General features: G+C 44.6%; 27 protein-coding genes and 2 riboswitches (1 of these 29 running past the window's edge). Of the genes, 22 read left to right on the top strand and 5 right to left on the bottom strand.

Features of this window, described 5'->3' with window-relative positions:
- The 11 genes from TY16_RS26595 to TY16_RS13150 form a co-directional block, all read left to right on the top strand.
- Nucleotides 1-646 (top strand): PP2C family protein-serine/threonine phosphatase (locus tag TY16_RS26595; RefSeq protein WP_043932375.1); only part of this gene is annotated, 646 nt, incomplete at its 5' end.
- A 15-nt stretch (nt 647-661) separates the two neighbouring features.
- Nucleotides 662-2,347, top strand: coding sequence for a serine/threonine protein kinase (locus TY16_RS13195; RefSeq protein ID WP_043932374.1), 1,686 nt, complete (start codon nt 662-664; stop codon nt 2,345-2,347).
- Nucleotides 2,348-2,359: 12 nt separating this feature from the next.
- On the top strand, nt 2,360-3,625 hold the full coding sequence (locus TY16_RS13190) for a hypothetical protein (protein ID WP_043932373.1): 1,266 nt from the start codon (nt 2,360-2,362) through the stop codon (nt 3,623-3,625).
- A gap of 14 nt (nt 3,626-3,639) precedes the next feature.
- A complete protein-coding gene (locus tag TY16_RS13185; RefSeq protein WP_043932372.1) occupies nt 3,640-8,787 on the top strand; it encodes a hypothetical protein in 5,148 nt (1,715 codons plus the stop codon).
- A 102-nt stretch (nt 8,788-8,889) separates the two neighbouring features.
- On the top strand, nt 8,890-9,141 hold the full coding sequence (locus tag TY16_RS13180; protein WP_043932371.1) for a hypothetical protein: 252 nt from the start codon (nt 8,890-8,892) through the stop codon (nt 9,139-9,141).
- Nucleotides 9,142-9,353: 212 nt separating this feature from the next.
- A complete protein-coding gene (locus TY16_RS13175) occupies nt 9,354-11,054 on the top strand; it encodes a fibronectin type III domain-containing protein (RefSeq protein WP_043932370.1) in 1,701 nt (566 codons plus the stop codon).
- Nucleotides 11,055-11,547: 493 nt separating this feature from the next.
- Nucleotides 11,548-12,114: a transposase gene (locus TY16_RS13170; RefSeq protein ID WP_043932369.1), complete on the top strand. Its 567-nt coding sequence runs from the start codon at nt 11,548-11,550 to the stop codon at nt 12,112-12,114.
- A gap of 127 nt (nt 12,115-12,241) precedes the next feature.
- Entirely contained in the window at nt 12,242-14,131 is a 1,890-nt protein-coding gene (locus TY16_RS13165; RefSeq protein WP_043932368.1) for a triple tyrosine motif-containing protein, read from the top strand.
- A 53-nt stretch (nt 14,132-14,184) separates the two neighbouring features.
- Entirely contained in the window at nt 14,185-17,829 is a 3,645-nt protein-coding gene (locus TY16_RS25255) for an Ig-like domain-containing protein (RefSeq protein ID WP_052342716.1), read from the top strand.
- Nucleotides 17,830-17,952: 123 nt separating this feature from the next.
- Complete coding sequence (locus TY16_RS13155; protein ID WP_043932367.1) at nt 17,953-18,930, top strand: hypothetical protein; 978 nt, start codon at nt 17,953-17,955, stop codon at nt 18,928-18,930.
- A 72-nt stretch (nt 18,931-19,002) separates the two neighbouring features.
- Nucleotides 19,003-19,719 carry an HAD family hydrolase gene (locus TY16_RS13150; RefSeq protein ID WP_043932366.1) on the top strand — a complete coding sequence of 239 codons (717 nt, stop codon included), beginning with the start codon at nt 19,003-19,005 and terminating at the stop codon, nt 19,717-19,719.
- A 269-nt stretch (nt 19,720-19,988) separates the two neighbouring features.
- On the opposite strand, the gene TY16_RS13145 is transcribed toward TY16_RS13150, so the two are convergent.
- On the bottom strand, nt 19,989-20,228 hold the full coding sequence (locus TY16_RS13145) for a hypothetical protein (RefSeq protein WP_043932365.1): 240 nt from the start codon (nt 20,226-20,228) through the stop codon (nt 19,989-19,991).
- Nucleotides 20,229-20,498: 270 nt separating this feature from the next.
- Here TY16_RS13145 and TY16_RS13140 point away from each other — a divergent pair, with 270 nt between their 5' ends.
- The 4 genes from TY16_RS13140 (at nt 20,499) to TY16_RS13125 (ending at nt 26,360) form a co-directional block, all read left to right on the top strand.
- The gene (locus TY16_RS13140) at nt 20,499-20,963 is read left to right on the top strand and encodes a DMP19 family protein (RefSeq protein ID WP_043932364.1); all 465 of its coding nucleotides are present in this window, start codon (nt 20,499-20,501) and stop codon (nt 20,961-20,963) included.
- Nucleotides 20,964-21,317: 354 nt separating this feature from the next.
- Entirely contained in the window at nt 21,318-22,403 is a 1,086-nt protein-coding gene (locus TY16_RS13135; protein ID WP_043932363.1) for a hypothetical protein, read from the top strand.
- Nucleotides 22,403-24,538 (top strand): McrB family protein, encoded by a 2,136-nt coding sequence (locus TY16_RS13130; RefSeq protein WP_043932362.1) that lies wholly within the window; start codon nt 22,403-22,405, stop codon nt 24,536-24,538. Before TY16_RS13135 ends, TY16_RS13130 begins: the two co-directional genes overlap by 1 nt.
- The gene (locus TY16_RS13125) at nt 24,522-26,360 is read left to right on the top strand and encodes a DUF2357 domain-containing protein (RefSeq protein ID WP_043932361.1); all 1,839 of its coding nucleotides are present in this window, start codon (nt 24,522-24,524) and stop codon (nt 26,358-26,360) included. The genes TY16_RS13130 and TY16_RS13125 overlap by 17 nt, the downstream gene beginning before the upstream one ends.
- A 495-nt stretch (nt 26,361-26,855) precedes the next feature.
- Here TY16_RS13125 and TY16_RS13120 read toward each other — a convergent pair whose 3' ends face one another.
- The 4 genes from TY16_RS13120 to TY16_RS13105 all read right to left on the bottom strand — a co-directional run bounded on the left by TY16_RS13120 (nt 26,856) and on the right by TY16_RS13105 (nt 30,771).
- The gene (locus tag TY16_RS13120; protein ID WP_043932360.1) at nt 26,856-28,064 is read right to left on the bottom strand and encodes a M20 family metallopeptidase; all 1,209 of its coding nucleotides are present in this window, start codon (nt 28,062-28,064) and stop codon (nt 26,856-26,858) included.
- Nucleotides 28,065-28,208: 144 nt separating this feature from the next.
- Entirely contained in the window at nt 28,209-29,039 is an 831-nt protein-coding gene (locus TY16_RS13115; protein ID WP_043932359.1) for a MetQ/NlpA family ABC transporter substrate-binding protein, read from the bottom strand.
- 60 nt (nt 29,040-29,099) lie between these two features.
- Entirely contained in the window at nt 29,100-29,750 is a 651-nt protein-coding gene (locus TY16_RS13110; RefSeq protein ID WP_043932358.1) for a methionine ABC transporter permease, read from the bottom strand.
- Nucleotides 29,740-30,771, bottom strand: coding sequence for a methionine ABC transporter ATP-binding protein (locus TY16_RS13105; protein ID WP_043932357.1), 1,032 nt, complete (start codon nt 30,769-30,771; stop codon nt 29,740-29,742). Before TY16_RS13105 ends, TY16_RS13110 begins: the two co-directional genes overlap by 11 nt.
- A gap of 101 nt (nt 30,772-30,872) precedes the next feature.
- A riboswitch (SAM riboswitch) is annotated at nt 30,873-30,974 on the bottom strand.
- Between the two features lie 76 nt (nt 30,975-31,050).
- A riboswitch (SAM riboswitch) is annotated at nt 31,051-31,152 on the bottom strand.
- A 219-nt stretch (nt 31,153-31,371) separates the two neighbouring features.
- On the opposite strand from TY16_RS13105, the gene TY16_RS13100 reads away from it, so the two are divergent.
- From TY16_RS13100 to TY16_RS13070, 7 genes are all read left to right on the top strand, one after another.
- Nucleotides 31,372-32,964 (top strand): response regulator transcription factor, encoded by a 1,593-nt coding sequence (locus TY16_RS13100; protein WP_043932356.1) that lies wholly within the window; start codon nt 31,372-31,374, stop codon nt 32,962-32,964.
- A gap of 13 nt (nt 32,965-32,977) precedes the next feature.
- Complete coding sequence (locus tag TY16_RS13095; RefSeq protein WP_043932355.1) at nt 32,978-34,768, top strand: cache domain-containing sensor histidine kinase; 1,791 nt, start codon at nt 32,978-32,980, stop codon at nt 34,766-34,768.
- A 334-nt stretch (nt 34,769-35,102) separates the two neighbouring features.
- On the top strand, nt 35,103-36,386 hold the full coding sequence (locus TY16_RS13090) for an ABC transporter substrate-binding protein (protein WP_043932354.1): 1,284 nt from the start codon (nt 35,103-35,105) through the stop codon (nt 36,384-36,386).
- 728 nt (nt 36,387-37,114) lie between these two features.
- Nucleotides 37,115-37,966, top strand: a complete 852-nt coding sequence (locus TY16_RS13085; RefSeq protein ID WP_231505707.1) for a carbohydrate ABC transporter permease — start codon at nt 37,115-37,117, stop codon at nt 37,964-37,966.
- Nucleotides 37,959-38,777, top strand: a complete 819-nt coding sequence (locus TY16_RS13080; RefSeq protein ID WP_043932353.1) for a carbohydrate ABC transporter permease — start codon at nt 37,959-37,961, stop codon at nt 38,775-38,777. The genes TY16_RS13085 and TY16_RS13080 overlap by 8 nt, the downstream gene beginning before the upstream one ends.
- Before the next feature lie 27 nt (nt 38,778-38,804).
- Nucleotides 38,805-41,825: a glycoside hydrolase family 2 TIM barrel-domain containing protein gene (locus tag TY16_RS13075; protein ID WP_043932352.1), complete on the top strand. Its 3,021-nt coding sequence runs from the start codon at nt 38,805-38,807 to the stop codon at nt 41,823-41,825.
- A gap of 428 nt (nt 41,826-42,253) precedes the next feature.
- Nucleotides 42,254-44,467, top strand: partial view of an alpha-galactosidase gene (locus TY16_RS13070; protein WP_043932351.1) — the 5' portion only. 15 nt of this gene lie beyond the right edge of the window; the window shows 2,214 of its 2,229 coding nt (coding positions 1-2,214); it begins with the start codon at nt 42,254-42,256; its stop codon lies beyond the right edge, outside the window.

Raw genomic sequence — 44,467 nt, 5'->3', positions numbered from 1 at the left:
CGGGATGGGCGGGCTTGCCAAGGGGGAGCTAGCGAGCGCCAGTGTTGTCAAGGCGTTTTCCACCTGGTTTGAAGAGGAACTGCCGGAGCAGCTTAAGGTGGGAAACTGGGAAGATATTCGTTACCGCTGGGAGCGAATCATCAAAGAGCAGAACCACCGGATTGGCGAGTATGGAAGGCGGGAGAGGATTCAGCTCGGTACAACGCTTACAGCATTGCTCCTCATTGATGACCAATTCATGCTGGTCGCGCATGTTGGGGATTCCAGGGTGTACCGGATTAATGAAAAACTGCAAATCCTTACCGAAGACCAGACAGTTGTCGGCAGGGAAGTGAGGCGAGGCAATATGACACCCGAGCAGGCTAGGCGTGATCCGAGGCGGAATGTTCTTTTGCAATGCATAGGAGCGTCAAAACTAGTCGAGCCCCAATATATTTTCGGCCGGCCTGTTCCTGGCGAGGTGTATCTCATGTGTTCGGACGGCTTCCGCCACACTATAACCGCGGATGAAATCTACCGGGCGTTTAAGCCTGATGAGCTGCACGGGGAAACCGAGATGATCCGGCGGTCAAAAGGAATGGTTGAGTTAAACAAGCAAAGGCAGGAAACAGATAATATCTCGGTTCTGCTTGTTAAAATTCAGTAAGGATGGCGATTTTTTATGGCCGTGATCGGATCTGTTTTAGAAGGAAAGTATGAAATACTAAAGCTCATTGGCCAGGGCGGCATGTCAAAGGTGTACCTAGCCATGGATAAGCGCCTCAATAAGCAATGGGCTGTAAAGGAAATCGAAAAGCGGGCGCGTGATAAGAACAACGAAATCATATACCAGAGCGCGCTTGCCGAAGCGAATATGATTAAGCGCCTCGACCACCCGGCTTTGCCGCGGATTGTTGATATCATTGATAACCGCGACAGGATATTTGTCATTATGGACTATATTGAAGGCGAGCCGCTCGACAAGATTCTTGACGAATACGGCGCACAGCCTCAGGAACTGGTCATTGAGTGGGCCAAACAGCTTTGCGAGGTTCTTGATTATTTACATACACGAAATCCAACCATTATCTACAGAGATATGAAGCCCGCCAACGTAATGCTTAAGCCGGATGGAAATCTGAAGTTGATCGACTTCGGAATTGCCCGTGAATACAAGGAGCAAAATCTCGCCGATACAGTCAGCCTCGGGACAAAAGGGTATGCCGCTCCAGAGCAGTTTGGCGGCAAGGGCCAAACCGACCCGCGGACCGATGTGTATTGCCTGGGGGTCACACTTTATCATCTTGTGACCGGGCATAACCCAAGCGAGCCTCCGTATGAGCTTTATCCAATCCGTTACTGGAATCCGCACCTGTCAGGAGGACTTGAACGGATTATCGAAAAATGCACGCAGCTTAATCCGGATGACCGCTATCAATCATGTGCCGAGCTTCTCTATGCACTCCATCATTATGAGGAATTTGACGACGTGTACAGGGAGAGGCAAAAGAAGAAGCTGCGCAATTTCTCTGTTGTCGCAGGCTCCTCGCTTCTGTTTTTAATGATTGGGATTTTCGGCCAGGTTATGAACGTGAAGGCTGACAATGCGGATTACAGCCGGAACATCGAGTTGGCGAAAAAAGCCTCGGCATCTTCCAAAAAAGTAGACTACTATTTTAATGCGATTGAAATCAAGCCGACGGAAAACAGCGCCTATATTGGCCTGCTTAATACGTTCAAGGCAGATGCCAGTTTTACAATCGAGGAAGAGGAAATTTTTAAGAAAAAGCTCAATCCGAACTTGATCGAGTTCCGTGAGAATCCCGAATATGCCGACCTTGCCTTCGAGGTTGGAAAGGCCTACTGGTATTACTATGATTATGGAAAAAGCGAATCCACAGATAATCAGGTAACAAGGATGAAGAGCTCGATTGAGTGGTTTGAGGATGCGGTCGAATATGGCTCCGCCGACAAGGATTATTATGAAATGGCTGTTATATACCGTGATATCGGGAAGTTCAACCAGGACATTATGCTTCAAATCGAAGAAGCGTCCGACCAGGGCAAGTATAAGCCATACTGGGAACATCTCAAGAAGCTGATTGAGCTGATTGACGGGAAGCCAAATGAAAGTGAAATCGTTAAGCTAGAGCTGTATAAATTGGCAATGTATTCAATCGAGACATATGCCCGTAAGTTTAAGCTCGATGGCATCAGTGAGGAAGATATTCGCTCTGTAGCGAATGGGGTTAAGCACTCGACCAGCAATGTCGCGGTCACCGCAGAAAAGACAGAAGAGATTAAAAAGAGCATTATCAGCCGTTTTGAGATTACAGATAAGGCAATTGATAATGCCTATCGGGAGTAAAGGGGGATTCAGATGGATGCTTACATTTGGCAAATCATATCTATCGCCGGATATTCGCTGGCAGGATTGATGTTTGTGGCAGCCGTTTTCATGTTTTTTAAACTGAATATCCCCGCGATTTATGGCGACTTGAGCGGCCGAACGGCAGCAAAGCAAATCAGGGAGATTCGCGAGCAGAACTCCAATTCAGGACGAAAGGTCTTTCAGCCAGATGCCTTCAATCTCGAGCGCGGCGAGCTAACATCGAAGGTAGAATCAAAGTCTAGCAGATTGCGAAAAGCCCTAACGCAAAGAACAGGCTCAAAAAGGCTGGATAAAAAAGGCCAAACTGTAGAGGCCTCCCATCCTACAGTGGTCAGCATTCCGACGGATGTCCTTCCGCAAAATAGTGTCAGCGGCCGAAATGTCCAACCGGCAGCCGCTGCGCCAATATATGGCAGCGATGGCACAGTTGTCCTCTTTTCAACTGATGAAGGATCGATCCAAAGGGATAGCACCTTCCAGTGGGGAGAACACCAAACAGAAGATGCTGCCACTATAAAGGGAGAATCGGGATGGACTCGCGAAACCACAGTTCTTGCTGGTTACCAGAGCGGTAATTCGGAAACTACAGTTCTATCAGATCTGCAGAATGGCAGCGCAGAAACCACAGTACTTGTGAATGAACTGAGTGACACTGCGGAAACCACTGTCCTTGCAGGTGTGCAAAACGGGGGTGCGGAGACCACTGTACTTCCAATTGTACAAAGTGGCAGCGCAGAAACCCCAGTACTTATAAATGGAGTGGGTGGCAGCGCAGAAACCACAGTACTTATGAATGAAGTGAGTAGCGGCGCAGAAACCACTGTCCTTTTACAGGAGGGCCATGCCACGTCGGCAGCGGAAACTGAAGTTCTTTTTCAAAAAGAAGAAGGGTTTGGGTTTGGGCATGAGGTCTTGCCGGATGGAGCAGAAATTCTTTCCCCGGAAATAGAAGACGTTGCAGCGGGAACCGAAGTGCTCTCAGAAGGAACGGAAGTCCTTGGCGAAATGGCATCGGGTACAGAAGTCCTCGCTGGCGGTGTTGAAGCTGTTCCGACTGTGGCTATGGCGGCTTCGAATGGGGCCGTTAGCAGTACGATAAGCGGTGGTGAGTTCCCGGATACGCAGGTTTTATCTGAAGGAACGACTGTGCTGGCGGGAACGACACTGCTGGAGACCGAGGAGACAGAGAAGCAGCCTATTGAGTTCAAGTTAGTAAAAAATATTGTCATCATTCATACAAATGAAGTTTTGTGAAGGAGGGGTTGGAAATGAGAGTGAGCAGGAAAGAGAAGTATATTCGGGCCAGGAAGAAATCGAGGTTCACTCGTGCGATGGCAGTTATGCTTTCGATTATGCTTGTCGCGTATAGTCTGCCATACAGTGCGATAGCCGAAACTGAACCAGAACCACCTGCGGCCGATGAAAACTATACTGTAAAGGTAGTCGATAAAGGTGATCCGGTTGCTGGCCAGGAGATTGTTGTACATAACGGAAGCGAAGAAGTGAACTTCACAGCAACGACAGATGAGTTAGGTGTCGCAGAGTTTCCTGAATTCGCTAAAACAGTTTTTGGAGAAAACTTTACTTTTGTTGTCGGTGAACAATCTTTTGAAAGAACGCTAATCGAGGGGAAGATTGAGCACCTCATTTTTGATATGACAACAGGTGAGGTGACCGAAGAACCGGTTGTGGCACCAGAGCCGCCGGGACCGACCCATTATACGGTAACGGTGACCCAGACTGGTGAGGGTAAAGTATTCCTGGATGGAAAGGAATATAAAGGAGCAACTGAGTTTAAAAAGAAAACAGATGTCCCTGTAAATATCATTCCTGAAAAAAATTCTCTCATTAAAAAGGTCGAAATTGACGGCAAAGAGGAGAAAGTTTCAGATAATCAACAGTTCAAAACAGAGATTAAGAATCTTTCTGCGGATACAACCATCAACGTTGAGTTCGCGGTAAAAACATACACTATTACGTTCAACAGCAACGGTGATGGTGCATTGAAGAATGAAGCTGGTGAGGTGATTTCCTCTGAAGGCGGCACTGTTACGGTGAATCACGGCGAAAACAGTACGTTTACAATTGACCCGGCAGAGGGGCATCATCTGAAGGAGCTTCGGATCGATGGAGAAAGATATTGGAATCTTGATAGGCTGAAGGAAGGCGATGTCTATACATATACCTTCAAGAGTGTTACAGAGAATCACGAGGTCGAAGTGATTTTTGAAATCAATACGTATAAGGTCGATTCTTTTGTAGCGGAGGGTTATGGTTCCATTTCGACAGATAAGGCAGAAGTTAAGCATAGTGGTAACGTCGTTGTTACCATGAAGCCATTGAATAACTCCTATGAAGTAGCCGAGCTGCTTGTGAATGGAGAAAATAAGACTGCTGAGATTGTGGATGATAATAACGATGAAGGTACCTACTCCTACACGGTTACCGGAGTGACCAAGGATACCGAGATATCCGCCAAATTCGTACCGGTGCCTGCTCTTGATGGTGATTGGAAGACGTATGTGTCTGTTACACCTGAGAAAGGCAGTCTGATAACAAGCTATAAGGCTGGCACCGATGAAATCCTCGTCTTTTCTAAGGACGCTGTCATTAAGCTTGCGCCAGTTGATCCATATACAAGGCTCAGCTATGCGGACTCGGACTACTTCAGGAATTGGAGCCGTGATTTTACACTAAATAAGCCAACTTCGATTGAGCGCCTTTTTGTAAAAGAAAGAGGCTGGAAGGGAACAAAGGAAATTAAACTGCCAGGCAAAGTGATCCTGGTTTTTGACACAGCCAGTCCTGTCCTTGACAAGCCGGCCGTGACCGGAGCAAATGAGGCGGAGATTGATGGAACTGTCTGGTTCAGCGGAAAAGGTACCGTAACCGGCAAACTGACAAATGTACCGCAAGAGTTTGCCGGTATGGAATATTCAACCGAAATTGCGAAGGTGTATTACAGCAAAGAGCCGCATACTTCCAGCGAAATGCTGGAGGCTGGTTTTAACAAGGGAACCAACACCTATACCTTTGAAACAGTGGATGAGGATTATCAGGGTACGTACCGAATTTGGGCAGAAGATTTAGCCGGGAACGTATCTGATGTACAGGAATTCTCCCTGAACATTGATAAAACCAAACCATTGCTGGCTGAAGGTAAAGATGCAGTAACCTTCAAACAGAAAAACGATGGTGTTTTTGCAAAAACACTCAACTTCCTTTCATTTGGAACGTTCTTCAATAAGGAAATTGAGATTACTGTGAAGGTTCAGGATGAAGCATCGGGAGTTAAGGGAATTGCCGTAACAACTAGTGACAAGGAAGCAGTGCCTGTCCAGAAAAGCTATGAATCTGATGGCCTGACAGCTGAGGCGGTGTTTACGCTTGATAGCAATAGCTTTGAAGGTGCATTTACTGTAGATGTAACAGACAATGTGAAAAATACGAACCAGATTCTAGTGACGAAGGACAACTCAAATATTACTGCAGACAATAGCGGCGTCGTCATGATTGAGAAAACCGCTCCTGTTGGAAAAATAACCGTCAAGCCAAATCAGGGTGTTTCTTCTAACGGAGGCAATCAGTACAACGGTGATGTAAAGTTCGAAGTCACAGCTGAGGATGCGGATTCCGGTGTCAATACGGTTGTTATTGATATTAATGGCACGAAAGCCGGAGGAGAGTATTCTGACAAGGATGAAAAGGTAACCGGGCCGGTCAGCTATACAATCGATACGGGTGATCCGAAAATTAAAATTAACGAAGATGGCTCTTATGTGATTTCGGTATATGTGATTGATAATGCAGGCAATACATTCAAGACAGAGACGAAGACGTATAAGGATGCAACAAGCCCGGAAATCCTCGATTATTCCTTTTCAGTCCAGGCAGGAAATGGGAAGTTTGAGAAAGTCGAAGAGACTAACCAGCTGAAGAGCTCTGTCGAACTGACTCAGTATGGCTTTTATTTTAAAAAGAAAACAAAGGTCACTGTAACGGCTGAAGACCCGAAAGTAGCCAACGAATTTACAAGTAAAGTGAAATCGATGTCTGTGTACTTGAAGGACCAGAACAACGGCAAAACCTATGCGGTGCTTGGAAATGGCTCGCTTAAGGTAATTTCTGCAAAGGACGTTGGAAATCTTGTTCCAATTCCAACAACCGGCAAGCTGACCTTCGATGTTCCGGCTGCTTTTAAAGGACAGATTTTTGCAAAAGCGGCTGACCATGTCAACAACGAGGGCGCATTTGAAACACCAGATGGTACGGTTATTGAGAATACACAGCAGCATGCGAAGGAAAAGCATATCGAATTTGAAAAGCCAGAAGCTAGCTTTAAAGATAAGGATAATCTCGAGCTTTATCCGCAAAATGTTGATGTAAAGCTGACAGTTACTGATACGTATTCCGGATTGAGCGAGATTGAATGGTCTGTTGTGGCACCGAATGATAAAGATAACAACCAGAGCGGTAAAATTGTCATCAACAATGATAAGTCGTATGCGAAAGGCAGCGATGCAGCAGGCTGGAAACAAACAAGGACTGAAAAGAACCTTGTCACGCAAATGACCAGGACCTTGAAGGTTGCCAATAACAGCAATAACATTGTTGTTAAGGTTAAAATGACCGACCGAGCCGGCAACTCATCCGAGGAAAAGATTGAGTTTAGTATTGACAAGACTGCTCCGGCAATCGAGATGACCTATGACAATAACTCGCCGGATCCGGATTTCCCTGATTTTTATAAGGCAAACCGGACAGCAACGATTGTCATCACTGAGCGCAATTTTAACAAAGAAGATGTTGAGCACCTGATTACAAACAAGGACGGAGCGATTCCGGGCTTAAGTGGCTGGACGACACGCACGAATGCGGGAAATCCTGATCAAACGACACATACGGCAACAGTTAGCTACACGGCCGACGGTGAATACACGTTTGACATCAAATTCAAAGACCGTGCAGGCCATGCAGCACCGCCGGTTCCGCAAAGCAAGTTCACGATTGATAAAACAGAACCGAAAATCACTGTGTCCTACAGCAATAATGCCAGCGCGAACGGCAACTATTACAATGCTCCAAGGACGGCAACAATTTCGATTACGGAGCATAACTTTGATGCAAGCAGGATCCGGGTGACTGGTTCGGCAACCGATAATGGCAAGCCGGCAGCCTTCCCGGGAATAAGCGGCTGGAGCGCCAGGGGCGATGTCCATACCGCGACGGTAACGTATGCAGCGGACGCAGAATATAGCTTTGACATTGATTACACAGATAAAGCTGGCAACGTAATGGCTGATTACCAGACTGAGAAATTCATTATCGACAACACCGCGCCAAAGCTGGAAATCGCTGGTGTGAAGGATAAATCAGCAAATAAGGGTGCTGTTATCCCGGTTGTCCGTTTCTCTGATACGAATTTTGACAGGAAGGCCGTCTCGATTAAATTGTCTGGTGCAAACCGTAAAGCCGTCGCGCTTGATGGAAAGTTCGCCGATATTCCGAACGGCCAGGTGTTTACATTCAATGATTTTAAAAAGACAAAAGAAAATGATGACCTGTATACACTATCGGCCACTTTAATCGACTTTGCAGGTAATCAGTCAACGCAAACCATCCAGTTCTCAGTGAACCGGTTTGGGTCGGTGTATGCGTTCGATGAGTCTCTGCAGGCAATCGAGGGCAAATATGTCCAAAACGAACAGGATGTTGTTTTAACAGAAACAAATGTCGACAGCCTGAAAAAGGATTCCATTAAGGTCAAGATGACCAAGAACGGTACACCTGTCGACCTTGCGTTGGGGACGGATTATACCGTAACTGAGTCTGGAGGCGGCGGAACCTGGAGCCAATACAAATATGTGATTGGCAAGTCGCTGTTCGCATCTGACGGAAAATATACCGTAACGCTTTATTCAGAAGACGCCGCTGGAAACATTAATGAAAACATTGATGAAACGAAAAAAGCCGAAATCTCCTTCGGTATCGATAAAACAGCGCCAGTCATTGTGCCAATCGATATTGAGAGCGGAGAGCAATACCCGTTAGAAAACAAACCAGTGACGATTTCGATTAAGGACAATCTTGTCCTTCAGGACGCTTCCATCTTCCTTAATGATGTTGAAGTAGCCTTCAAGGCAAATGGCGAAAACTATACGTTCGAGATTCCAAGCTCCAACCAGAAGCAAAAAGTTAAAATCACTGCGGTCGATGCTGCTGGCAATGAGCTGACGAAGGAAGTGGATGACCTGCTCATCTCCACTAACCCGATTGTCCGCTGGTACAACGACAAGCCAGTGTTCATCGGTTCACTTAGCGGCCTCGGAATCATCGGTGTCGCCCTGGCAGCCTTGCTCCTGTTTAGAAGGAAGAAAACTGTCAACGAAAACACAATTGATGAAAAAGTAAGCTAAACTTCGAGACTTCGAAGGTGTGTCGGTGCACCTTCGAAGTTTCTTTTAACCACATTTGAAAACTAGTCTTTTTGCAGTTTTTAAGGTAGGGGGGGATTGTTTATGGACGAAACATTATTGCTTTTGATTCTTGTAGGCGTAAGCTTGCTGGTTAATTTCATTACGCTCGGAATGGTGATTTCTTTGCGGAAAAAGGTGGGCGGCAATTCGTCTGCGACTGTATCCAAAAAATCGAAAGCCCAATCGGCTGAGGCAGCCGCTGCGATTGAAGCCGGAGTTGTTTTTTGCAGGAATTGCGGAGGGCAGTACGATTCAACACGGACAGTTTGCCCGCATTGTGAAACAGGGCGGTAGGGTTTGTAACGAATAAATTATGCCGTTCCCAAGAGGCGGCGTACAGAACAACTGTTACAGTCGTTGCCTGCTTTATGAGCTAGTTTTTTCTATTACTTTAGAACTGTTTTTAATATATTCATAGTGAGAAACTTTGGATAAATATCCCTCTATTGGTATGATAGGTTACGAGTTAATCGTTACCCATCTATCGTTTTAAGAAAGGAGACAGTATGAGAAAGAGCGGCATTTATTTTTTACTGGCAGCCATGGCCCTATTTATCGCAATGTTTGTCCAGGATATAACAGCATCAGCTGCATCAGGGGACTTGAGTACTCCTCACAGCGCGCTGGATTATCATAAAATTACCTTCCAGGAATCTGCTGCACAAAAACCAAGGACATTGGAATTCGGGGAATTTGCACATTACTCAGGGGAAAATGCAAATTACATATTGAAACAGGATAGCTCTAATTATTCTCCACCGGCTTCGGATGAGCAGTGGATTTTGTTAGGATTCGATTTAGACTACCTTTCGGGGCAAGATAACTTAAAAGCTTCTGATTTTATTTCAAGTACTCAGGACTTCTATACATCCTCAGGGCAAAAAATAACTCCGCTAGCTGTATCCACTTTTAAAGGGGACCTGGCTGGTTATGGGGAAAAAGACGTAATTGTGGCACCCGGCCGGTATTCCGAGGTATGGTATGGAATCAAGCTGAAGAAGTCAGTTGGCTTTCCATTGATAAAAATTGGGACGGGTATCAACAAAACAACTGGAGCCGTTACCTATAAATGGTTTTCGACAGATCCTAACTATCTGGAGCCAGTGCTTTATTCCAAGGCCACAAGCGCTTCTGAGACAAGCATCAAATTGAGCTGGACCGCTGCGAATGGTGAAATAGATGGATATGAGATTTTCAGATCTACTTCGAAGAATGGGCCATACACAAAACTTGGTGCTGTTGCTGGCACATCCATAACCGATTCTGGCCTGAAGACTGGAACAACCTATTATTACAAAATTAGGACATTCTTTGATACCGGATACAGAGGTATTATTTATGGGAAGTATAGCCCAATCGTTTCTGCAAAACCGGTTCCGGCCGCACCGCAGAACTTTAAAGCGTACAGATACAGCCCGACGAGTGTAAAAATGAGCTGGAACGCTGTGTCCGGTGCAAATGGCTATGAAATTCACATGGCAACATCACAGACAGGAGCGTATACACATATAAGAACGACAACAAACACTTCGGCCATCAGAACACAGCTGACGACAGGAAAACCATATTACTTTAAGGTTAGGGCATACAAGATGGTTGGTACTGCAAAGGTGTACGGCAACTGGACCGTGGTGAAGAGCGCTACACCAAGCCTGTCCGTTCCAACCGATTTTAAAGCGTACAGGTATAGCCCGACCAGCGTGAAAATGAGCTGGGGTGCTGTATCGGGGGCAACTGGTTACGAAATCCACCGGGCAACCTCTTATTCAGGGACCTATTCGCATATTAGGACAACCGATAAAACATCGGCAATCAATACCCAGCTGACAACAGGCACAAGGTATTACTTTAAAGTGAGGGCATACAAGCTGGTCGGTACAAAAAGAGTGTACAGCGGCTGGACTGCTATTAAGAATGCAACACCAAGCCTGTCCGTCCCGACTGATTTTAAAGCATACCGATACAGCCCGACAAGCGTAAAAATGAGCTGGGGCGCGGTATCCGGTGCGAATGGCTATGAAATTCACATGGCAACATCCCAAACAGGGACGTACACACATATAAGAACGACAACAAACACTTCGGCCATCAGAACGCAGCTGACAACAGGAAAAACGTATTACTTCAAAGTCAGGGCATACAAGATGGTTGGTACGAAAAGAGTGTACAGCGGCTGGACAGTCATTAAGAGTGCAAGGCCGTATTAATAGTGTAGTAGTGATTGGTGAGGAGATCTGGCTGATAAAGCTGGATCTTTTTGCTTTTTTAAAATTGAACCAGGAAAGCCTTCCTGATTGTTGCTTTTTATCCTCAATCCTGGAAAGTGCGTTGTTCGGGGAGCGTTACCTAGTGATTTTTTGCTAAAGAAATAGCTACCCTTTACTAGTATCCCGATTGCTTTGCTAGTGAAAAGGGGCTAATTTATCTTCTGATAGAAAAATATAACTAGTAGGGCTTGAAGGTTTACTAGTTATCCCTTTCACACTTTTTTACTAAGCTTGGAACAATAATAGTGATTCGTAACTAAGAAATGACTAGGAAGAAATTTTAAAATTAACTAAAAGCTACTAGTGAATTAAAAGCAGGAGACCAAATCGAAATGTAGAATACTAACAATATCCCACACTTCACCATTACCACATCGCGTAAGCCTCCAAATAAAACCCACATAATCAAAATCCCTTTAAAGGAGTGGCTAATTTGCCTTCACCGAAACGAATCTGGTTTCCATCTGCACAGTTCCATATTATGGCTAGAGGCATACGAAGAACATCTCTCTTTCATGACGATGAGGACAGAAACATGTATCTTCAAATACTGTTCATGATAAAAAATCGTTACCCCTTTCACCTTCATTCTTTTTGCCTCATGCCAAACCACATCCATCTCCAAATCGAGACCATTGACCATCCACCATCCAAAATCATGCAAGCGATTCATTCCAGCTATGCAATGTATTTTAATAGGAAATATCACTATACCGGTTCCGTTTTTGAGAAACGATATCGGGCGAAAATCATCAAGTCAAGAAGATACGAGCTGGAATTGAGCAGGTACATCCATTTGAACCCGCTCAGGGCAGGCTTGACAGATAACCTTGACAAATATCCGTGGAGCAGTTTCAGAGCCTATGCCCTCGATGACAAAAACTCATCTGTTACTACAAGCCGGCTTTTATCCTACTTTCCCTATCCAAAACAAGACAATTACATCAACTTCGTTTTGTCAGCCAAACCAAATCCACTTAGCAATCACGTAAACCGCTAGCTAATTAGCTGATTTTATTGGGTGCTAAGAACTACTAAATTTTAAATATATATTTCTACAAAGTTATATTCTTCCACCTAAATGGTATAATGTTCCTATATACCAATTTGAAATAGAGGGGTCGGAAATGAGAAAAATTGTACTTTACGCGTTGGCTTTTTTGTTGGCGTTTTCAGCTGGGATTAGCCCTGCTGCTGCAGAGGGAGAGACAGGCTTGCCGACAGACTTGATTAACAAGCCTGCCAAGTTAACAGGAATTGAATTTGAGCCAAACGACGCAATTGAACATGCGAGTTCTATTGCGGTAAAGGATGGAGTTGAAGGCATCCTCCAGGATAAGTACGATGCCGATTTTTATAAAATTGACCTGCCTTATTCCGGAACCTTCAGATTTTATTCTGTTCTTGGAAAAGATTTAGATACTCATTACTTATACTTGAAGCGGCATGAGTTGGGCCTGTACGATGCAAGTGGAAACGAGTTGGCAGTTAGCAGCAATAAGACCATCTCGGATGACAGAGGCAATCTTTACTATGAATTTATAGAAGCAAGCCTGCAGAAAGGGTCCTATTATATCGCTGTTAAATCCAGGAATGGTGATGGGCCCGAACTTAAAAATACAGATTACATTCTCTTTAGTGAGGCAGACTTTGTTTCTGGTTTAGAAGTTACCGGAATAACGCCTGACTTTGCATCGCCGCAAATAGAGCGAAAGGCCATTACTTTCAAGTCTTCCGCAAATAAACCTGGACTTCAGTACCAATATTCCATTGATGGAAAAGTTGTCAGGGACTTCAGTACTTCAAATACCTATACATGGACACCGACAACGCCGGGAGATTACATAGTCAAGGTGGCTGTGAGAGATCCAATACATAAAGAAGTGACTGCCGAAAAGGAAATTGCCTATTCAATCAAGGCTTATGTTCCTGACTTCACCATTACGTCTTTAACACCAAATATTGCTTCACCATATGTGCCGAACAAAATTATCACGTATACTGCAGTTGCCAATAAAACCGGGCTCCAGTATCAGTTTTCAGTAAACGGTAAGGTTGTCCAGGCCTTTGGTTCAAAAACAACTTATGCCTGGAAACCGACTGCAATTGGCAAGTATACGATTAAAGTTGAAGTACGCCGGTCTCAGTATCCAAATCGGATTGTCAGCAAATCGGCTACCTATGAAATTAAGGATCCGAATGTTTATATTACATCACTGAAACCCAGTGCGGCTTCCCCATATCCAGTGAATTCAACAATTAAATGGACAGCGGCAGCCAAGGGGATTCAGCTGGAATATAGCTTCGCTGTTTATAAAAGCGGAACTTGGAGAACTGTACAAAGTTACTCTTCTAAAAACTATTATTCTTGGAAACCGACTTCAGCCGGATCATACCAGGTAAAGGTAACTGTCCGTAGCAAGGCATCAGGAAAAACTGCTTCCAAGGCTGTTAGTTATACGGCCTTTACACCTGCTAATTTTTCGGCACCGACTTTGAAGGCGAATAAGGGACTTCTTCAAAAAGAGGATACCGCGTTTACTTTTACAGCTAACTCATCCGGCAAATATCTTGAATACAGATTCAGAGTCAATGGTGTTGTTAAAAAGAATTACTCTTCAAGTAAGACGTTCAGTTTTACACCGCCGGCAAAAGGAAAATACACAGTGACCGTTGATGTAAAGGTGAGGGGAACTTCTACTGTAAAATCGAAGACACTTACCCTTGATATTCGAGAATCTCCAAGCTATTACATGATATGGGTTTATGATTATAGTTACGATGTTGGAGCAATTAGGGTTTATAATAGCGGCCGCTTCAGCCTTAAAGTTACGAAGTTTGAGGTTATAGAAAATGGGCGGGTAGTTTACAGTGAAAGTCCAAACTGGACTACGTATGCAGGTTATTATAGTGACTATTATTTTGATCCGGGGAAGTCTCTCTATAATATCTCTAACATTAGAGTTACCTATTATTATGATGGAATCAAGTACACTACAAATCTATATGCAAACTAAGTGCTGACAAAGAATTATAGACCTGGCTATACTGACAGGGAGAGGGGAAAAACGTGAGAAAAAAGAGGAGATTAGTAGCTTTCCTGCTGGTGCTGCAATTATTGGTATTACCGCTTACAACGGCTGCAGAAGAAGGTGATGCAAAGCCGGCAGAGAATCAGCAGACAAGCCAAACTGTAAGTGAAGAGAATATTAGTCCTTCAACTGGCAATAAATTAAACTCTTCATTAAACACAGTTAGTGGACAAAATCCCAGGAAAATGCAGGAGCAGTTAGATTTCACAGATCCTACCAGCTATCCGCTGATAAGCAAAGGTGGACGTATAGGAGACCTTACTGATACGTATGGGGGAAGCCAGTATTTTTTCTTTAAGAATTTAGCTGAGTACAGCTCGGACCAAATGGAGTTGACAATTGAGTATTACTCTGACTATACGTACTCCAAGGACCCGTATTTCTGGATTGAATTTTATACAGAAAGCCAAGGCAACTTAACGTTTGTCGGCAGTGTTGATTATGATACAACTGGTTCCGATGCGCTTTATTTGTATGCCCAGCTTCCAAAGTCTGTTTTTTTGAATCAGCCTTATCTATATATGAGGGCTGGCGTCACTGACACTTATGATGCAGACTACTGGGTTGATGTTGTCAACTTTAAAGTCGCCAATCCTTTTTACACTGGCGGCGGAGGCGATGAAACTGGCGGGGATTCGTTTGCGCTGATCAGCAACGAGTCGTTAAACGCTGAAGTAACCCAGCCAACAGGAACCTTCAGTATCAATAATAATAATTATTCGTTTTCAAAAGAGTTAAAGCAGGGGGCATATAAGCTTGATTATATTAAGCCATTTGATCCGGAATCATCAAAAGGAGGACTCGTCAAGAAAAACTCCCAGTCCATCCTTCCATCCTATGTAAAAGGCGATAGCAAATATTTTTGGACCGCAAATCTTGAGACCGGACAATACAATTCAACTAGGGCTACTCTCGCCTACAGTGGGACGAAAGCGAATATCTGGGTGAATGCGTATGACATCAGCGATTCTCAAGCCGAACAGCTTGGCAGGGAATTTGAATCAAGGATTTATCCTTCCGTTACATCCAATTTTGGGAAAGAATCCGATGTGAATGGCGATGGAAAAATCGATATCCTTGCGTATGATATCCAGGATGGTTTTAGCGGAAGCGGTGGTTTTGTGGCAGGGTATTTCTATTCAGGAGATTTGTACAATGATGCCTACTCCAATAAATCGGAAATCTTTTATGTCGATACGTACCCGCTTATGGGTTCCTATTCTGATGATGTAACTGCAGCATACGAAACGCTTGCCCATGAGTTCCAGCATATGGTCAACTTCAACCAAAATGTACTTGTCGAAGGCGGTTCTGATATGCCTGTATGGCTCGATGAAGCCTTCGCAATGGCAGCAGAGGAAATATATTTAGGCCGGGGCCTGACTGACCGATTAGACTATTATAATGCTTCCCAGTCAACTGCCAATGGGCATTCCCTTCTATACTGGGACTATGAAGGTGATACTCTTGCCAACTATTCGCTGTCTTATCTGTTCGGTCAATACCTGAAAATCCAGACCAACCGTGGCAATGCGATTTTCAAGGAAATTCTTACCGATTCAAACAACGATTATAAAGCTGTTGAGAATGCAGTGAAAAAGTATATAAATCCAAGTCTTACAATCGGAAAAGTAATGACAAATTTCCGCGCTGCTTTGTTGCTGAAAGAGCCTTTTGGCTACTATGGATTCAAGGGTAACAGTTTTTTTAATTCTCTTAATGTAAGGGCGTATAACGGAAACTCAGCAAATCTGCGCGGCGGGGGAGCAATTACTGTCCGTTACGATTCAAGTGAAGGATTTATTGAGCCTGTATCGAAGGGCGCAAATATCACTTACACCTACTTTAAGGAAGGGGAGAGCAGTGATACCGTCGCTCCTGCCAAACCTTTTGTCTATCCAGTTGGAGATAGTGATACAAAATTAACTGGAGTGGCTGAGCCCAATTCAGCTGTTTTTGCAAAAGTTGGCGGTACTGAAATTGGCAGGTCCTACGCAGGCAACGATGGCCAATTTACAATTGCAATTGCAAAACAGCGTCCAGGAACAACAGTTTATGTCTATGCAGAAGATGCAGCTGGGAACATCAGCCAGTCAACTGCAGTAACTGTCCAAGACAAAACAGCACCATCCGTTCCAATCGTGAATGAAGTATCTGATAAGGATGAAGAGGTAACTGGAACAGGGGAAGCAGGCTCAATCATTATAGTCAAGGCAGGCGGAATTGAAATCGGGAGGGCAACCGCCACAGTGTATGGTACATTCACTGTTAGGATTCCAGTCCAAAAAGCAGGGACTGTTCTGGCCGTGACTGCTTCAGACCGGATTAATAATGTAAGCGCGCCTGTATATATTACGGTAAAAGCACAACCATTTGACCCGATGGTAAATGGTGTGGCAAATGGCGGCTTTTACAATCATGATGTCGTGATAACATTTTTGGGAACGGCAACTCTAAATGGAAGTGAATTTACAAGCGGAAGAGCTGTAACTGATGAGGGAACCTATAACCTCGTTGTGACAGGAGAGAATGGCACCGCAGACTTGTCATTCACTATCGACAAGTCCATTCCTGAGGTATTCGGGGTGACCACTGGAACAGCATACAATACAGATGTCACGCTTTATTACGCAGACCCAAATCTTGGCTCTGCAACATTGAACGGCAAGCCGATTGCAAATGCTTCAACAATTAAGACGCAGGGCAGCTATGAATTTATCGTCCGGGACAAAGCAGGTAATAAAAGAACGGTAGTCTTTAAGATTGATAAAATTAAGCCTGTGGTAACTGGTGTCTCAGTGAATGGGCTTTATAACAAGGATGTTACGGTCAGCTTCAATGAAGGTACAGCCACTCTTGATGGCATTGCTTTTAACAAAGGGTCGGTTATCTCTAAGGAAGGCCTCCACAAGCTTATCGTGAAGGATGCGGCCGGAAATGTGACTGAAGTTTCCTTCATCATTGATAAAACAGGACCCGGGGTAACCGGAGTTGCAAAGAATAAGTATTACAATAAAGATGTCAGGGCTTATTTTACAGATGGCAATAAAGTAAAAAGTGCTACTTTGAATGGAGCTGCCTATGTAAGTGGTACACTTATCTCTGCAGCCAAAGTTTACACGTTAGTTGTAACCGACATGGCGGGGAATGCCACAACAGTTAAGTTCACAATCGACAAGACAGCCCCAAAGGTAACCGGTGTTGCGAACGGAAAATATTACAATAAAGACGTCCGGGTTTATTTTAATGAAGGTAAAGCTACCCTGAACGGCGCTGCCTTCAAGAGTGGGACTCTCGTTACAACTGCAAAGGCTTATACTTTGGTTGTTACAGATTCCGCAGGAAATAAAACAACAGTAAAATTTACAATTGACAAGACCAAGCCAGGGGCGCCAAAAGTGAATACTGTTAAAAGCACTCACCGGACTGTGGTTGGGACAGCGGAAGCCTACACTGTTATTACAGTGAAGGCTGGGACAAAGGTGATCGGAACCGCAACTACAGATAAATATGGTAAATTCAAGGTTTCTATCCCCGCGCAAAAGCGTAATATAACCCTTTATGTGACAGCAAAAGACCGCGCTGGCAACCTAAGCACCGCAGCGAAAAAGGTTGTGCAGTAATAATGAAGGTAGATGGTCAATCCGCTTTACTGGATTGGCCATTTACTTGTAAAAAAAGAGATTAACAAGTCTTTATAGAAATTTAAAGCTGGTTTATTTTGATTGACTAAGGGGGGATTGTACATGATTACAGAGGTGTATGTGCTGGGCCTTTTTTCTTTTGAAAATGAGGACAAGAAAAATATTATCTTTAATTCTGGAGAATTAAAAGACATCAACCAAAGTATAATGAGGCATTTAAAATATAATATGAAAACCTCAAAGGGCAAATGGGAAACGTATCATCTTGATTGTCAAGACATTACAAAATTATTTCCTTTCTCCCTTCAATGCAGCCATGCGGAAATGGGTTATTACCATCATCGGGTTATTTTTAAGTTCATCCTGGAGGGAGATATAGTCCCTAAAATACGGGATATCAGAGCAATACTTGAAAAGTTTGTGAAAAACACCATAGATAATTCAATAATAAAACCTAATTTAGATAAGGGGTTTATTGATAAAAGCATTTATCAACTGCTTATTCTGCATGAGGGGCTTCAGTTTTTTTTGAAAAAGGAAGACCCAATTTTTTCAGATGATACAACAACCATGGCATTTGATATAAATGAACCGAGGAAATATTGGATGGTTGGGCGTAAATACAATATCCGGATAAGTATTCCTTCGACGATCATTTATACCCGAGCGGGAGTTAGCGACGATTTCCTAAAAGCAATGACGAATTCCATCTATCATTATTGCCTTTATAAAATTAAGGAAGCGAAAAGCAGGAAAAGGAAAGAGCAGGAAATCAACAAACTCGCAAAGCCAAAACTGAAAAATGGAAAGCAAAAGAGACAAATCGAAATTGATGAGGTATGTATTGAGGAGGAGAAGCTGGTACACCTATGGCAACACATCCTTGATACGATGGGCGGACGTACACTTGATAAGAATCTTGCTAAAGTATCACAGACAAATTATATTCTTGCCTTTGCAGCATTTTTAATTGCTCTCTTCGCATTTGATCTTAATAAATTCCAGGATAATGTGGGCCTTTTTAAAGGATTTATTAAGGGAGTTTTTCATATGGTCGGTTCATGGTTCAATTTGAGTTAATCATGGAGAATTGGTATTCTGACTATACGGCATACATAATATGTGATGCAGAGTGAGAAAGAGGTGAGGATAATGGCAAAGTTATTGGCATTCGACATAGATAATACACTAGCTGGAATTAATAAGCCGATCCTCAAAGAAACAGTTGAAAAATTGCTGTTATTAGAAAAAAAAGGTATTCGGATTGCATTTGTATCAGGTAAGCCTGCTATATATATTTCTGGAATGGTACGTCAGGTCGGTTTAAGGGAAGCGATTGTTATTGGGGAAAACGGCTTAAATATTTACTATGGCTGTGCTGTTCCGCCGCGAGTGATCATAGATGCAGATGTGAAAGAAAAATCACGGGAGTTACTAAAAGAAATCCATAAGGAAATTGACTTCCATTTTAAAGAACGAGTCTGGTTCCAGCCCAATGCTCTAAGTGTCACAGCTTTTCCAAGGGATATTAAGGATATGCCCGAGCTTCGCCAAATTGTCGAGATTTTATTCAGCAGATATGATATTGCCGCCGAGTTGGTTTTTTATCAGCATTCTGATTCCATTGACATTGCCCCAAAGGACATCAATAAGGGCAATGCAATCAAATCACTCCTGGACAGGGAAGGCTGGTCCAGGGAAGATGTAGTCGCGATTGGTGATGGGGAAAACGACATCCCTATGTTTAAAGAAGCAGGATATACAGTAGGAATAAACTTTAAAGCAAATTTCAAAGTTGACATAAACGTCCAGGATATCAAAGCGGCACTCAAGGTCATTGAAGAAAAAATTAGTAACCTTGAATCTTAGGCACAAAAAAACAGCATCCGCCATAAGCGCTGTTTCCTTTTCAGGGACCAGACACAGGGCTGCCAAAATCGGATAACGATTCCGGCGGCAACTGCCTGCCTGCTACTGCTTCACCAATCTCAACTATGCTGCCTTCGCAGTCCCACTTCTTCTACTAGGAGTAAGTTTGAGGATTTATCACAGGAAGCAGCGCGATAGTGAAATTTAATAGATGCAAAAAAACATGGACCGGGTTTTTGACTGGTCTATGTTTTTTTACTATCTATGATTTAAGCGTATCGGATTCCTGCAGGTTTGATGTTTTCAATATCGGCGGAACTGCAAGGTGTGACTGCGTATGTCATTCCGCAGCTAGGACAGTCCATAATCACTGTTTCAAGCGTGAAAGCCTCGCCGCACTCACAATGCAATTCATGGGCAACCAATGGCGGATTAAATTGTTTTCCTTTACTTTTCACATGATCAACAATTGCCTTGCCATCTTCAAGACTTGAACAACCACAACTCATGCTGCAACTCTCCTTTTATTATCCTTATTACCATTAAAAATATCACAACCTAATTTTCCTGGATATGTGAAAAGTCACACAGTTTGACTGATGAATTACACAGGGCTTACTAAGTTCCAAAGTGTAACCTGTATTCCCGGCAAGATTGGCGAGCACAGCATAGTTTGAGAAAATCGCTTCTTGTTTCAGTGTCGACTAGCTATCTGCTTTTTCCAATATGTATAGGTGGTATAATTATCCTTAATCCAGAGATTAGAGGGGGAACCAACGATGAAAAACAAAGCGAACAGGAATGATGTGCCGAATCGCGACGAGATATGGAACACTGTACTAGCAACTCTTACCACTGCGGAAGATTTGGAGGGTAATCCGACATTAAGGGAATCTTCCATTCTATTTTACTATTATGCGGAGCTTGAGAGCGGCGGGCATGAGGCATGGCTGAACTGGCTTAGCGAAGACATCGCGCACGCCGGTATAGACAATTATCTTAATGAACTGACCGATATCTTGAAAAAAATCGGCGCAGATAGCTATGCAGAAATTCTTTATAGATACGGTAAGGACATGTGGGAATTGCATCTGGCGCTTGAGAACAGCGGAAAAGGAGAAGAGCGGTTTTATGAGATTATCCATAAAGCCGATGCTGCTTACTATAATTTAGATGATAAATTGCAGGTGTTGATAGAAGATTTCTTCGTGGAGAACCGTAGCAAACTGATAGGAGAAAATTAACGATATGCCGGCTTCCCGAATGATAAAAAAAGAATCAACAATTTTCTACATTTTTAGACTTCCGAACTATTTTATAGACTGAAAATCCTTTATTATAAAAAGGTACTAGTTGGGAAATCGGACTTGTACTTACACGCGACAAGAAAGAGTCATTTATTGAAAGTTTATCTTTACTTTGAAAACTGTCTAGCTCCAGCGCCTAGCGCCTAATGTACTTCGGTCCCCTCGTTACGATAAGTCAACATCGATTCGCTTTCGCTCATCGTGTTTCCTTTATCTCCTTCGAGGCCATCCAGTTCAATACGGCGCTGGGCAAGGCGCTTGCGCTTTTCTACTAAAGGGGAGGCAGATATTTTGAACAAGGAAACGTGGAAAAGGGTTCTTGAATCGTTCGATGACCAGGACCTGATTATGCTTTCGGCGGTCTCGGGCTTGAAGGTTCAGGGATTCCGGCAAATTAACGCCAACAATATTAAAGGTGCCAGGAAACTATTAATTAATGAAGCAATTAAACCTAAAAAACTCACCGCAGTTAGTAATGTCCTAAATAAACGGGCGGAAGCTGAGGAAAAAGAAGATGAAGACAAACGATATCGGTCGATGAATCTTGAGGAACTTTCTGAAGCAGTTAAAAATGGTGCGAAGTTGTATGAAATTCTTTCTTCCCTCTATTCAAGCGAGGATGAAGAAAAGCACAAACTGGCAAGCGAGCTTGAAGAAAAGCTGGCAGAAAAACCGGCCCAAGACCCTAAAGAAGAAGTCTCAGCCCCTCCGCAGACAGCCTCAAATGAAGCTGAACTAAGAAAAATCATTTCTGACCTTGAAAGAAAATTAAAAAAGGGGGAACAAAAAAATGCAGAGCAATCCTCTAAAATTACGAAGCTTGAAAAAAACCTGAATGATGCAAAAGAAAAGTTAAAAGAAGAAAAGAAAGAATTGAATCGAAAACTATCCCTATCCGGCCAGGAGCTTTCCAAGGCAAATGAACAGCTTCAGAGGCTAGAAAAAGAATCGGAGAATCATCTGAAGCAGCTGGCTGAAAAAGATGCTTTGCTGGCAGAACGGAATGCAACAATCTCTCATTTAAATGCACGTCTCCTGAACAGCGGCAGGGCGGGTAAAGATATGGCAGTTGAGGCTAATGATTCTGAACAGGAGCAAACGGGTGAATCTTCCAAAAAGAAAATAGCCCTGCTCGGAAACCCAAAAAACAAATCAATTATGAAAAACAAACAATATGAATTGGCTATTTTTGAAACATCAGAAATCGAGGAGATTTTTGAAACCGCTGATTGGGACGAGTTCAAGGAGATTTGGCTTCTTAAATACAAAGTGCCGGCTACAAAACAGGCATTCATTCAATCTCGGCTGGAACGGCCAGTAAAAATTGTTAATACATTCATAGATTTACGCAATTTGATTGAAAGAGGGAATTCTTAATGCATAACAAAGTTTGGGCAACAGATTTAATTGGTGTTGTCGCCGAAGATACGTACATAGAAAATACCTTCCGGGAGGCTGTGTTTGTCAATAGCCAGGATTTGCTGCAATTCCAAATCAAGCTTATCTCACAGCCGCCTGACAGTTTTCCGAATGTTAAATATATCACCGGATTCGCAACTGACTTGGTCAAATGGGGTTTTGAGGATGACCCATATACAACGGATGAAGAGCGCCAGCAGAATTTACGCGATTGGCTCAATGACAGCCTGCTAGTGTTCGTAGCTGAGCGGAAGATTCTTTATAACCATAATGAGGTTTACCAGGCAAAGAATATCAGGCTGATTCCGAAGGCGGAAAGCTACCACGATCGTGTGGCCTTGTTCCCGGTGCCAATATTCTCATGTGAGGCACATGGCATCACCTTTGAAGAGTTTCTTGAAAAGGTATCCAAGCGGAAATTCCTTGGAAGGATTGATGGCATTTCGACAGAAGCAAATGATACACCATCAATCATCCTTTGGAAAAATGCTGAAAATGAGTATGTGGCTTTTGGGGAATTTGATAAGCATCAATATGCCCATGGAGGCTTCAGTTTTTCAATCAGAGGCGAGCTAAAGAGCACTCCTTTTGAAAAAGATTGGCTAGATGATTCATATATTGATCCACTTAACATCCCGAATGTAATGTATGTAACGATTGACACGTATCAATACCTGACCGGTGCAATCGAAGCTGCTGATAGCCTCGATTTATCGAATGCCCTTCAGGAAGCTGCCGCTTCTGTTGCCGCACCTGAAAAAGAAAAACCGGTAACTACTGTGAAATCTGAGCCTATTTCTGAAGCTTCTCAGCAGGAAAAAGAAAGGACGGTACCGCAGGCAACCGGTATTGGCATTCAGCCAGCAGCTTCTGCAGGCACACTGAGTTCTGGTTCTCCATCGTCAGCCGGTCAGCACGCTCAGGCTTTCGCAGCTCAGCAAGCACAACCGGCAATACCGTCAAGCGCTCAGCCTCAAACAAAAGAAGAAACATCAGAATCGCGCTTCCTTGATTATTTCATCGCCACTACACAGGAGATGGGGCTGCTTTATTCAGAAAAGGATCTAGTCAATTTCCATACCGCGATGAAGTCATCCAACCTGGTCATTCTTGCGGGGATGAGTGGAACGGGTAAATCGAAGCTTGTTCAGGCATACAGCCGCGCGCTTGGCTTGTACTCCGACCAGTTCACGTATATATCTGTCCGTCCTTCCTGGACTGATGACGCCGACCTGATCGGGTATGCCGACACGCTTCATATGGTATACAGGCCTGGCGATTCCGGGCTAATTAATGTCCTTAAGCAGGCTGAGAAAGAAAAGGACAAGCTGTTCATCATCTGCTTTGATGAGATGAACCTTGCCCGTGTCGAGCATTATTTCTCGCAATTCCTATCGATTCTTGAGATGGATTCAGGCCGACGCGAGCTTCGCCTTTACAATGATGAGCTAGCGACTCGACTATACAACTCGGCTCAATATCCGCCGACCATCTCAATTAAGGACAATGTCATGTTCGTTGGAACGGTCAACCTCGATGAATCGACGTATCATTTTTCCGACAAGGTGCTTGACCGTGCCAATGTCATTCAGCTTGAGGTGCTTCCTTATGAGCAGCTGAAGGAGCTCGGCGATAAGAAGAAGGTTTTCCATTCCCGTGATCAGGTGCTAAATTATGAGGATTATGATTCGTTTAAAAATAACAATACTGCTTTGAATCTGACGAGCCGTGAACTTGAATTCCTCTGGAAGCTTCATAGCGGCCTGCAAAATGTCAACAGGCAGAGCGGGATTGGGCAGAGGATTGTCCGTCAGATTGATTCTTATTTGAAAAACCTTCCTGTCCAAGATGTGCTGTCAAGGAACGACGCATTTGATGTGCAGATTGTCCAGCGGATTTTGACAAAAATTAGAGGCTCCGAGGACCAGCTTCATTCGTTCCTTGGAACTTATGACAGGAATTCCGATACTCTTGCGAAAAGCTTCTTCTGGAACCTGTTAGAAGAATATAGTGATGTATCGGATTTCGAACAAACACGCCAATCGGTGATTCATAAAGCAAGAGAGTTGAAATTGAATGGCTATACATTATAGTGAAATGCCATTTACGATAACCTTTACGCTTGGATTCCTGGCAGGAAGTGCTGACAGGCAGGTAGAGTCATTCTATCAAACAGAGCAGGAGCTGTTCGACCACGCCGATTCAGCTGTACTTGAAATACCGGAGAATATTCCATTGAATGTAACATTCACGTCCGTTGATTCAACAGCCAGAATGTTCATGGATGGGCTTGATGCTTTGCCTGTTGGATTGCTTGAGCAGGAAGGGGATGGCGGCGAGATTTTCTTGAAGCCTTCCCAATCACCGCTCGTTTTGTTCCAGCATAATGGGGATGAGTATTATCCCTATATACCGGGTCTGTACAGGATTATGGTCGTTTTAGGGAGTAAGTCATATTTTTCATGGCTAAGGATCACCCCGAAGCAAATCAATGCCGACCAATGGGAAACGATGCGCGATGAAGTTGAGGCAGAGCTCCGCGGGCTTGCGCAGGATCTCATCCGAAAAAGCTACGGACTCCCGAAGGACGCCGATATCAAACTGTCTCCGGATATTCTCAGGCAATTCCGGATTATTGAGCACAGATTCCCTGCCATCATGGCATCGATTACTGACCTGTACAAGAAAATTAACTTTGCGATAAAAAAAGAATATCAGCTTATGCCTGAGGAAAAGGCAAAGGTTGTCGATGAAATTACCATCCGGCACCGGGTCCAGCATCCCGAATCTGATGAATGGCTGTTAACCCCTATTAAGAAAATCAACTATGATTTGCCTGAAAACCGGCTGGCAAAGAAGATTGTTAAGTCACTTATCGCTACTCTCAGCAAGTTCATCGTCTCTGTGGAAAATTATCAGAAGGAACTTGCAGCGGAAATCGAGGCACTTGAACAAGAGCGTTTTAACACAACCAGTACGATCAGCAGAAAACGGCTTATTCTGAAGGATTTGGGTGTGTACCTCGACAAATCAACCAAAATGCGCGGCGCTTTGAATTGGTTCAGGACCGCCCCATGGTACGGTGAAGTGAATCAGCGGATGGAGGCGCGAATTCCGCATGTGATGACGACTGATGTCCGCTACAGGACCTTATACCAGGTACAGCGTGAATTAAATAATGAAACGATAAACATTTCTTTTGACCAGGAGTATATGTACCAGTGGAAGCGGACCGACAAAATCTATGAAATCTGGGGTTTCCTGCAATTCGTTAAGCTGCTCCAGCATGAGGAGCTTGGCTTTGTTCCGACAGGCGGCTGGCTGTATGAGATGGATAATTTAATCGAGGATATTATCATCCCGACCATTCCGCCGGGCACGAAAATTACATTTAGCAAGGAACATTTAACGGCTTCGCTTGTATACGATGGAAGGATTCCGTCGCAGAGTACCGAAACCAATATGGAAAAAACGCCGCTGTACACACGTGGCACAAACAACCGGCCTGATGGACGCCTGGATTTATATGAGGACGGCATCTATATCGGAAGTCTCGTTTTCGATTTCAAGTACCGTCCGAAGGGATCCATTTGGAAAGAAGACCTTATCTCAACGAATGCCCAGACGACTACAATGAAGCAGCTCGTCAGCTATGCCTCCAACTTCAGCTCGAGCCATCTGTATGGGAACCGGGTGAACGACTATTTGAGAAAAAGGCTGCGGCCGGTGCCCGAAGTGTGGGCATTGTATCCGAAAAGACTCTCAAGCGGTGCCTCCGATTACTATGAGGACCATAGTGTCCGGCTCGTTGAATTAAGCCCGTCATTTAACAATATCCATCTTGTTACAGAGCTAAAGGAAGTCATCAACGACATCATTCAAACAAAGGAATCTGTTTTACATCCAATGGGGTAGAAAGAAAAGGCCTGCGCTGATTTTGGCGCAGGCTTGTTTTGTATTGAGTGCTAATCTTTTAAGTTGTATTGATTACTAGCTTTTGATGAGTTTACTAGTGATTAAAGAGCAGATTGCTAGTGAAAGTGCCATAAGTGTTTAAAGTGGCTGGTAAGAAAGAGTGGTGCGGGTCGTAGTCATTTCTAGTACTACTCTGAGTAGTATCATTTTTCATCGCGAGTTTACTAGTACTACTCAGAGACCGGCTAGTGAACAGTACTATAAAAAGTACACACCGCTGGTAATTAAGAGTGGTGCGGATACATAGTCATTTCTAGTACTACTCTGAGTAGTATCATTTTTCATCGCGGATTTACTAGTACTACTCAGAGACTGGCTAGTGAATAGTACTATGATTAATACACAATAGTAGTAATAAAGTGTAATACATATAAAAAAGAGGGGTCAGACCCTTACCCCCTGGGGGTAGGGGTCTGACCCCTGCTTTTACGTTGCTTAGTTTGCTTCGGCTGCTTTGCGGTCGGCGAATTCTTGTTTGACTGCGGATAGTGCGTCGGCGTCTGTGATGAGCCGGAGTGCAGTCAGTGCGAGTGCTTTTGCACCGGTGATGAGCGCCTGGTCACCTTTAGGGGAGGCGGCTGCCTCACGGAATGGGACGGTGTGGGCGACGAGGTCAGCCTGGCCAATCGAGATATACGGGTGAATGGTTGGGACAACCTGGCTGATGTTACCTGCATCGGTCGAACCGATTCCGTCACGCTCTCCGGTAAAGACCGGTTCACCAAGTTCCTCGATCACCTCTTTAAACAGCGAATCAAACGTTCTATTTAATAGAAGATTGTCGACTTCATTTTGGAAGGCAATGACATTCAGCTTTGCTCCGGTCGCGAGAGCAGCGCCTTCTGCGACAGCCTTGACGCGTCGGGTTACTTCGTTTAAGCCGCTCCGGGTTGCTGCACGGATAAAGAAGCGAGCCTTCGCATATTCGGGAATGATATTCGGCGCGTCTCCGCCATGGGTGATAATCCCGTGAATGCGGACATCGTCAGTAAGCTGCTGCCTTAAGGCGTTAATTCCGTTGAACAGCTGGATGACGGCATCAAGTGCATTGATTCCTTCATGAGGTGAACCGGCCGCATGTGCAGGTTTGCCGATGTATTCAAAATCTAGCGGGTCAACTGCCAGTGAAGGAGACGTCAAGGCTGTTTTTCCAGATGGATGAATCATGAGGGCGGCGTCAATTCCTTCAACTAAACCGTGTTTGACAAAGCTTCCTTTGGCACTGCCGTTTGGACCGCCTTCTTCAGCAGGAGTCCCAAACACGACTGCCGCACCGCCTGTTTCCTCAATGACTTTGCTTAAGGCAATCCCAGCTGCGACACTTGTTGTACCGATGATGTTGTGCCCGCATGCATGGCCGATTCCAGGGAGAGCATCGTATTCAGCAAGGAAGGCGATTGAAGGGCCAGGCTTCGTTGATTTCTTTCGTGCAACAAAGGAGGTTTCATGTCCGGCAACAGCCTTCTCGACCTGAAATCCCTCATCTTCCAAAAGCTTGATATGCTGGGCGGAAGCAAAGAACTCCTGGTTGCCAATTTCCGGCCGGGCGTGGATTGCATGGCTAGTGGAAAGATATAGCTCCCGCTTACTATCAATGTTTTCAATGATTACATTTCTAAGGTCTGTTTGTACTGGTGCTGCCATCTTTTTCTCCTCCTTAAGTTGATGAGGAAGGGAATGCCCCTCCTCATTAAAAGTAGATTAAAACCTTATCCCAAGGCTGTTTGAAACTTAGCCGCATTGCAGCTCTAGCTAATAGTGTCGGCCAGTTTTTCCAAAGAGGGGTTCTTACCAGCCGATTTCACTAAGCGGTACGAATGTTGGGATCATGTTGCCTTTGTATTCTTTTTCAATAAACTCGGCTGTGTCATCAGATTGGTAAAGCTCAGCGACTTTCTTGTAAGTTTTGTTGTCTTTGTCTTCCGCACGTGTTGCAATAATGTTCAGATATGGCAGGGCTGTTGCGCTTTCGTGAAAAATCGAATCCTTGGTCGGTGAGAAGCCAGCATCTACCGCGATACCGTTGTTGATGATAGAAGCGGCAACGTCAGGCAATACCCTTGGAGTTTGTGCAGCAACCATTTGTTCAATTTTCAGGTTTTTAGGGTTTTCGACAATCACTTCAGGACCGGCGATACCATCATAGTTTTCAGGCAGTGTGATTAGGCCAGCTTCTTGAAGAAGCAGCAATGCACGGCCGGAGTTGGATGGATCGTTTGGAATCGCGATTGTTGAACCTTCCGGAATTTCTTTTATGTCCTTATATTTTTCTGAGTATAGGCCCATTGGCGCAAGTACGGTAGTTGCAATTGGTACAAGGTCAACGTTGTGTTCTTCAATGAATGTGTCAAAATAAGCAACTGTCTGGAATGCGTTAATATCAACTTCGCCTTCAGCAAGAGCAGTGTTTGGTGCAACATAATCCGAGAACGTAATGACTTCAATTTCAATGCCTTCTTTTTCAGCCTTTTTAGCAATAAAGTCCCAAACGCGGGTGTCTGTGCCGCTGACACCGACTTTTACTTTGACAGTGTCGTCCGATGCTGATGATGAGTTTGAGCATGCTGCACTGAAAACCGTTAATACCAATACGAGAAATGTTAGAATTACTTTTTTCATGATGTTTTCCTCCTGAGTTAACTTCTTTTTTTAATAAAATTCATGCCAGGCTATAACCTGTTATCTCCGCCTTATTTTCTTCGCTAAAACATTTCCTAATGTTTGTAGTCCCTGGACCATGACAACGAGGATAGCAACTGTGATCAGCATTGTCGTTGTGTCGAAGCGCTGGTAGCCATACGTGATGGCCAGGTCGCCAATTCCGCCGCCGCCGACTGCACCTGCCATTGCTGATGCACCAACAAGGCCGATTGTTGCAATGGTGATGGCGAGAACAAGAGAGCTTAGGGCCTCAGGGATTAGGAATTTAAAAATAATCTGGGAAGGCGTTGCACCCATTGCTTCCGCCGCTTCGACCACCCCCGGATCGACTTCAAGGAGCGAGTTCTCTACAAGCCTTGCAATATAGGGGCCTGCATAGAAAACCATTGGGACGATTGCTGCAGCAGTACCGATTGATGTGCCGACGATTAGCCTTGTAATCGGAATGATCGCGACTAAAAGAATAATGAACGGAACTGACCTAAACACATTAATAATGCCGCTAAGGATATTAAAAAACGGCACGTTTTCAAGTAAATGGCCTTTTCGTGTCACAACGAGCAGGATACCGAGCGGCAGCCCAAGAAGAACTGAAAATAATAGCGAAAAGCTTACCATTTGTATGGTTTCAATCAATGCTTCAATAATTTGTTCGGAGTTAACTAGCATGTGCTTTCACTTCCTTAATGCTGACATTCTGTTGATGAATAAATTGCAGTGCCTTTAGAATTTCCTTGTCATTTCCCTGGAACTCGACTATCAGATTTCCGAACGGTGTGCCCTGGAGCTCGGTGATATTCCCGAATAGCACATTAACATCGATGTCGAACTTTTTAGCAAGCTGGGAGAGCAGGGGCTGCCCGGCCGAATTACCGACGAAATTGATACGGTAAATTTTCTGGAGGCCAGCATGATCTTCGATGAGGCTGGTGACGGATTCAGGCAGTTTGTCATTCATCACGGATGAGACAAAATTGCGTGCGGTCTGTGTTTTCGGTGCGGAGAAGACGTCAAACACTGAACCTTCCTCGATGATCTTTCCTCCTTCGATTACAGCGACCTTGTCGCAAATTTCCCTGATGACTCCCATCTCGTGGGTAATAATCAGAATCGTGATGTTGTATTCCTTGTTGATTTTTTTTAAAAGCTGAAGGATTGAGCTGGTTGTTTGCGGATCGAGGGCAGAGGTTGCCTCATCACATAACAGAATTTTCGGCTGGGTCGCCAGCGCCCTTGCAATGCCAATCCGCTGCTTTTGGCCGCCGGAAAGCTGATCTGGATAGCTGTCAGCCTTGTCAGCGAGCCCGACAAATTCAAGGAGCTCATGGACACGCTTTTTGATTTGTTCCTTCGGCTGCTTAGCCAGAATAAGTGGCATCGCTACATTTGCAAAGACAGTTTTTGAATTTAATAGATTGAAATGCTGGAAGACCATCCCGATATTTCTTTTGACTTCACGGACCTCTTTCGCCGAAAGAGTTGTCAGGTCCTGGCCATCGACAATTACATGACCGGATGACGGCCGCTCCAGAAGATTCACGCAGCGGATCAGGGAGCTCTTCCCGGCCCCGCTGAAGCCGATCACACCGAAAATTTCACCTTTATCAACCTTCAAGTCGATGCCGTTCAGCGCGGTGACTTCGTTCGGACCGCTGCCATACACTTTTTTAACCTGTTGAAATTCAATCATTGTAGTCCTCCTATAACCGACTCGAATTTTACTGATTCAAATAAAAAACCTCTTCTGGAAAACAGAAGAGGGCAAGCAAGCTTAAAGGCAAGCAGCGTCTCTTCTTATCTTCCAAGCTGTTACGCTTGCTGGAATTAGCACAGACTTATTTGTCCGCTGCCGAGGTGTCATAGGGCCAGTCCCTCAACCTCTCTGGATAAGAAAATCGCATATTTAATTTTTCGAAAAAATAAAAGTCCCCTTCAGATAGAAGAGGACTGTAAATACTAAATTCGCCTCTTCTTATCTTTCAAGCTGTTACGCTTGCTGGAATTAGCACAGACTTGTTTGTCCGCTGCCGAGGTATCATAGGGCCAGTCCCTCAACCTCTCTGGATAAGAAGGTAAGATTATTTGCTTTTCTAAATTGCCTGACATTTACTTTACTAGTGTATTACATGTATGTCAACAAACTTATACTGAAATATTTTCAAGAAAAACATTCCAATTATAGTGAAGCGTTTTCATAATCTGGCAGTTGTTGCGATAATTGCTAATAGAGAATGATGGCGCACTAGTTTACAATAATAGTATGTCTATCGATACCGGAAGGGGGATTTTTATGGGGAAAGATGGACTTTACCGAGTCATGATTGTCGATGATGAGATGCTGATTCGAGAGGGAATCAAGCATTATATAGATTGGGAGCAAGAAGGATTTGAAATTGTTGCAGAAGCGGCTAATGGCCGTGAAGCGCTCGATTTGCTGGAGACGGCCAGGCCGCAAATCATCCTTACTGATATTGTTATGCCGATTATGGATGGTGAGGAGCTGACAAAAATCGTCAAGCAGCATCATCCGGAAATTGAAGTGATCATCCTTAGCAGTTTTGGCGACTTTGATTATGTCCGCGCCGCCTTCCAGCATGGGGCGGTTGATTATATATTAAAACCAAAGCTGGATGGGCCTGTCCTTATTGGGGTACTGGAGAAGACCGCTGACAGGATTCAGTCGTCCGGTAAAATGAAAGAGCGTCCTGATGATGGGAAGACTTCAATTGGAGAAGTCATCAATAAAATCTTTTCTGGATACAAGGTGGATCTTGATGATCCAGCAGTTTCTTTCTTTTTTCCGTTTAAGGGTTATTGTCTTGCCGGGTTCAAAGCTGGTGATAGGAGTAACCATGCCCTGTTCGTTCAGGAGCTAGAGGCATCGTTGAAAACTGCGCTTGGCAATTGTATAGTTTTCCGTTTTCCTGAAGGCAAGGATGCAGTGAACTTTTTAATTCATACTGATTTTGACTGGAATACAATTTTGCACTCTGTTGAAGCAGCTGTCATGTCAATAAAGTTAGAGATCGGAGACCCATCGAGTACCGCTGGTGAACCTCAAGGTGAGAAGCGCAGTCTTTACGCTGTGGTGGGAAGTTATTTTACCAACCTTGCAAACCTTGGCGGTATCCAGCGTGATGAATTAGACAGGCTGCTTAACTTCCATTTTTATTTTTCCGATGCAGGCATTTTGACACCGGCGATTTTCGAAAAAGAAGCACCGCAGCCGCCCGAATTCAGTGTGGACGTTTTCACAGCAGAATTACGGCAGCGAAATTTTGATGCCGCGTTTATGTCTCTTAAACAACATGCAGTTGCATTAACCGAATGTTTTACGATGGATATCTTCGAATTCAAGTCTTTTTTCAGCAATACGATATTTAATATGGCAATCATCCTCGGAAATATGGGCTTTGACATAAAGGGGCTCGATCAGGCTAAATATCAGTATTTAAGATTGATTGACCAGGCTCAGACAGCTGGGGAAGTTCTCGGCCTGCTTAACCGATTTCTGGAAGTAGTCAGCGCAAGTATCGAGTTGACTCCGCATGCCTCTTCATCGCTGAATATGAAAAGCATTCGCCAGTATATCGTCGAGCATTATCAGGAGCCATTGACGCTCACAGATGTGGCGGCTCACTTCCATTTCAATCCTTCCTATTTATCAAGCTATTTTTCAGCAAATAACGATGAAAGTTTCACTGAATACTTGAACAAAATCCGGATTGAAGAAGCGGCCAAGCTGCTGACTGCTGGCAGCGAGCCGATATCAGAAATCAGCGCAAGAGTGGGGTATTCCGACCATAGCTATTTTTGCAAGGTATTCAAAAAACTAAAAGGTGTTTCACCGAGCCAATATAAGCGGAAATACCTTGTCAGGTGAGGGATGATCCAACATGAAATTCATTCCGGAATGGTTCGAGAAACAGGGGATGTTCACCAAGCTTTTTCTATTCACGTTTGTAATGATTGTAACCGTTTCAAGTGCGATTACATGGACAACCATTAAAATGTCCGAGGACTTTTTTATAGAAAAATTCAGCATTACCAATTCGAGAGTGATTGCCCAGATGAGGGAGAGTTTCGAGGGTTTTAACAGTGATATTGTCAATGCTTCACAAAATTTGCTGCTAAGTGGGACCATCAAGGAAGGCCTGACAGGAGAGCAGACAAATTATGAGAAGATGAGCACATACTTCAATATGTCCCAGCAGCTTAAAAGGGTCCGAGGCAATCTCGATAATTTTGATGTGAGCATTTTCGTTATGGGAAGGAACGGCATTGGCCATACAACAGAAAGGACGTATTGGCCGGTCACTGATAAAGAACTTTTCGACAGTCACATTACGGATAAAACTTTAAAGCATCCGCGGCGGCTTATCTATCATGCCGATAAGAGAACGGGCGAAGACGGTACCGTGGATAATTATGTCGTTGCATCACTCGCTTTGATGGACCGAATCAATGGAGAAATATACGGGGCAATGTATTTTGGCTTGAATGAGCAGGAGTTCCGTGATATGTATGCGCCTTACACGACTAAAGGCAGCAACATATTTATCGTTGACAGAGCCGGGAAGATCATCTCAAGCAATCATTCTGACATGATCGGCAAAACAGAGCCAGCCTTTCCTTCCTTTGTTAAAAATCTTGGCCAGTCGGAAAAGGGTTACCTTGTCGAGAAATTCATGGGCAAGGAGCAGATTGTCCTGATGGAGTATCTGCCTTCATTTGATATGTATTTGTTCAATATTCTCGATAAAAAGACTGCAGTCGATAATGTTATTGATAAAAAGGCGATCATCCTGATAAGTGGGGCGATCTTCCTCATTGCCCTCATTGTGGTTATTTTGGGAACAAAGGAAATGACAAATTCCCTGACAAAGCTTGTTGATCAGATTTCGAATGCGCCAAAGCATGAATTCCATAAATCGATTGAGGTAAGCGGCACACAGGAGACGAGGAAGCTCGCAAAGGCATTCAATGCGATGTTCGAGGAATTGCATGAGTATGTCGATCAGCTCATTGATGCACAGAAGCAGCGGCGGACTGCTGAACTGGCCGCGCTTCAGCAGCAAATTAATCCTCATTTTCTGTACAATACGCTGACCTCGATTAAATTTATGGTCAGGCAGGGGGATGTCGAGGAAACCGAAAAGACAATGAATGCCTTCATCTCGCTTCTGCAAAATACGCTTGGCACTGTCAGCGAGACGATTACGGTTTCCCAGGAAATTGAGAACCTTAAACACTATGTACTAATCAACCAGAAACGGTATGGCGACCGAATCAAAGTAAATTATTTTGTCAGCCCGGATGCTGCTTCCTGTAAAATTCCAAAGCTGGTCCTGCAGCCATTTATCGAGAATTCGTTTTTCCATGGATTCAATCATAAGCCTGGGGGAAATATTCATGTGATGGGCTGGAAGGAAGAGGGGACCTTAATTTGCGAAGTGGTCGACAATGGTGATGGTATGGAGGTTGCACCCGGCGGAAATCTTCCCGCTACCAAAAGGAAACAGCAGCTTTTCTCAGGGATCGGTGTTAAAAACGTCCATGAACGGATTCAGCTGATTTACGGCGAAAACTATGGAGTTTCGATCACTAGCAAGCTTGGGGAAGGAACGAAAATCAGGATTACCATGCCTGCCGAAAGTGATGAGGATGCCAGATCCGCCACAGGTTAAATATTGGTAAACAGAAAGCCAGTCTTCCGAGTGCTTTATTGGTACCGGCAGGCTGGCTTTCGGTATTTTTACAGGATGGGTTATAGGATATGTTCTATTAAAAAGAATTGATTGAGGCACTTGGAGCGGAAATCACATTATTATTTTACCTAATCTAAAAAAAGTCCAAAAACCCAAAAATAATCGTAGGTCAGACGTGTAAGCGGATACAACCTTCAAAAAATAGTACAAATTCATAAAAATATCGTTCTAACGTCGTGCGCATTCGGAATGCTAACATAAAGGTGTAAGGTGTTAGCGCTTACAAAATACAAATTTACTGGGGGGAAATTTTATGAAAAAGATGCTTGCATTGTTCCTTGTAAGTATCCTTGTGCTTTCAGCATGTTCTTCCGGAACAGGTTCAAAAGAGTCTTCCGGCAGTAAGGATACGAAAGATATTACAATTTGGGCATGGGATCCAAACTTCAATATTAAAGCCCTTGAATTGGCAAAAGAAGAATATAAGTCGGTTGACTCCGAGCTCAACGTGAAAATTGTTGAAAATGCTCAAGCTGACATTATCCAAAAATTGAACACAAGCCTGAGCTCAGGTACAACAAAGGGACTTCCAAACATTGTCCTGATTGAAGATTACCGCGCACAAAGCTTCCTGCAGGCATATCCTGACATGTTCTACGAACTGACAGATGTGATTAAAGCAGACGATTTTGCGGATTATAAAATCCCTCCAACAAGTGTGGATGGCAAAAACTACGGCGTTCCTTTCGACACAGGTGTAGCAGGCCTTTACTTCCGGACAGACTACCTGAAAGAAGCGGGTTATACAGTTGACGATATTAAAGATATCGATTGGAACAAATACATTGAAATAGGCAAAAAGATTAAAGAAACGACTGGAAAGCATATGCTGACACAGGATCCTAAAGACCTTGGCCTGATTCGAATGATGATTCAGACTAGCGGCTCCTGGTATCTGAAGGAAGATGGCAAGACTCCTGACCTTGCCGGCAATCCTGCGTTGAAAGAAGCGTTCGAAACGTATAAGGCAATCCTTGATGCAGACTTGATTAAGCCAGTATCTGACTGGAGCCAATTCGTAGGCGCTCCTAACAGTGGTGCTGTTGCGACAGTTCCAACAGGAAACTGGTTCACACCATCCATTAAAGCTGAAGCATCACAGGCAGGCAAATGGACAGTTGTTGCGATGCCGCGCCAAAACCAGCCTGATTCGGTAAATGCATCCAACCTGGGCGGCAGCTCCTGGTATGTCCTCAACATTGATGGTAAAGAAAAAGCTGCAGAATTCCTTAAAGAAACCTTTGGTTCAAGTTCTGACTTTTACCAGACATTGAATAAAGAAATCGGTGCAATCGGCACTTACAAGCCAGCTTCAGAAGGAGAACAGTACAAAGCTACTGACGAATTCTTCGGCGGCCAGGCACTCGTTTCCGACTTTGCTGCTTGGACAGAGCAAATCCCGCAAGTAAACTACGGCCTACACACATATGCAATTGAAGATATCCTTGCAGTTGAATTGCAGAACTATGTGAAGGGCAAAGACATTGATAAAGCACTAGAAGATGCCCAGGCTCAAGCTGAAACCCAAATCAAGTAAGTGATTTTGAAAAAATAAACCAAGCCTTGGGAATACGCCGGCTGATCCTGTTGGTTACACTAACCTGACTGGTTGGCAGGCGGACCCAAGGCTTTTCTTTAAACCTTTGAAAAACACGACCGGTTCATGACCGGAATAAAACTACTAAACTCGAAAATAATGTAGCCTAGGCTATCAATTTAAATATGAAACTTAAGGTTATTCTAGATTTCCACTCCACTTAGAAAAGATCCAGTGAATCATCACCGCAGGGACACACGCCCTTTGTCTGTCACGAGGCGCATTGTGCTTGTCAGCAGGCTCTTCTAGTTGTATTGGTAACGTTTCAAGCCCGGAAGCTACCCAAAATGTAACCAATGAGCTGTATTGATAACGTTTCAAGCTCGGAAGCTACCCAAAATGTAACCAATGCGTTGTATTGGTAACTTTTCAAGCTCGGAAGCTACCCAAAATGTAACGAATGGAATGTATTGGCACCGTTTTAGGCTCAGGAACTAACCAAAATGTAACCAATCGGCCGTACTGATACCGATTTAACTTATGCAGCTTTCCAATTTTGACTATAATCAGCTTTTTACCATAGCTTGCCCCAGTTCACCACAGGCAAGCTACCACAAAGGGGATGAATGAACGTGATGCTAGAAAATACTGGCCAGGAACTTGGCACCGCAAAGCCCCAAAAGCCACCCAAACCTAAGCGCGGCCTGAATCTTCGTTTTAAGAATAAAATGATCGGCTGGTCCTTTGTCATTCTGGCCGCTGTCATGATATTTATATTTTATTTTTACCCGATGTTTCAGGCACTGCTGTTGTCATTTCAATCCGGCACCGGGAGAAATCTGAGCTGGGTTGGCCTTGAAAACTACGCAAGGCTTCTAAAGGACCCTGTGTTTATCACCACCGTTAAAAACACAGTCATTTACTTAATCATCCAGGTTCCACTGATGATTGTCCTTGCCCTTATCTTGTCGGTAATTCTAAACAGCAAGACAATCAAATTCAAAGGACTTTTCAGGACGGCAATCTTCCTGCCGGCTGTTACATCACTTGTCGCTTACTCGGTCATTTTTAAATACATGTTCGGCCAGGATGGCCTAATCAACATCATGCTGATGAAAATTTCGTTGATCAGTGAACCAATCCAGTGGCTGACCGATCCGTTCTGGGCAAAGGTTACCATCATCCTAGCGATCACATGGCGCTGGACAGGCTATAACATGATTTTCTATCTGTCCTCCCTGCAGAACATTGACCAGTCCATATACGAAGCAGCCAAAATCGATGGAGCTTCGGCGTTCCAGCAATTCACAAAAATTACAGTGCCGCTTCTGAAGCCAATCATTCTGTTTACATCAATCACATCAACAATCGGTACGCTTCAGCTGTTTGACGAAGTTATGAATATCACGGCCGGCGGGCCTGGGAATGCGACAATGACGATTTCCCAGTATATTTACAACCTGTCGTTCAAATACACACCTGACTTCGGGTACGCCGCGACCGTTTCTTATGCAATTGTTGCCATGATCGTCGTCTTCTCAATCATCCAGTTCAAAGTGGCAGGTGATAAAAATGATTAAAAAGATATCCGCCTATACAGTACTGACCATTGCATCCATCGTCTCGATTTTCCCATTTTTATGGATGGTTGTCAGTTCGACGAATAAATCATCCGATGTCACACAAGGGAAATTACTGCCCGGCAGCCACCTGGTCGAAAACTTCAAAAATCTGCTTGAAACAATCGACCTTGTACCGGCACTGGTCAATTCAGCGAAAATCTCAATCCTGACAACGATTCTCGCGATGCTGATCGCTTCGCTAGCAGGTTACGGATTTGAAATTTTCAGAAGCAAGTCGAAAGACATCCTGTTCACGATCCTGCTTCTGTCGATGATGATTCCATTTGCGGCATTGATGGTTCCATTATTCAGGATGTTCGCTGACCTTTCTCAAATCTTCCCGGCAATCGGGATTGATACGACTACAGCTGTCATCTTGCCAACCGTTACGACAGCGTTCCTGATTTTCTTTTTCAGGCAGAACACAAAAATGTTCCCGAAGGAAATCCTGGAAGCCGGGCGAATCGATGGCCTGACCGAGCTTGGCATTTTCTTCAGGATTTATATCCCGACCATGAAAACAACGTATGCAGCTGCGGCGATCATCACGTTCATGTCGAGCTGGAACAGCTATCTTTGGCCGCTCGTTGTCCTGCAGTCGCCTGAAAACATGACGATTCCGCTATTGATATCAAACCTTGGTTCAAGCTATGCACCTGACTACGGCGTTATCTTTACGGCTATTGTCATCGCAACACTCCCAACTGCACTCCTCTTCTTCTTCATGCAGAAGCATTTTGTCGCAGGTATGATGGGATCTGTCAAATAACGAACGCACTAGAAAAGGGGTTAGAACATGCCAGTAAATCCGACCACAAGCTGGCTTACGGACTTGACCACGTTCAAGGTCAACCGTTTGCCTGCCCATTCCGACCATTCTTATTACGCAACAATGGAAGAAGCGCAAGCCGGAATTCCAATGTCGATGCGGCACAGCCTAAACGGCGACTGGAAGTTTACTTACTCAGTCAATCCGGAAAACCGTCCGGCCGATTTTTATAAACCCGATTTCAACTGCGGCGGCTGGGGCAGCATCACAGTCCCGGGCCATATCCAGCTTCAGGGCTACGGCCAGCCGCAATATGTCAACACCATGTATCCATGGGACGGCCTAAATGACATCCGTCCGCCGGAAATTCCGCAGGACAAAAACCCTGTCGGCAGCTATGTTAAATTCTTTACAGTCCCTGCAGGTCTTCAGAATAAGCCGCTGTTCATCTCCTTCCAGGGAGTCGAATCGGCATTCTACGTCTGGCTAAATGGACAGTTCATCGGCTACAGCGAGGACTCATTCACCCCGGCCAACTTTGAACTCACACCATTTTTGACCGAAGGAGAAAACAAGCTTGCAGTCGAGGTTTACCAGCGCTCAACCGGCAGCTGGCTTGAGGACCAGGACTTCTGGCGTTTCTCGGGAATATTCCGGGACGTCTACCTGTACAAAGTTCCCGAACTTCACATCTTTGATGCCGACGTCCGACCAGAGCTTGATGCTTCTTTGGAAAAGGGCACATTGTCTGCCAATCTTACACTGTTGGGCCCATCTGAAGGTAGAATTACTGCGGAACTTGTTGACGCAGATGGCACTCTCATAGATTCAGCTGATATGCAGTTGGACGGCGATAAAGTTTCGCTGACAATCGATGTCGAAGAGCCCACGTTATGGAGCGCAGAAAACCCATATCTCTATAAGGTGTTCTTCAAGGTTTACAATGCCAATGGCGACCTCGTTGAAGTTGTACCCCAGAAGGTCGGCTTCAGACGTTTCGAGCTTATCGATAAAATCATGCACCTGAATGGTGAACGGATTGTTTTCAAGGGAGTCAACCGCCATGAGTGGAATTACCGCACCGGCCGCTCTGTTACAAAGGAAGACATGCTTTGGGACATCAAAACACTAAAGCGCAACAACATCAACGCAGTCCGAACGTCACACTACCCGAACCAGAGCTACTGGTACGAGCTATGCGATGAATACGGGATTTATGTAATCGATGAAATGAACCTTGAAACGCATGGGTCATGGCAGAAGATGGGCGCTGTTGAACCGTCCTGGAACATCCCGGGCAACAAGCCGGAATGGCAGGATATCGTATTGGATCGAGCGGTTTCAATGTATGAACGAGACAAGAACCACCCTTCCATCTTGATCTGGTCCTGCGGAAACGAGTCCTATGCAGGAGAGGTCATCCTGAATGCTTCGAAGTATTTCAAATCGAAGGATTCAAGCCGCCTTGTCCACTATGAAGGCGTCTTCCATGCCCGTGATTACGATGAGACAAGCGATATGGAAAGCCGAATGTATGCCAAGCCAGCCGATATTGAAGAGTATCTAAAAGGAGACCCTCAGAAGCCCTACATTTCCTGTGAATATATGCACGCGATGGGTAACTCAGTCGGTGGGATGTACAAATATACTGAGTTGGAAAACAAATACCCAATGTACCAGGGCGGCTTTATCTGGGATTATATTGACCAGTCGCTTGTCAAAAAGGATCGCTACGGCAATGAGTTTTTGGCATATGGCGGTGATTTTGACGACAGGCCGACCGACTACGGTTTCTGCACGAACGGAATAGTTTATGCAACCCGTGAGGAATCGCCGAAGATGCAAGAAGTAAAGTTCCTTTACCAGAACTTCAAGCTCTTCCCTGAAAACGGCGGAACACGGATTAAGAATGAGAGTCTGTTCTCGAACGGAGAGGAATACTTCCTTGAAGTAACTCTATTGCGTGAAGGAATTGAATTTGAGAGGCAGCAATTTGAAGTCTCCATTGCTCCTCAAAGTGAAGCATTCATTGAGCACCAGCATCCTGAAGCCGCAACTGCTGGAGAGTATTCCATCCAGGCAGCACTGAAACTAAAGGAAGGTACTCTCTGGGCAGAAGCAGGCTTTGAAGCTGCTTTCGGACAGTTTGTATTCGAAGTTGAGGGCAGGGAACCTGATGTACCTCAAGGAGAACTCCGCGTTGTAAAAGGCGATGTCAACATCGGTGTCCATGGGAGCGACTTCACAATCTTGTTCTCTAAGCAGGCGGGTTCGCTTGTGTCAATGAATTTTGCCGGACGGGAAATGATTTCATTCCCGCCATATCCATTGTTTTGGCGTGCTACAACAGATAACGACCGCGGTTTTGGCCAGAGTTTCCATTCTGGCGCCTGGTTCGCGGCCAGCCTTGCCCGCATGGCTACAGCGGTTGAACTGGTAGAAGGCAAGGATCGTGTAGAAGTTGCTTTTACCTACAAATTCTCAATAAATCAAGAAATTGAAGTGAAAACTGCCTATACCGTTTTTGGCGATGGAAGTGTCGGTGTGAAGCATTCGTACAATGGAGCTGCCGGCCTGCCGCAAATGCCTTTGTTCGGGTTATCCTTCAAGGTTCCAGCCGATTATGACCAGCTAAAGTGGTATGCAATGGGTCCTGAAGAGAATTATTCGGACCGGGTAAATGGTGCCCGCCTAGGCATTTTTGAAAATACTGTCCAGGATAACTTGTCCGCCTACCTGATGCCACAGGAATCCGGCAACCGGACTGGGGTCCGCTGGGTGGAAGTCAAAAATGGCAATGGCAATGGTATCAAGATCTCATCTGTTACCGAGCCGCTTGAGTGCAATTTCTCGCCGTATACCGCATTCGAACTTGAAAATGCCCAGCATCATTACGAGCTTCCAGACGTCCACTATACAGTGATCACCGTGGCTGGCAGGCAAATGGGTGTTGGCGGCGATGATTCATGGGGCGCACCGGTTTATGATGAACATCTAATCCATGCGAATGAGAACCTAGAATTCGAATTTAAGATTCAGCGAATCTAATAGTTGTGATAGAGTCCCTGAACTTCTTTGGGGACTCTTTCTTCAAAAAGGAGTTTATCTTAATAGAAGTTTCATAGAATCTTCAAGAAATAAGTTTTCAAGATTCGTTGTGCAGCCAACCTCAAAAACACCACGAAATGATTTTTCAAGGACAATTCGGTATGCAACCAAGCTCAAAATGTCCACGAAATGAGTTTTCAAGGACAATTCGATATTCAGCGGAGCTCAAAATGTCCACGAAACGAGCTTTCAAGGACAATTCGATATGCAGCGTAGCTCAAAATGTCCACGAAATGGGATTTCAAGGACAATTCGATATGCAGCCGAGTTCAAAATGTCCTTGAAATGAGGGACTTCCAAAAAGGTTATTAAAGCTAATATTATTCAGCTCAAAAGAGCGCCAAATTGATCTGAAAAGGTGATGTTTTGTGAATATACATGTTAATCAAGAAACCAATCAGTTTCACTTAACAAACGGAAAAGTAAGTTACATTTTTCATGTCATGAAAAATGGCCAGCTCGGACATCTATATTACGGAAAGGCACTCAGGCATCGCAGTGATTTTTCCCATCTGCAAACGTATGATGTCCCGACTGCGGCAAGCTGTCATCCATATGCTGACGATCCGGCGTTCAGCCTGGAAACTCTTAGGCAGGAATATCCTGTATACGGCAGCTCCGATTTCAGGGAGCCGGCACTTTCTCTCAGCAAGCCTGATGATAACTTTATCCCAAATTTCCGTTATGAAACGTATACCTTGATAGAAGGAAAACCTGATCTTGATGGGCTGCCTGCAATGTATGTTAATAATTCAGCCGATGCCATGACTCTTGAGATTGTTTTGAAAGATGCGGGACTCGATGCGGAGCTAAGGTTGAACTATACGATATTTGCCGATCTTCCGGTCATTACTAGGAGCGCTTCGTTGACGAATGGCGGCGGGAACCTGCTGGCAATTGATCGCCTGATGAGTGCATCGATAGATTTTCCTGACAAGGATTTCAGCATGGTTCACCTGGGTGGAACATGGTCTCGTGAGCGGCATGTTAAGGAAAGACAGCTTGAAGTTGGCATTCAGTCGATTTCAAGTATCCGCGGGGCAAGCTCACACCATCACAATCCATTCCTGGCCTTGAAGAGGAGTGATGCGACGGAGCAGCATGGTGAGGTGTATGGTTTCAACTTTGTATACAGCTCTAACTTCCTTATGCAGGTTGAGGTGGACCACTATGGAACTTCGAGGCTGACAGCGGGAATCCATCCGTTCGGCTTCGAGTGGAGCCTTGCGCCAGGTGAAACTTTTCAGGCACCAGAAGTCGTGATGGTCTATTCCGCAGAAGGACTGAACGGGATGAGCCAGGCATTCCATGAGCTATACCGCAGCCACCTTATCCCAAGCAAATGGAGGACCGAAACCCGGCCTATTCTCATTAATAACTGGGAAGCAACCTATTTTGATTTTGATGAGCAAAAGCTTGTAAACATTGCAACTTCTGCGCATGAGTTGGGCATTGAGCTGTTTGTGCTCGATGATGGATGGTTCGGAAAAAGGAATGATGATACAACCTCATTGGGTGATTGGCATGTTGACGTGAACAAGCTCCCGAATGGTATCGAAAGTCTTGCTAAAAAGATTAACGAAACCGGCATGAAGTTCGGGCTCTGGTTTGAACCGGAAATGATCTCGCCTGCCAGCGATCTGTTCCGGGAAAATCCTGAATGGGCTGTCGGTCTAGAGGGGCAGCACCGCACGCTTGGCCGCAACCAGCTTGTTCTCGATTTTACCCGGCGGGACATTGTTGATTATATTTTTGGAAAAATATCTGCAATCATTGAACAGACAGGACTTGCTTATATTAAGTGGGACATGAACCGGAATATTACCGAACCATTCTCGTCAAAACTTGCACCGAATAGGCAGGGCGAGTTTTTCCATCGCTATATCTTAGGAGTTTATGACTTGTATGAGAGGCTGACAAAGAGGTTCCCAGACGTCCTGTTTGAATCGTGCGCAGGCGGAGGCGGGCGCTTTGATCCGGGCATGATGTACTATGCGCCTCAAGCCTGGGCAAGTGACGACACGGACGCGATTGAACGCTTGAAAATCCAATACGGGACATCGTTTGCTTATCCAATCTACAGCATTGGTTCCCATGTATCGGCAGTTCCGAACCATCAAACGCTCCGAAGCACACCGCTTTCAACTAGGGCGAATACCGCCTACTTCGGGACATTTGGCTATGAACTCGACCCATTGAAAATGACAGAAGAAGAGCGTGAAGAAGTAAAAAAGCAGGTTGTCTTTTATAAACAGCATCGCAATCTGATCCGTGACGGCGTATTTTATCGGTTACTGAATCCGTTTGAGAACAACGAAACCGCCTGGATGGTTGTGAGTCAGGACAAAACGGAGGCGTTAATCGGTTATTACAAGGTTCTGGCAACCCCGAACGGACCGAAGCACCAGAATCTTAAATTGCGCGGTTTGAATGAAGAATTCTGCTATACCGTTGATGGAAGAAGCTATTACGGTGATGAATTACTGCAAGTCGGCCTTATTCTGCCAACCGAATTCAATGGCGTCAATGGACGTAACGCCAAACGTGGCGGCGATTTTCAATCGCTTGTCTTCCACCTGACT

It is taken from the genome of Bacillus sp. EB01, from assembly GCF_000613125.1.
Lineage (GTDB): Bacteria > Bacillota > Bacilli > Bacillales > Cytobacillaceae > Bacillus_D.
Note: the sequence above shows the minus strand (reverse complement) of the source record. Positions and strands in the feature narration are given on the sequence as shown.

What these genes read in the sequence shown, in the direction of transcription:
- TY16_RS13095 (WP_043932355.1), top strand. Translation starts at nt 32,978, where the DNA reads ATGAAATTCATTCCGGAATGGTTCGAGAAACAGGGGATGTTCACCAAG.
- TY16_RS13110 (WP_043932358.1), bottom strand. Translation starts at nt 29,750, where the DNA reads ATGCTAGTTAACTCCGAACAAATTATTGAAGCATTGATTGAAACCATA.
- TY16_RS13190 (WP_043932373.1), top strand. Translation starts at nt 2,360, where the DNA reads ATGGATGCTTACATTTGGCAAATCATATCTATCGCCGGATATTCGCTG.
- TY16_RS13115 (WP_043932359.1), bottom strand. Translation starts at nt 29,039, where the DNA reads ATGAAAAAAGTAATTCTAACATTTCTCGTATTGGTATTAACGGTTTTC.
- TY16_RS13155 (WP_043932367.1), top strand. Translation starts at nt 17,953, where the DNA reads ATGATTACAGAGGTGTATGTGCTGGGCCTTTTTTCTTTTGAAAATGAG.
- TY16_RS13130 (WP_043932362.1), top strand. Translation starts at nt 22,403, where the DNA reads ATGCATAACAAAGTTTGGGCAACAGATTTAATTGGTGTTGTCGCCGAA.
- TY16_RS13140 (WP_043932364.1), top strand. Translation starts at nt 20,499, where the DNA reads ATGAAAAACAAAGCGAACAGGAATGATGTGCCGAATCGCGACGAGATA.
- TY16_RS13180 (WP_043932371.1), top strand. Translation starts at nt 8,890, where the DNA reads ATGGACGAAACATTATTGCTTTTGATTCTTGTAGGCGTAAGCTTGCTG.
- TY16_RS13165 (WP_043932368.1), top strand. Translation starts at nt 12,242, where the DNA reads ATGAGAAAAATTGTACTTTACGCGTTGGCTTTTTTGTTGGCGTTTTCA.
- TY16_RS13075 (WP_043932352.1), top strand. Translation starts at nt 38,805, where the DNA reads ATGCCAGTAAATCCGACCACAAGCTGGCTTACGGACTTGACCACGTTC.
- TY16_RS13175 (WP_043932370.1), top strand. Translation starts at nt 9,354, where the DNA reads ATGAGAAAGAGCGGCATTTATTTTTTACTGGCAGCCATGGCCCTATTT.
- TY16_RS13085 (WP_231505707.1), top strand. Translation starts at nt 37,115, where the DNA reads ATGATCGGCTGGTCCTTTGTCATTCTGGCCGCTGTCATGATATTTATA.
- TY16_RS13120 (WP_043932360.1), bottom strand. Translation starts at nt 28,064, where the DNA reads ATGGCAGCACCAGTACAAACAGACCTTAGAAATGTAATCATTGAAAAC.
- TY16_RS13105 (WP_043932357.1), bottom strand. Translation starts at nt 30,771, where the DNA reads ATGATTGAATTTCAACAGGTTAAAAAAGTGTATGGCAGCGGTCCGAAC.
- TY16_RS13090 (WP_043932354.1), top strand. Translation starts at nt 35,103, where the DNA reads ATGAAAAAGATGCTTGCATTGTTCCTTGTAAGTATCCTTGTGCTTTCA.
- TY16_RS13195 (WP_043932374.1), top strand. Translation starts at nt 662, where the DNA reads ATGGCCGTGATCGGATCTGTTTTAGAAGGAAAGTATGAAATACTAAAG.
- TY16_RS13185 (WP_043932372.1), top strand. Translation starts at nt 3,640, where the DNA reads ATGAGAGTGAGCAGGAAAGAGAAGTATATTCGGGCCAGGAAGAAATCG.
- TY16_RS13125 (WP_043932361.1), top strand. Translation starts at nt 24,522, where the DNA reads ATGGCTATACATTATAGTGAAATGCCATTTACGATAACCTTTACGCTT.
- TY16_RS13100 (WP_043932356.1), top strand. Translation starts at nt 31,372, where the DNA reads ATGGGGAAAGATGGACTTTACCGAGTCATGATTGTCGATGATGAGATG.
- TY16_RS13145 (WP_043932365.1), bottom strand. Translation starts at nt 20,228, where the DNA reads ATGAGTTGTGGTTGTTCAAGTCTTGAAGATGGCAAGGCAATTGTTGAT.
- TY16_RS13080 (WP_043932353.1), top strand. Translation starts at nt 37,959, where the DNA reads ATGATTAAAAAGATATCCGCCTATACAGTACTGACCATTGCATCCATC.
- TY16_RS13150 (WP_043932366.1), top strand. Translation starts at nt 19,003, where the DNA reads ATGGCAAAGTTATTGGCATTCGACATAGATAATACACTAGCTGGAATT.